General features: G+C 44.2%; 56 protein-coding genes and 2 pseudogenes (1 of these 58 cut by a window edge). 22 read left to right on the top strand and 36 right to left on the bottom strand.

From position 1 onward, the window contains the following. Positions 1-360 precede the first annotated feature (360 nt). Positions 361-635: pseudogene (locus AB6E85_RS08045) on the bottom strand (transposase); the annotation flags it as partial. Then, a pseudogene (locus AB6E85_RS08040) lies at positions 624-776 on the bottom strand (IS110 family transposase); the annotation flags it as partial. The pseudogenes AB6E85_RS08045 and AB6E85_RS08040, both read right to left, overlap by 12 nt. A 106-nt stretch (positions 777-882) precedes the next feature. Here AB6E85_RS08040 and AB6E85_RS08035 point away from each other — a divergent pair. The 11 genes from AB6E85_RS08035 to AB6E85_RS07985 all read left to right on the top strand — a co-directional run bounded on the left by AB6E85_RS08035 (position 883) and on the right by AB6E85_RS07985 (position 6,685). Then, a complete protein-coding gene (locus tag AB6E85_RS08035) occupies positions 883-1,437 on the top strand; it encodes an N-acetyltransferase family protein (RefSeq protein WP_372142157.1) in 555 nt (184 codons plus the stop codon). Positions 1,438-1,570: 133 nt separating this feature from the next. Beyond that, complete coding sequence (locus tag AB6E85_RS08030) at positions 1,571-1,768, top strand: hypothetical protein (protein WP_017077822.1); 198 nt, start codon at positions 1,571-1,573, stop codon at positions 1,766-1,768. After that, positions 1,765-2,310, top strand: coding sequence for a GNAT family N-acetyltransferase (locus tag AB6E85_RS08025; RefSeq protein WP_372142155.1), 546 nt, complete (start codon positions 1,765-1,767; stop codon positions 2,308-2,310). Before AB6E85_RS08030 ends, AB6E85_RS08025 begins: the two co-directional genes overlap by 4 nt. Positions 2,311-2,355: 45 nt before the next feature. Next, positions 2,356-2,838 (top strand): AAA family ATPase, encoded by a 483-nt coding sequence (locus AB6E85_RS08020; protein ID WP_372142154.1) that lies wholly within the window; start codon positions 2,356-2,358, stop codon positions 2,836-2,838. Positions 2,839-3,045: 207 nt separating this feature from the next. Continuing rightward, positions 3,046-3,468, top strand: coding sequence for a hypothetical protein (locus tag AB6E85_RS08015; RefSeq protein ID WP_372142152.1), 423 nt, complete (start codon positions 3,046-3,048; stop codon positions 3,466-3,468). A gap of 14 nt (positions 3,469-3,482) precedes the next feature. Next, entirely contained in the window at positions 3,483-3,947 is a 465-nt protein-coding gene (locus AB6E85_RS08010; RefSeq protein ID WP_372142150.1) for a hypothetical protein, read from the top strand. Positions 3,948-4,051: 104 nt separating this feature from the next. Next, the gene (locus AB6E85_RS08005; protein ID WP_372142148.1) at positions 4,052-4,456 is read left to right on the top strand and encodes a DUF1801 domain-containing protein; all 405 of its coding nucleotides are present in this window, start codon (positions 4,052-4,054) and stop codon (positions 4,454-4,456) included. A gap of 221 nt (positions 4,457-4,677) precedes the next feature. After that, on the top strand, positions 4,678-4,932 hold the full coding sequence (locus AB6E85_RS08000; RefSeq protein WP_372142220.1) for a hypothetical protein: 255 nt from the start codon (positions 4,678-4,680) through the stop codon (positions 4,930-4,932). A gap of 78 nt (positions 4,933-5,010) precedes the next feature. After that, positions 5,011-5,526, top strand: coding sequence for a GNAT family N-acetyltransferase (locus AB6E85_RS07995; protein ID WP_372142146.1), 516 nt, complete (start codon positions 5,011-5,013; stop codon positions 5,524-5,526). A gap of 206 nt (positions 5,527-5,732) precedes the next feature. Then, complete coding sequence (locus tag AB6E85_RS07990; RefSeq protein ID WP_248383461.1) at positions 5,733-6,191, top strand: GNAT family N-acetyltransferase; 459 nt, start codon at positions 5,733-5,735, stop codon at positions 6,189-6,191. Between the two features lie 44 nt (positions 6,192-6,235). After that, complete coding sequence (locus AB6E85_RS07985) at positions 6,236-6,685, top strand: DUF3291 domain-containing protein (protein ID WP_017088441.1); 450 nt, start codon at positions 6,236-6,238, stop codon at positions 6,683-6,685. Positions 6,686-6,718: 33 nt separating this feature from the next. Here AB6E85_RS07985 and AB6E85_RS07980 read toward each other — a convergent pair whose 3' ends face one another. Continuing rightward, positions 6,719-7,042: a hypothetical protein gene (locus AB6E85_RS07980; RefSeq protein WP_372142145.1), complete on the bottom strand. Its 324-nt coding sequence runs from the start codon at positions 7,040-7,042 to the stop codon at positions 6,719-6,721. 211 nt (positions 7,043-7,253) lie between these two features. Here AB6E85_RS07980 and AB6E85_RS07975 point away from each other — a divergent pair, with 211 nt between their 5' ends. Next, on the top strand, positions 7,254-7,586 hold the full coding sequence (locus AB6E85_RS07975; protein WP_004733816.1) for a YnfA family protein: 333 nt from the start codon (positions 7,254-7,256) through the stop codon (positions 7,584-7,586). A 34-nt stretch (positions 7,587-7,620) separates the two neighbouring features. Next, a complete protein-coding gene (locus tag AB6E85_RS07970) occupies positions 7,621-7,836 on the top strand; it encodes a DUF6434 domain-containing protein (protein ID WP_048612037.1) in 216 nt (71 codons plus the stop codon). Between the two features lie 124 nt (positions 7,837-7,960). Here AB6E85_RS07970 and AB6E85_RS07965 read toward each other — a convergent pair whose 3' ends face one another. The 21 genes from AB6E85_RS07965 to AB6E85_RS07865 form a co-directional block, all read right to left on the bottom strand. Further along, positions 7,961-9,469 carry an efflux transporter outer membrane subunit gene (locus AB6E85_RS07965; RefSeq protein ID WP_372142144.1) on the bottom strand — a complete coding sequence of 503 codons (1,509 nt, stop codon included), beginning with the start codon at positions 9,467-9,469 and terminating at the stop codon, positions 7,961-7,963. Positions 9,470-9,471: 2 nt separating this feature from the next. Then, the gene (locus tag AB6E85_RS07960; RefSeq protein WP_372142219.1) at positions 9,472-12,591 is read right to left on the bottom strand and encodes an efflux RND transporter permease subunit; all 3,120 of its coding nucleotides are present in this window, start codon (positions 12,589-12,591) and stop codon (positions 9,472-9,474) included. A 10-nt stretch (positions 12,592-12,601) separates the two neighbouring features. Beyond that, positions 12,602-13,735, bottom strand: a complete 1,134-nt coding sequence (locus AB6E85_RS07955; protein WP_372142143.1) for an efflux RND transporter periplasmic adaptor subunit — start codon at positions 13,733-13,735, stop codon at positions 12,602-12,604. A gap of 99 nt (positions 13,736-13,834) precedes the next feature. Continuing rightward, positions 13,835-14,713 (bottom strand): LysR family transcriptional regulator, encoded by an 879-nt coding sequence (locus tag AB6E85_RS07950; protein ID WP_372142141.1) that lies wholly within the window; start codon positions 14,711-14,713, stop codon positions 13,835-13,837. A 190-nt stretch (positions 14,714-14,903) separates the two neighbouring features. Beyond that, complete coding sequence (locus AB6E85_RS07945; RefSeq protein ID WP_017059580.1) at positions 14,904-15,563, bottom strand: sugar transferase; 660 nt, start codon at positions 15,561-15,563, stop codon at positions 14,904-14,906. Positions 15,564-15,572: 9 nt separating this feature from the next. Then, on the bottom strand, positions 15,573-16,760 hold the full coding sequence (locus tag AB6E85_RS07940) for a glycosyltransferase family 2 protein (RefSeq protein WP_372142140.1): 1,188 nt from the start codon (positions 16,758-16,760) through the stop codon (positions 15,573-15,575). Further along, on the bottom strand, positions 16,757-17,857 hold the full coding sequence (locus tag AB6E85_RS07935) for a glycosyltransferase (RefSeq protein ID WP_372142139.1): 1,101 nt from the start codon (positions 17,855-17,857) through the stop codon (positions 16,757-16,759). Before AB6E85_RS07935 ends, AB6E85_RS07940 begins: the two co-directional genes overlap by 4 nt. Positions 17,858-18,240: 383 nt before the next feature. Next, positions 18,241-19,665: a GumC family protein gene (locus AB6E85_RS07930; RefSeq protein WP_372142138.1), complete on the bottom strand. Its 1,425-nt coding sequence runs from the start codon at positions 19,663-19,665 to the stop codon at positions 18,241-18,243. Further along, on the bottom strand, positions 19,662-20,780 hold the full coding sequence (locus AB6E85_RS07925; protein WP_372142136.1) for a glycosyltransferase: 1,119 nt from the start codon (positions 20,778-20,780) through the stop codon (positions 19,662-19,664). Before AB6E85_RS07925 ends, AB6E85_RS07930 begins: the two co-directional genes overlap by 4 nt. Next, positions 20,773-21,558 carry a DapH/DapD/GlmU-related protein gene (locus AB6E85_RS07920; protein ID WP_372142135.1) on the bottom strand — a complete coding sequence of 262 codons (786 nt, stop codon included), beginning with the start codon at positions 21,556-21,558 and terminating at the stop codon, positions 20,773-20,775. Before AB6E85_RS07920 ends, AB6E85_RS07925 begins: the two co-directional genes overlap by 8 nt. 92 nt (positions 21,559-21,650) lie before the next feature. After that, entirely contained in the window at positions 21,651-23,027 is a 1,377-nt protein-coding gene (locus AB6E85_RS07915; protein ID WP_372142133.1) for an O-antigen ligase family protein, read from the bottom strand. A 251-nt stretch (positions 23,028-23,278) separates the two neighbouring features. Further along, entirely contained in the window at positions 23,279-24,385 is a 1,107-nt protein-coding gene (locus AB6E85_RS07910; protein ID WP_372142132.1) for a glycosyltransferase family 4 protein, read from the bottom strand. Further along, the gene (locus AB6E85_RS07905) at positions 24,366-25,877 is read right to left on the bottom strand and encodes a sigma-54-dependent transcriptional regulator (protein ID WP_372142130.1); all 1,512 of its coding nucleotides are present in this window, start codon (positions 25,875-25,877) and stop codon (positions 24,366-24,368) included. The genes AB6E85_RS07910 and AB6E85_RS07905 overlap by 20 nt, the downstream gene beginning before the upstream one ends. A gap of 223 nt (positions 25,878-26,100) precedes the next feature. Continuing rightward, positions 26,101-26,505, bottom strand: coding sequence for an Hpt domain-containing protein (locus AB6E85_RS07900; RefSeq protein ID WP_050052519.1), 405 nt, complete (start codon positions 26,503-26,505; stop codon positions 26,101-26,103). 410 nt (positions 26,506-26,915) lie between these two features. Next, positions 26,916-28,148 (bottom strand): glycine betaine/L-proline ABC transporter ATP-binding protein, encoded by a 1,233-nt coding sequence (locus AB6E85_RS07895; RefSeq protein WP_050621343.1) that lies wholly within the window; start codon positions 28,146-28,148, stop codon positions 26,916-26,918. Next, on the bottom strand, positions 28,141-29,040 hold the full coding sequence (locus AB6E85_RS07890) for a proline/glycine betaine ABC transporter permease (protein WP_019823103.1): 900 nt from the start codon (positions 29,038-29,040) through the stop codon (positions 28,141-28,143). The genes AB6E85_RS07895 and AB6E85_RS07890 overlap by 8 nt, the downstream gene beginning before the upstream one ends. Before the next feature lie 147 nt (positions 29,041-29,187). Then, complete coding sequence (locus AB6E85_RS07885) at positions 29,188-30,180, bottom strand: ABC transporter substrate-binding protein (RefSeq protein WP_372142129.1); 993 nt, start codon at positions 30,178-30,180, stop codon at positions 29,188-29,190. A gap of 555 nt (positions 30,181-30,735) precedes the next feature. Continuing rightward, complete coding sequence (locus tag AB6E85_RS07880; protein ID WP_372142127.1) at positions 30,736-31,425, bottom strand: chromosome partitioning protein ParA; 690 nt, start codon at positions 31,423-31,425, stop codon at positions 30,736-30,738. Then, positions 31,425-33,524, bottom strand: a complete 2,100-nt coding sequence (locus AB6E85_RS07875; protein ID WP_048611051.1) for an SLBB domain-containing protein — start codon at positions 33,522-33,524, stop codon at positions 31,425-31,427. Before AB6E85_RS07875 ends, AB6E85_RS07880 begins: the two co-directional genes overlap by 1 nt. Beyond that, positions 33,521-34,357 carry an OmpA family protein gene (locus tag AB6E85_RS07870; protein WP_048612055.1) on the bottom strand — a complete coding sequence of 279 codons (837 nt, stop codon included), beginning with the start codon at positions 34,355-34,357 and terminating at the stop codon, positions 33,521-33,523. Before AB6E85_RS07870 ends, AB6E85_RS07875 begins: the two co-directional genes overlap by 4 nt. 62 nt (positions 34,358-34,419) lie before the next feature. After that, positions 34,420-34,749 carry an STAS domain-containing protein gene (locus AB6E85_RS07865; RefSeq protein ID WP_004733793.1) on the bottom strand — a complete coding sequence of 110 codons (330 nt, stop codon included), beginning with the start codon at positions 34,747-34,749 and terminating at the stop codon, positions 34,420-34,422. 310 nt (positions 34,750-35,059) lie between these two features. Here AB6E85_RS07865 and AB6E85_RS07860 point away from each other — a divergent pair, with 310 nt between their 5' ends. Continuing rightward, on the top strand, positions 35,060-35,902 hold the full coding sequence (locus AB6E85_RS07860) for a DNA ligase (RefSeq protein ID WP_372142218.1): 843 nt from the start codon (positions 35,060-35,062) through the stop codon (positions 35,900-35,902). A gap of 101 nt (positions 35,903-36,003) precedes the next feature. Here the strand turns inward: AB6E85_RS07860 and AB6E85_RS07855 are convergent, their stop codons facing one another. Continuing rightward, positions 36,004-37,374, bottom strand: a complete 1,371-nt coding sequence (locus AB6E85_RS07855) for an MATE family efflux transporter (RefSeq protein WP_048611045.1) — start codon at positions 37,372-37,374, stop codon at positions 36,004-36,006. Between the two features lie 161 nt (positions 37,375-37,535). Here AB6E85_RS07855 and AB6E85_RS07850 point away from each other — a divergent pair, with 161 nt between their 5' ends. Continuing rightward, on the top strand, positions 37,536-38,144 hold the full coding sequence (locus tag AB6E85_RS07850) for a riboflavin synthase subunit alpha (RefSeq protein ID WP_372142125.1): 609 nt from the start codon (positions 37,536-37,538) through the stop codon (positions 38,142-38,144). A 185-nt stretch (positions 38,145-38,329) separates the two neighbouring features. Here the strand turns inward: AB6E85_RS07850 and AB6E85_RS07845 are convergent, their stop codons facing one another. Both AB6E85_RS07845 and AB6E85_RS07840 read right to left on the bottom strand, forming a co-directional pair. Continuing rightward, positions 38,330-38,533: a CPXCG motif-containing cysteine-rich protein gene (locus AB6E85_RS07845; protein ID WP_004733789.1), complete on the bottom strand. Its 204-nt coding sequence runs from the start codon at positions 38,531-38,533 to the stop codon at positions 38,330-38,332. Between the two features lie 111 nt (positions 38,534-38,644). Next, a complete protein-coding gene (locus tag AB6E85_RS07840; RefSeq protein WP_372142123.1) occupies positions 38,645-39,511 on the bottom strand; it encodes a fructosamine kinase family protein in 867 nt (288 codons plus the stop codon). A gap of 585 nt (positions 39,512-40,096) precedes the next feature. On the opposite strand from AB6E85_RS07840, the gene AB6E85_RS07835 reads away from it, so the two are divergent. Further along, positions 40,097-40,441: a DUF3802 family protein gene (locus tag AB6E85_RS07835; protein ID WP_010440912.1), complete on the top strand. Its 345-nt coding sequence runs from the start codon at positions 40,097-40,099 to the stop codon at positions 40,439-40,441. An 87-nt stretch (positions 40,442-40,528) separates the two neighbouring features. On the opposite strand, the gene AB6E85_RS07830 is transcribed toward AB6E85_RS07835, so the two are convergent. Beyond that, entirely contained in the window at positions 40,529-41,014 is a 486-nt protein-coding gene (locus AB6E85_RS07830; protein WP_050621338.1) for a C40 family peptidase, read from the bottom strand. A gap of 104 nt (positions 41,015-41,118) precedes the next feature. Here AB6E85_RS07830 and AB6E85_RS07825 point away from each other — a divergent pair, with 104 nt between their 5' ends. After that, positions 41,119-43,164 (top strand): methyl-accepting chemotaxis protein, encoded by a 2,046-nt coding sequence (locus AB6E85_RS07825; RefSeq protein WP_372142121.1) that lies wholly within the window; start codon positions 41,119-41,121, stop codon positions 43,162-43,164. A gap of 188 nt (positions 43,165-43,352) precedes the next feature. Here the strand turns inward: AB6E85_RS07825 and AB6E85_RS07820 are convergent, their stop codons facing one another. Continuing rightward, complete coding sequence (locus tag AB6E85_RS07820; RefSeq protein ID WP_372142119.1) at positions 43,353-44,156, bottom strand: sterol desaturase family protein; 804 nt, start codon at positions 44,154-44,156, stop codon at positions 43,353-43,355. A gap of 68 nt (positions 44,157-44,224) precedes the next feature. Here AB6E85_RS07820 and AB6E85_RS07815 point away from each other — a divergent pair, with 68 nt between their 5' ends. After that, positions 44,225-44,971, top strand: a complete 747-nt coding sequence (locus AB6E85_RS07815; RefSeq protein WP_372142117.1) for a tRNA-uridine aminocarboxypropyltransferase — start codon at positions 44,225-44,227, stop codon at positions 44,969-44,971. Positions 44,972-45,134: 163 nt separating this feature from the next. After that, complete coding sequence (gene nagK / locus AB6E85_RS07810; RefSeq protein ID WP_017068179.1) at positions 45,135-46,043, top strand: N-acetylglucosamine kinase; 909 nt, start codon at positions 45,135-45,137, stop codon at positions 46,041-46,043. Positions 46,044-46,222: 179 nt separating this feature from the next. On the opposite strand, the gene AB6E85_RS07805 is transcribed toward nagK, so the two are convergent. From AB6E85_RS07805 to AB6E85_RS07780, 6 genes are all read right to left on the bottom strand, one after another. Next, positions 46,223-46,489: a DUF2960 family protein gene (locus tag AB6E85_RS07805; RefSeq protein WP_017063882.1), complete on the bottom strand. Its 267-nt coding sequence runs from the start codon at positions 46,487-46,489 to the stop codon at positions 46,223-46,225. Positions 46,490-46,767: 278 nt separating this feature from the next. Continuing rightward, on the bottom strand, positions 46,768-48,585 hold the full coding sequence (locus AB6E85_RS07800; protein ID WP_372142116.1) for a bifunctional molybdopterin-guanine dinucleotide biosynthesis adaptor protein MobB/molybdopterin molybdotransferase MoeA: 1,818 nt from the start codon (positions 48,583-48,585) through the stop codon (positions 46,768-46,770). Next, on the bottom strand, positions 48,585-49,169 hold the full coding sequence (mobA, locus tag AB6E85_RS07795; RefSeq protein WP_017067176.1) for a molybdenum cofactor guanylyltransferase MobA: 585 nt from the start codon (positions 49,167-49,169) through the stop codon (positions 48,585-48,587). Before mobA ends, AB6E85_RS07800 begins: the two co-directional genes overlap by 1 nt. Next, positions 49,147-49,866, bottom strand: coding sequence for an energy-coupling factor ABC transporter ATP-binding protein (locus AB6E85_RS07790; protein WP_050621333.1), 720 nt, complete (start codon positions 49,864-49,866; stop codon positions 49,147-49,149). The genes mobA and AB6E85_RS07790 overlap by 23 nt, the downstream gene beginning before the upstream one ends. Positions 49,867-49,876: 10 nt before the next feature. Continuing rightward, a complete protein-coding gene (locus AB6E85_RS07785; protein WP_017067174.1) occupies positions 49,877-50,575 on the bottom strand; it encodes an ABC transporter permease in 699 nt (232 codons plus the stop codon). A gap of 340 nt (positions 50,576-50,915) precedes the next feature. Beyond that, positions 50,916-51,722, bottom strand: coding sequence for a substrate-binding domain-containing protein (locus AB6E85_RS07780; RefSeq protein ID WP_017059611.1), 807 nt, complete (start codon positions 51,720-51,722; stop codon positions 50,916-50,918). A 303-nt stretch (positions 51,723-52,025) separates the two neighbouring features. On the opposite strand from AB6E85_RS07780, the gene AB6E85_RS07775 reads away from it, so the two are divergent. The 3 genes from AB6E85_RS07775 (at position 52,026) to AB6E85_RS07765 (ending at position 57,399) form a co-directional block, all read left to right on the top strand. After that, complete coding sequence (locus AB6E85_RS07775) at positions 52,026-53,489, top strand: sigma-54 dependent transcriptional regulator (RefSeq protein WP_048612064.1); 1,464 nt, start codon at positions 52,026-52,028, stop codon at positions 53,487-53,489. Continuing rightward, positions 53,479-55,506: a cache domain-containing protein gene (locus tag AB6E85_RS07770; protein ID WP_050621331.1), complete on the top strand. Its 2,028-nt coding sequence runs from the start codon at positions 53,479-53,481 to the stop codon at positions 55,504-55,506. Before AB6E85_RS07775 ends, AB6E85_RS07770 begins: the two co-directional genes overlap by 11 nt. A gap of 273 nt (positions 55,507-55,779) precedes the next feature. Beyond that, complete coding sequence (locus AB6E85_RS07765; protein ID WP_372142114.1) at positions 55,780-57,399, top strand: methyl-accepting chemotaxis protein; 1,620 nt, start codon at positions 55,780-55,782, stop codon at positions 57,397-57,399. Between the two features lie 132 nt (positions 57,400-57,531). Here AB6E85_RS07765 and AB6E85_RS07760 read toward each other — a convergent pair whose 3' ends face one another. After that, positions 57,532-57,671 carry the final stretch of a mechanosensitive ion channel family protein gene (locus AB6E85_RS07760; RefSeq protein WP_048612067.1) on the bottom strand. The gene runs 748 nt beyond the window's last position, so only the last 140 of its 888 coding nucleotides appear in the window; its start codon lies off the right edge, out of view; its stop codon occupies positions 57,532-57,534.

The raw sequence follows: 57,671 nt of genomic DNA, 5'->3' as shown, positions 1-57,671 counted from the left end.
TGCAGCTTACTTGTACCATTATTTGCATTCGCATTTTCTTCATATCGTTATGTTAATGTTAAGCGAAACGAACAAGCTCAACAGCGGTTTGAAAATTACCATGGACTTATTCATAAGTTAGTGAGAGGTAAGACTGACGGCATAGGAATGGACTCTCAAAGAGCGATAATTTATGAGTTAAGAAATTATCGGGAATATAAGTCAGTCACGATAAGAGTATTAGAGGGTTTAAAGGTTTTGTGGGCGTCTCATTCAGAGTTGACAAAGGAAATCGACCTTACATTATTAAGTTTAAAGAGCTTTAAGCTTTTCAACTAAAACTGTAAAAACGCACATAACAAACGACTATGGCGTCAATGATTAATTTTTGGCAGTGTTTTCATCCCACATGGCGCCATCTCTCAGCATAGAGTTAAGAGTCACAACCATCTTTCGAACACACGCGATTATTGCGAATTTCTTAGGCTTTCCGGTAGCTACAAGTCGAGCATAAGTTGCTTTGAATACGGGATTACGTTGCATGGCTGACATCATTGCCATATATAAAACTGTACGTACTTGCGCTCTAACGCCTTGGAGCGTGCGTTTACTTTACAGCGACTACTTTCGCCTGTGATTGGAGCGACACCAATGAGTGGCATATTTGCTATTTTAGTCAGTAATTTAGAGCGAGTTACCGACTTGTGAAGTATTACTTTACCATTTTGGTCTACGGTATGAAGACTGAAGTGGTTTCTAGCTAGGTCGATACCGCAGAAATAAGAATAATCAGACATGGTGCCTCCGATGCATTTAAGTACCACATAAGTGTGGAAGATCCTCGGTAGGAGGAATTCATGTCATTCGTTAGGCAAAAAGAAGAAATATTCAGTAGGGGAAGTCATGGAAATAAGAGCTGCAAAACTAGAGGACATCAGTCAAATCGTAGAACTACAGAAATCTTGTCATGTATCTAACTTGGATGAATCTGATAAATGCGATGGTTTCTTAAATACAGTGATGGACGAAGTGCTTCTAACTCAAGTTATCGAGCAAGAGCAGGCTATATATGTTGCTGAACTTAACAACACGATAGTAGCGATGGCTGCTTGTGCTTCATGGAAGTTCTGGGAATGTTCAGAAGGACTCACTTCTGTGGCGAACAAGCTTGGTTCAGTGGTAGTTGGGAGTACCCAACTAAGCTCTTCTAATTCATACTTTTGGGGACCTGTCTGTGTGGGTAAGGCTTGTCGTGGTCAAGGTGTGTTTGAGAAGTTGTTTCGGTTTAGTTGTGAAGTAAGAAGTTCTAAATTTTCTTACGTTTACACATACGTGCATAAAGACAATGCTCGTTCTTTTGCTGCTCATACCAATAAAGCAGGCTTTAAATATACAAAAGACTTCGTTCTCAATGGGCAAGATTTTCAGGAAATGGCGCGCGAAACGAAATTTGCCTAACAAGCGCTCAAGATGAATTCCCAACGCTTTGCAGTTTCGACTTACTTGGCTTTAAAGCGTTTATATCACAGAGAGTTCGACCATAACGTCACTCACACCTATACATAGTGTTGCTTTCTACGAGGGAATGAACGTGAAACAAGGCATTTTCAAGAATCTGAAGCTGGCATTAGGTGTTGGTTTTGGTGTTTCCATTCATCAGTACTTTTTTATGACGGATGGTGCGTTTGATTTCTATCAGCCACTTGTGGCGTTTGCTTTTACGTTTGTCGTTAGCAGTATTGGTACACTTCTAAAAGAAAGAATCATGCGCAAGAAGGAGATTACATGAGAATATCGGAAGCCGTTCTGTCGGATTTAGAATCCTTTTTCGAATACATAGGAGCACAGCTTCTTGAGAATGCGGATGATAACTCTCCACTTTTCCAACCGATCTCTAAAGAGAATTGTGTAGTTTCAGAACAATTTAAAGACAAGTTTCGAAATGGTTTTGAGGCAAGCCTTGGTGAACATGGCTGGAGAAAGCTCCGGGTAATCAAAGACTCTAAGGAACGAGTGTTTGGTCATATAGACCTACGTCATTACAGTGAAGAGTATAAGTTTCATCGTGTGCTTCTCGGCATGGGTGTTAATTCAAGTCTAAGAAAGCAAGGGTTGGGTGTAGAACTGATTAAGTGCGTGACTGAGTTTTGTAACGAAAGCCCAAGTATCGATTGGTTAGATCTCAATGTTCTCTCGAATAATCTTCCTGCAAAAAATTTGTATTTGAAATGTGGTTTCGAAGTGATTGGAGAAGTTCCAGATTGTTACCTTATAGAAGGACAGTCTGTGTCTGAAACAATGATGACACTATGCACGAGAAGTTCCGAGTAAGACCGCTTTTACACAGTAACTTTACCTATAAGCAAAAGAGGAATCATGACTAAAATCTATTTCGTATGTGGCTTTATTGGTTCGGGTAAGACGACTTACTCTAAAGCGCTTGCAGAAAAGCATGGCGCCTTTCGTTTCTCAATTGATGAGTGGATGATTCCTTTGTATGGCGAGCATATGGAGCGTGAGGTTTTTGATAGCAGGCTGGCTACGCTTCAAGGGTTATTCAAGGACTCTGCAATGCAGCTTTTTTCTTTGGGTGTTCCGGTAATTTTTGACTTCGGTTTTTGGCGTAAGTCCGACCGAGATTCTTTTACAAGCTGGGCATCAAACCTAGGCGTGGACAGCGAAGTTCACTACCTTGATGTTCCGTTTGAGACTTGTAAGGAGAGGGCATTTAGCCGTAACTCTGAACTGGATGGTAAGTCTTATGAAATGACACCTGAAATGTTAGATCTGTTTTGGTCTTGGTTTGAGGTTCCCACTTCAAACGAAAATGTTATTTGGGTTCAACAGGGCGCTCAATAAGGTATGCAGTCAGGCGCGAAGGTGAGTGGCCTTTTTGTTATCTAGCTTGTGTTCTAAGTCTCACGTTACATTGGGTTTATGAAAGTCTGAGTCGTCCATCGAATAGTAGAGTAACAAGGGCATTTCTCATGCCGTATTTTTGGTAATTAGTTCTTCCTGTCGATTATCGAATTTGTCCTAAACCCACTATTAAGGCAGGGAACCCCAATGAATAGAACGCTATGGCTCGCACTCATTTCGCTTTTGTTTTCAATGACAATGGTATTTTGTACATACAGTTATGGCATAGAGAGCCACGTTGAAGTCATCACACTCACTTTGGTACTGTCTGGCCCTCTGATTTTGACCTTTGCGCTTGTTGTCATTTTTTGTGGTGCACCTGTCATTAGCAAGTACAAGTTACTTGGAACCGTCGCAATTTGTGTGCATGGATTTACAGCCTCACTGCATGTGCTGTGGAACGGATTTATGTTTGTCGATGTGATTAATAAACAAGGCTTAGGTCCGGGACAAGGTTATTCTGGTTTGATACTTTGGGTTGGTAGTATCAAAGCGATGCTACTTGGTTTGGTTGTGGGAGTATGCCTGCATTACTTGCTACGATTATTTAGAAAGGCTGCAGTAAGATAACTGTTGGCTAGTTAGTGGGTTGTTCGTTTTCTATAGGAGTTGTCGCTGTGTTTTATAATAAGGAGTTCAACAAGGAATTGCTGCTCATCCTTGTTGCGATAAGTGCTTTCATTGTCGTTACCTCGGATAATAACCCCGGGACATTAATCGCTCACGCCATCAATGCTTTAATTGCTTTGCTCTTTTTCTCTATGACCATTGAGGTCAAAGACAATGTACTAAGCTGGTATTTCGGCTTTGGCTTTTGGCGTAAGAATGTAGAAGTGTCAGACATTGCAGAGGCATCGTTCTATCAAAGTAAATGGTATCAAGGTATTGGTATCCGAATGCTGAGCGATGGCTGGTTGTATAATGCATCGATAGGTTCAGCGCTGAAGTTAAGCTTAAGCGATGGAAAGCATGTTTACATTGGTTGTAAGGATACGGACGGTCTAAAGCTGGCGTTGAAAACCGCTAACGAACAGGTAACTCAAAAGTGATTTACGAGGCTTGGCACTTTTTGTTTTAAGTTGCGCTAATGTTTAAGGTTCTATGCTTTAAGTGAGCTGTACTTTAATAGCACAACAAATGAATCGGAGGTTGAATGGACAGAGCAATCAAAACACATTTCGACGAGTATCCCGATGATGTTCGAAGCCGACTTGAAGAGTTGCGTTCGTTAATATTTGAGCTTTCATATGATTTGGAATTAGGTGAAGTCGAAGAGTCTCTGAAATGGGGCGAGCCGAGTTACAGCGTTAAGACGGGCAGCCCAATTCGAATTGACTGGAAATTGAAATCACCAAACAACTATTACTTGTTCTTTAACTGTCAAACGAAGCTAATCGACACATTCAGAGAATTGCACGATGGCACACTGGCATTTCAAGGTAATCGGGCAATCGTTTTGAACCTAACTGAACCACTTCCCAAGGCACCAATCAAGCAGTGCTTAGAGCTAGCCTTAACTTATCAACAACGAAAACATCTACCGCTTCTTGGCGCGTAGTTCTTACGCGCTGTCATTATATTTCTTAAACAGGTTTTCTGTGTTCTAGCTATCACTCTTTAAAGTGCTAAGACTGTACCATCTTGATTAGTATCAAGAGGCTAGGGAAACTCGATAACCAACGCTGATTGTATTGCTTACCGTTTAAAAAGGTCTTCTAGTCACCTTGTATTTCAGACTTAAAAGGAAGTTGCATGAATTTAGATAAAGCCTAGAAACGTATCGCAAAGCAGGTTAAAAAGGGCGACCACGGATACCCAAAAATCACGTTAGCGTATTACGGGACGACCAAAGATCTCGCAACGGAAGTCGCAGTTCAATTTATGCTGAGTGAGGGCGATGGTGTCCAAGAAGAGCGTTTTTCTTGTGAAACCGAAATCCGAGATAATGAGTTAGTTCAAACGACGTTACTCAAGATAATCGAGCGCGCTAATGTTAACGCAGTAATTGAAGTTGAAGGCGTGGCTGTTCTTTAGTTTGCTTTGGTTTGGAAACGAAGCCAATACGAGAACTCAGGTGTACAATCCACATTTTTATCGAACTAGGCTGGGAACATGGCGATCTCGTTTGAAACTCAAAGACTAAAAATAGAAGAAGTTGCAGGTGAAGTTACTGTTCTTGAACGTTCGGCTCTGCTTGAGCGAGTACCTGGTATTCTAACCCCGTCAGTAGTTGAAAACCTGCCACCATACTTTCACGGTATTGTGTCAGGTGAACTGGCTGAAATTTGGCTCGACCGAATGTTGTCGGAGAGCCGCTTGCTTCAAGTGAAATCCAAAGATAATCAATTGATTGGTTTTCTGTTCGCTTATGTAGAAGACGAAAGTGATGCTCATATTGGCTACTTGCTTGCAGAAGAGTTCTGGGGCAAGGGTTTAGCGAGTGAGTTATTACAGAGTTTCATCACAGAAGTCGCAAAAACGGAGTCATGGTCAACACTGATTGGCGGTGTCGATCGTTCAAACATCGCGTCTGCACACTTACTTAAGAAACTAGGTTTTGTTGAGCAAGCCTCTGATGAAAGTCCCGTGGTTTTCTATGAATATAAGCTTTATCGTCTTAACTCTTAACTCTTAACTCTTAACTCTTAACTCTTAACTCTCAGTGCTTAATTTCTAATCCCTAACTCAAGCCATAACTGCGTTTTACATTCATCCCCAATTCTTAATATCACCAGTTTGATTCAACTTTAGTGTTTACAGCACAAACTTTTGGGTAAAGTAGTCGTACTTCTCACAATTGAGTGAAGCGTTATTCGCGAGAACAAGAAGGTTATATGGAAAATATTAGAAAAGCCCAAGCATCTGATTTAGCGTCAATCCAAGAGCTAGCGAGAGACACAATCAATGCGTGTTACCGTTCGTTTTTGGGCGATGAAGGCGTGGATTGGTTCATCAACAGTGGTGAGTCTGATAAAGAAGTTGAGAAACAACTCTCAAATTGTGTCGTGCTTGAATCAAATAATCAGATTCAAGGTTATTGTGCGTTTGAAAATGACTTCGTACATATCTTAATGGTTTCCCCGAACATTCAACGTTCTGGTTTTGGTGCGACTCTTCTCAAGTATGTTGAGAACGAGATGAGCACATTGGGTCATGAACATTATCGTCTTGAAACATTCAAAGGTAATGATCAAGCGATTCAGTTTTATCTGAAAAATGGTTGGTCGATTGATAGGGAAGAAACCGACGAAGAGTTTGGATTTGTTAGGGTTTACTTGAGTAAGAACGCCTAGAAAAACGTCGCTTATTACTCATAATTTATCAAGGAAGAAACGTTATGAAATTAGCTCAGTTAAATATCGCTCTGGCAAAATACCCGTTAGATGCGCCAGAAATCAAAGAGTTTGTTGATAACTTAGAGTTGGTTAATGGAATCGCAGAAAGCAGTGAAGGGTTTGTTTGGCGTCTGAAAGATGAATCTGGTGACGCCACCAACATCCAAGCTTTCGAGGATCCTAATATGATTGTGAACATGTCGGTGTGGGACTCTGTGGATTCATTAAAGAACTTTATGTTCCGCACACATCACCGTGATTTCATGCGCCGAAAGGGGGATTGGTTTCATCGTTTACCTGAAGATACTTATGTTCTTTGGTGGATCGAAGAAGACCATATTCCCACACTCGAAGAAGCGATAGAGCGACTTGAACACCTCAGAGAAATCGGTGATACGCCGTATGCTTTCACTTTTAAAACCAATTTTACAGAGTCAGAAGCGCCAAAGTAGCGTTCATCCAACCAACGTTATGTTCCACTGAAACTAAAACAGGGGCATCTGTGGTGTGTGGGAGCTGTTGATGTTGGATGGATCATCGACAGCTTGATAGTACTCAACCCAAACCTTATTGCTTCTAGGAAACTCTCGTTTCAAAACTTTCTTAGCGTGTTTCTGAGTGCTTGCTACATCACCTGTATATGCATGGTTGTAGTAACCCGTTTCAATGATCTGAAACTGTGTGTCACCAAGGCAATAAAGCAGAAAACCACGGTCTCTTTTGTACGTTTTAAAGTGCACGGCTTCTTTAGGTTGTAAGCACTTAAGCTGCTTTTCGACTAACGTTAGTACTTGGGATATATGAATCATTTGTTGCTCACTCTTGTAGTGAATGAGGCAAGTTTATCAAACAGATAAGCTCTCGAAATATCAATAAATACTGAACATGCGTTTAGTTAAGGCTCGGTTTTATTGGGCTTAAATGGTGACGGGATTAGGCGCTAACAGAGCTAATGTACTAACAAAGCCAAGGTATTAGCATTAACAGTGTACTCTGCATTTAAACAGATAAAGGTAAGTTGTGATTGAATTTAAAACGGTCGGTCTTTTTGTACTTACGGCGGTCGCCGAGATTGTAGGGTGTTATCTACCTTATCTTTGGTTGAGAGAAGACAAGAGCATTTGGTTGTTGATTCCTGCTGCGATAAGCCTAGCGTTGTTTGCTTGGTTATTGACGCTTCATCCTACCGCGACAGGGCGTGTTTATGCTGCCTATGGCGGTGTGTATATTTCTGTTGCCCTAATATGGTTGTGGCTTGTTGATGGCGAAAAGCCGACAACGTGGGATCTGGTTGGTGGCTCAGTTGCACTACTCGGTATGGCGATTATTATGTTTGGCCCTCGAAACGCGTAGTGCATGCATTGATATGACAGGAAGAGAATAAACCATGGAAAAGGTTGATTGGCACAAGAATCAGATTGATGACAGTACCGTCATAACGGAAAGCTACAAAACGACTCAGAACGTGCGTCGATATTTTAAGTCCAAGCTTGGCGAAGAGTTTAAATTTGACCGTGATTTTATGCAGTGGATGAACAATGCTACAGGATTGACTATGGGTGATGCCTTACAAGAGTGGGCGAAGCGTAACGATATAAAGTAACGGATTATCTCGTTGGTAAACTCATCTACCAGCTAACCAGTTCATAAAAATACCGCCGTAATCAACGGCGGTATTTTTTATTATGCTTATTGCATTATTCAGCTGAGAACATAAAGCAGAGAGCCTAGTTAGCGTGAGCTAATTCAACACTCTGCGTTTCATTCGCGACTTTCCAATCGCCACCTAAGGCTTTATACACGGCAATCGTGGTGTTGGCGGTTTGAAGCTTGGCGGCCACTTGGCGATCTTGCATCGCTTTTTGTTGTCTTTGTGCGTCTAACACCGATAAGTAATCGACTAGGCCCGCTTTATAGAGTGACTTTGCCTTGCTCACTGCGTTATCGACGGCAAGGGTAGCTTCATCGATGCGCTTTTGGTTTTCTTGGCTACGGCCATAGGCAAACAAGCTTGAATCGACTTCTGCAAAGGCGCTGTCTACCGAGTGTTGGTAGTTAAGTGCTGCAGAACGGAACCTTGCTTCGTTCATTTCCACCATGGCTTCGCCTCGGCCACCATCGAATACATTCCAACTGATGCCTGCAGAGGCCGCCCAACCGAATGAGTCGCTACTGAATAGGTCATCAAAACTTCCTGCCGTCACACCTGGCGTGCCTGTTAGGAAGAATTTTGGATAGCGATTGGCAATGCTTGCGCCGAGTTCTTCATTAATGGCTGCCATTTCTCGCTCTGCAATGCGGATGTCTGGGCGTTGTACTAACAAGTCAGAAGGTAAGCCTGTCGGAATAACATCGTTCATTCTCGGCAAGGTAAATTCTCCCGCTAAACGTTGGTTCACGTTCGTAAGCGACTCGCCTAATAAGACTGCCATACGTTGTTTGTGGACTTGCTCTGCTATTTCAAGTTGAGGAACAATGGATTCAGTCGCGGCAAGCATGGCTTTGGCTTGAGCAAGGTCTAACTCAGAGCCGTAGCCGCTGCGAACCACTTTGGTGACCAGTTTTAAAGTCTGCTTTTGGTCGGCAATATTCTCTAGTGCGATCGATTTTCGCTCTTGAGCGCCACGATATTGCAGGTAGTTGTGAATGACATCGGCAGTGATCAAGGTGTTCAAACCCGATTGAAAGATCTCAGCTTGTTCCACTCGAATTGTCGCCGCGTTGGATTGTTTATCGATACGTCCAAACAAGTCCATTTCCCACGCGATGCTCGCACCTAAGAACCCACCATCGTGTTGTGCTTCAAGCAACGACATACCTGTGGCCGATTCAACCGCATCAGAAGCACCAAATACCGGGCCGAGTAGGGAGTCGTTCTCGCTCAATTGGTAGTTGTAATAACCGCCACCGACATTGATTGTCGGAACTTTGAATGACTCCACAACGCTCTTATATGAGTTCGCCATGTTGATTCGCTCGGCGGCCAGTTTAAGTGGGATGTTCTGGTTTTGAACATCGGCCACTAACTGATTGAGCGTCGGGTCATTGAACTGTGTCCACCAATGATTGTGTTTCTCGTTTTGGCTCACGCCGTCTTGGTTCACATCACCTTGGCTATATAAGAAGGTCTCAGCCATGGTGGTTTGAGGTTCTTCGTAATCGGGGCCAACCGCACAACCTGTCAGCAACAAGGCAAGAGCAATAGGAGCCACTTTAAACTTCGTTAATGAATACATGTTTATTGCTCCTTGTTGAATGAAGTTGGATTGCCACTGTTTGTAGACTGAGGTGTTGCATCAAGTACGATCACGGCGTCTTTGATGGCTTCTTCTACCGTTTTCTTTTGTTCGGTTCGATAGAAAAGCTTGTACAGCGCAGGCATTACAAACAGAGACAACACGGTTGCTGCAGCCAAACCACCGATAATGGTTGCTGCCATCTGGTCAAACAGCAGGTCACTAAGCAGCGGGATCATGCCAAGTGCCGTGGTGAGTGCGCCCATTGAGATCGCCATTGTACGGTTCACGGTTGCTTCTTTGATTGCATCAGACAGTGAGCGACCGTTTTTACGTTCAAGCTCGATTTGGTCCATCAATACAATGCCGTTTTTGATGATCATACCGGTCAAGGTTACCGCGCCAATCAATGCCATGAATCCGAATGGTTTATCCAACAGCAATAAGCTGAATGTTGCACCCGTCGCCGCAAGCGGTAGGGTGGTAAAGATGATCACTGGCTGTTTGAAGCCGTTAAACATCGCCACTAAGATAATCACCATCAACAGCATTGCTTTAGGTAGCTGCTTAAGAATATCGCTGACGGCTTTGTGCTCGTCGTAATATTCACCGCCCCATTCCAAGTGGTAACCATGGGGAAGGTGGATGGATTCAATTTGTTCTTTGACCGAGTTTCTTACCGCTGCAGGAGTGGTGTAACGACCAACGCCAGCTTGTGCAGTGATGGTTTTTACACGGTCACGACGCCAAATCATGGTCTCTTCACTGGTCAGCTCAAAGCCATCAATGACTTGCCCCAGTGGAACGCTGTGAATTCCTAACAGAGAGCGAATCGGCAGAGTTTCTAGCGACTGAATTGAGCTTTCTGTGCCACGCAGTTGAATCGTGACCAGTTCATCGTTCAAGTTCATGCGACCCAGTGGCATGCCTTCTGACGCACGTTTCATCGCGAATGCAATGTCGGCACGGTTAATACCCGCAAGGCGCATCTTGTCTTGATTTATGACAGGTTCTAGAACCTTGCTCTTTTGTCGCCAGTCGTCACGCACGTATTTGGTGTCTGGATGACGAGCAAAGATCGCTTTAGCTTGCTCTGATAAGCCGTGCAGTACCTCGACATCTGGGCCGGAGAAGCGCGCTTCAACACTGAATTTATCGGCAGTCGCCAGTTTTAAGCTTCTAAAACGAGGATCGGCGTTTGGAAACTCTTCCATTAACCATTTGTCACCACGCGCAATCAGCGGGCTGAGTGATGGGAAATCGGTAGCGTTAATCAAGATCTGACCGTATGCAGGATCAAACGGTTCTGGTTCAATGGTTACTGAGAAGCGAGGAGCTCCAGCACCAACGTACGTTGAAATACTGTCGACTTCCGGCTGTTCTAACAACCACTGTTCGATGCGCTTCATGTCTTCTGAGGTTTGTTCAACCTTAGCGCCATTTGGTAGCCAGTAATCTAGGAATAGGATGGGCCTGTCAGCTTGTGGAATGAAGTTAACCGCGATGCTCGGCACAGCCAATGCCGTCACTAATATCAACGGAATAAGCCCCGTCAGTGCTTTGAGTGGGTTATCTACCGTCCAGTTTACGCTCTTACGGTATAAGCTCACTTTGGTGTTGTCAGCTTGTTTGCTTGGCTTGATAAAGAACCAACACATCAAGGCCGTGAAGGTCATCGCGACGAGCCAAGACAATAACAGTGAAGAGGCGATGATAAGGAATACCGAGCTTGCGAACTCAGCCGCATCGGTTTTTGAAAAGATAACAGGGCTTGCACCCATGATAGCAATAACTGTCGCGCCAAAGAGTGGTGTTGCTGTCTCTTTAACAGAATCAATTGCGGCTTTGGTACGGTCGACACCTTTGTTGATTTTCACAATCATCATATCGGTGATGACAATGGCGTTATCCACCAACATGCCGAGCGCAAGAATGAACGTACCTAACGAAACTCGGTGTAAGTCAATTGACGCGATGTTCATGTAGATAAGCGTCAGCAAGATAGTCAGCAGTAAGCTTGAGCCAACAATGGTCGCGCTTTTTAGTCCCATGAATATCGATAGGACGATGAACACAATCGCGACACTTTCAAGTAAGTTTTGTACGAAGTTATCGATCGATTTCTGAACTTCATCAGGCTGGTTTGCTACCGTCGAGATATCAACGCCTAACGGCAGAGTTGCTTGGAAATCGCTAACGATTTGATTGATTTCATCGCCAAGCGACACAACGTTAACGCCGGTCACTGGGCTCATTGCTAGTGTGACCGCAGGTACGCCGTTGTAGCGGTTCTCGGTCATCATTGGCTCTTGGTAGCCCATGGTGATGTCTGCGATATCGCCCAAACGGATTAAGCTGGTTCCGAATTCACTTACTCCACCTTTAATCATCAGGTTTTTGATGTCGTCTAATGAACCAAACTCGCTCGACTGTTGAACACGAATACGTTCAGTGCCCGCTGAAAATTTGCCCGCATCAAAGGTCATGTTCTGAGTATTAAGCTGTGACCAAACTTGTGTGATTGATAAACCGTATTGCGCCAATCTTTCATCTGGGATATCGATATGAACAACACGTGGCTGAACACCGTGTAACTCAATCTTCTTAATGCCATCGACGGTTTTAATTCTACGTTGGAGTTCTTCGGCGTAACGTCTTAGCTCAGCAGGTGAAGCATCCTTACTGTGGATAGAGAAAAGCATGCCGTAGACTTCAGAAAACTCATCCTGCACGACACTGATCTGCGCTGTCGAAGGCAGTAACAGCTTCATGTCTGACACTTTACGACGCAGCAAGTCCCACTCTTGTGGTAGTGCTTTTGAATTAAGAGATTCTTTTAGGTCAACAAACACCATCGACATGCCCGGACGAGACAGTGAACGCAGTCGGTTCAATGACCCCATCTCTTGCAGTTTAGTTTCAACGGTATCCGTAACTTGTTGCTCCACTTCTTCTGCAGAAGCACCGGGGTAGAGTGTCACTACAACGGCCGTTTTGATGGTGAAACTTGGATCTTCGAGCTTGCCAAGATCAAAGTAAGAAAACAGGCCCGCGATAACACTCAATGCAGTGAAAAACAGGATGAAGGTGCGTTGTTTGATCGCAAAATCAGCTAGATTCATCATGATTTACCTACAGGCTCTTAACTTGAATATCAGAGAAGTGTTGGCCTTCCATGACGTACTGAGCACCACTTACCACAACGAAGTCGCCATCGCTAAGCGTAGATTCAACACACACGGTATTTTGAGACATCGAAACCACGTCCACAGTCACGCCATGCGCTTGCTCGTTTTGAACGGTGAATACTTGCTCGATACCCGATTGGTTGACGATCGCTGAATACGGTAAGCAGAAATTATCGGTTGGTTCGCCAAGTTGAGTTGTAAGTGTGACGGCTTTACCCGGCAACACAGATTTGTCGGCTGACTCTACATGGTAAGTCACAGCGTAGGTCTGCTTAATAGGGTGGGGAGACGTGGCAATTTCAGTGGCGTGCCCAATCAGTTTTTCCTCTGAGCCATACCAATTGATACCAGCGGTTTGATTCGGTTGGAATTCATGAATCAAGTTTTCTGGGACTTGGATTTTAACTTCAAGCTGATCAGGGTTGTGGATGGTGAAAACTGAAATGCCCGGCAGAACTTGTTCAAATTGATCGAAGTTAGATGCCGCGACCACGCCATCGAATGGCGCAAGCAGTTGGGTATAACGAATCGAATCTTTTGCGCGGCGTATGTTTTGCTCAACCACTTTAACCGCGGCTTCACTTCTTTCACAACCGCTGATTGCGCGGTCCAGATTAACATCAGCAATCGCGTTGTCAGCAATGGCTTGTTTCACTCGAGCAAGTTCAGTTTTAGCTAGCTTGTATGCGGATTTTGCTTCAAGAGAACGGGCTTGTAACTCTTCCAATGCCACTTGGTAATCGTGCGGGTCGAGTTGTGCCAACGGTTGGCCTTTCTTAACTGAATCGCCAACAGAGACCATGATGTTTTGAATGGTGCCAGGCACACGAAACGCGACGCCAGCCGTTTCTGATGACTGTAATTTGCCCGTGAACGATTTTTCAACTTGATGCGAGAAAGGCTCAAGTTGGATAACTTGAATCGGGCGCGTTTGTTTTTGAGCTATCGTTGCCTCAGAGTCATTACAGCCAAACAGCGCAGTTAGGCTTAGCGCAATGACTGTGTATTTGAAGATAGGTGTCTGCTGAAAGATAGACGAACGCTGTAAAACAGATGAATGTTGAGATATAGGCTTCATGGATTACTCCTGTCAATTTATGGAGCAATTCTATCTTTCAGTTTTGTTTAGATAATCTAGTCTATTCGCGAAACACTGTCATGATATTCGTTACAATAACTAAAGATTTGGAAGTTCTTGTAATAGAAAATCAATCAAAAGTTGAGCAGAATGACTCAGCGCTTTGCGTTGCGGGTAGAGTAGCCAAGCTTCTTCTTGTTGAAGGCTCTCATCAGGAAACAGGTTAATCAAGGTTCCGTCTTTGAGTTGTTGTCGTACCAAGATCTCCGGCAGTAATGCGATGCCTCTGTGACGTGTCGCGCCACCGATCACGAAGCCGATACTGTCACTCACCACCGAAGGTTCGACCTTGATGATGTGGTCTTTGATGTCCCATTGCTTGTCGATGTCACCACTTGGCCATCGAAAGCACACAAAGGGGTAGTTGGTGATTTCTCTTAAGCTTGAAGGCGTGCCTTCTTTCTCTAGAAACTCAGGGCTGGCGACAAAAACACGCTGTAAAGTCATAACTTTGCGCGCCACTACATTAGCATCACTCAACGTACCACCGTGCATCGCCAGATCTAACCCTTGTCGGTACATATCGACAAAACCATTACTGACCGTACGAATATCAAGCTCGATCTTTGGGTACATATCTTGGAATTTAAACAGCGTCGATTGCATGATGTCGCTGGTTTCTGGCAGCAGCCCAATCTTAACTTGCCCGTGTGCAACTTCTGATAGGTTGGAGGCGATATGGTTCGCTTTGTCGAGCGCACTTAACGCATTGAGTAGCTCTTTATAATAAAGCTCGCCAGATTTCGTTAAGGAAAGGCTGCGCGTGGTTCTAAAGAACAATTGAATGCCGAGAGACTTCTCAAGGTCGTTAATTCTGCGGCTAACATTAGCGCGGGGAAGGTCAAGTGCATTGGCAGCGGCAGTAAAACTACCCAGTTCGACAACGGTGGTAAACAGCTTTAGATCTTCGATTTTCATAACAACGGCATTTAATCGTTTTTAGAACAGTATGTTGGCATCGTATACCAATTGGATTTTAAAATCGAAGCGTTCTTTAAGTTGGCTTGTTTTGAGGCAGTAAAAAGCCAGCCGATAAATCATTATCAAAGCTGGCTTTGTGTTCACCTTGGACTAAGCAGCTTGTTCTTTCACCTTAGACCATACTGGTTTAGCGACCTCGACCATCTACCATTACGATGATTGTTTTAGAGATGATGCTGAGATCTGCGGCAATCCAAGACTTAACAGAACATAGGCTCAGTGCATAACTGTGGTCAAAACCTACTTTACGACGTACATCATCAATACAGGTGTCGTAACCTTGATTCACTTGTGCAAGCCCTGTAATACCAGGCATCACACCGTATGTGCGGTCGGCAAAGTAAGGGATTTCGTTCTCTAGTTTGGTGTAAAAAGTAGGGCGTTCAGGGCGTGGGCCAATTAGAGACATTTCACCTTTCAATACATTAATCAGTTGTGGCAGTTCATCAAGACGTGTCTTTCTCAAAAAGCGGCCAACAGGCGTGATTCGTGGGTCATTCGCGGTAGCCCAAACGGCACCAGAGCGAGTTTCTGCATCTTCGTACATGCTTCGGAACTTCATGATCTCAAAGATTTCCATTTTCTCCGGTGTCGATTTACCAACACGCAGTTGACGGTAGAAAATAGGGCCACGAGAAGTAAGTGCAATCGCCATCGCAATCAGTGGAAATACGGGCGCTAGCAAAATCAAAGCAATCAGTGAGCTTACAAAATCGAAAGTACGTTTAGCACGTGAGATTTTGTATTGGTATAGGTTTTGGGTAGATAGCTGTTCAATGTTAATCATAATAAGTCCTTAATGATTCGCTCGTGTCCAAGGTGAGTTTTCTAGTCCGATTAGGTAACGAATGCCACCAATGAAGTTGGCATAGTGTCCAACTATCAAATAAGAGATTAATGAAATAGGTTTGTTTACCAGACGCTTTGGCAAGATGCAGCCAAGGACGCCAATGGTATAAACGGCAACTTGAGCCCATAACAGCGCTTCAAATACCAAGTAGTTGCTAAGTAAGATTGAGCACACTAAGCACACAATCATTAAATATGGAGTGAGTAGGCGAAGTCCTTTTCCTGAAAAGAACGCAAACGCGATGCCTTTGAATTTCGGGCTGAACAAACCAAATAATCGAATCGCTTGTTGCATGTTGCCCGCTGAGATACGAAGCCTTCTTTTGAAGTCTGTTTCTAGGTTCGATTCTTCTAGCTCTAATGCCACCATTTGGGTTTCGTATTCTGCGATGTAACCTTGTTTAACGATTTGCATTGGTAAGATGAAATCATCATTAATAGTGTTGTGTGGAAGCAGTTCAAACAGGTGAGTTCTAAACAAGTAGAACGCGCCATGAGAACCCAAGCTAGAACCTAATGAAGCCTCTGACTCTTTAACCGCGGTTTGGTACTGCCAGTAAGTGTTTTCGCCTTCGTTGCCTGTTGGACAAAGTTGATACGTTGCGTTTACCACTCCAACCTTGTCACTTTCAAAATGAGCGGCAGCTATAAGCAACGCATCCAATGAAATAAGAGCAGAAACATCACTCATCGCCGTAATATCACTGGCTATACGTGGCACTTCTTCATTAACAACCGCGACTTTACCTCGGTTTAATTTATGGTCATGTATCTCAAAATAAACATCACTGCACATTGCTTCTTGGATGGTCATTTGTGCAATGGCGACTGTGTTGTCGGTACAACCATCACAAGCAATAATCACTTGTAGCTTCTTTTTTGGGTAATCGAGTGAAGCAAGGTTACGAATCTTGTCTGCGATCCACTGTTCTTCATTAAACGCAGGTACAAGAACGGTGATGGTCGGCAACGTACAATCTTGCTGCTCATCTTTGTAACAACGATGATTTTCTTCAACTTGACGTGCAGGGTGGCTTTTCGCGTACCAGCGCAGTAGCAAAGGGTAGGCTGCGTGATGGTAGACAATCAACGCACCTGAAAACAAACAAAGTCCCGCAAGTAACCAATCGATCATGCGTAAGCTCCTTCCGAGATATCGTTGTAAGACGAAACCATTTTGATGATATCGAAGTTCTCAAGAACGTAACGTCGAGGTGATAAAAAGCGTTCATTTTGAGTCTCTAACAAGGCATTGGCTAACCCCGAGATACTGCCTTTTTTAACGAGTGTTCCGCTTATAGGGCACAAGGTTTCGTCGACGGCACCAACGTCCATTGCGACAGTTGGAATATTGCATGCTTGGGCTTCGAGTGTAGAAAGCGGCAGCCCTTCGTGGCGTGAAGGAAGGCAGAAGATATCCAACGCTCCGTAAAACGTGGTCATGTCTTCAACTAGGCCAAGAAAGATCACTCGGTCACTCAGATTCAACCGGCTAGTCAGTTGCTCTAGTTGATTTCGCTTCGTACCGCCGCCAGCCAATACGACAACCATGTTTTCAGGTAAAAGAGTCAGTGCTTTAATAAGTTGGTCTTGGCCTTTCACATGTTCTAGTCGACCTGCACAACCGATGATGTGTTTGTCCGTCGGCAGGTTTAGGTTTGCTCTCGCTTGGTCTTTCGACATTGGCTTAAACTTCTCACAATCGACGCCATTTTTGATGGTAATGATGTTCTCATAAGAAAAAGCAGTGCGTAGTTGGTTATAAACACGTGTCGCGTCGGCAACTAACGTTGGTTGAGCAGCTTTTAAAGCAAGCGCTTGTAATCGACGACGTTTGTTGTTGTTCAGATGCCAAGCGTCATGTTCGGTATGGATTCGAGTTGGAACCCCTGTTACGCGAGCGGCATAACCAGCGTATAACAGTGGGCCAATATGATGGGTATGAACCACATCAGGGCGAATCGCGTTGAAGGCTTTAATTAGCTTAATAATGATATTGAATTGTACGCCTGGTGCTTTATCCAAAAAGACGATTTGCTCGTTGTATGGCTCTAGCTTCGGCCAGTTGTTTATAGATTCTTGTTTTGTACCTTCTAAACTGACAATCAACACTTGGTCTGTTGGTTTGGCAAGGCGCAGCAAATCCAGAGTTAGGGTTTCTAATCCACCCGGTGTAAGGTGCTGAACAACGTGTATGATCTTTTTGCCATGCTTCGTTAAATGCGTATTCATAGTTTGGACCCTGCCTTTATAATTCTTGTTTCGCCGTTCTGACGTTTCTCTTGAAGTAAATTCTTTAAAACGTTTAACTACACAATGAGATTGCAGGAGTTGTGCCAATTAAATAATCTTTATTTTTCAGTTATTTAGATTGTTCAATTCCAGGGGGATTTTCATTTCTCAAAATGGGAATCAAAACAAAATACGATAGAATCGCAGTTTGAAACATAGGGCTTGGGTAAATCGAAAGTAGCATTAGAACTTGGGGCTTTAAACAAACAAAACGCCAAGCGAGTGTTGGCGTTTTGCTCTAGGAAACTAGAAAGCTAGGAAGCACGAAGCTAAGAATTAGAAAGCTAAGAAGCTAGCAAGTCAAATTATGGCTTTGAGGCTGACTAGCTCATTTTCGGGATCACCGTTATCACAGGGACACCCAAGATATCTTCGATTTCGTCTTTGCGTTTGATTGAAGAATCAAACAGCTCGAACAATACCGCTAAACCAATACCCAATCCGATACCTGCAACAAATCCAGCCAGAATAAAGACAAAAGTCGGCATGTTAGATTTGACACTCGGTGTGAAGGGCAAATCAATAATCTTCACACGTTTGTTTTGCTCGAATACACCAAGCGAACCCGTTAGCTGAGCCATTTCATAACGCTCTGTCAGTTCATCATATAGTTGACGTTTGATTTCAACTTGACGTTTAAGGCGGTACATCTCTTTTGCATTTTCGCCGAAGTTATTGGCCTTGTGTTCTAATTCGAAAATCATAGTACGAAGGCTTTTGGTCTCTTCGGTTAAAGACTCAAAGCGAGCACGAACCAGCTGTAGGCTGTGTAATTGAGTGACCAGAAGAGGTTGGGTATCAGAAAGTTTGTTCAGTGTCGTGCTACTTGCGATGTCCCAAAGCTGGTCGCTGTTCATCGTTGGCTGGGTTACCTCGAGTAAACTCTTACGTTCATTCTCTAGTCTGTCTAGCTCACGCACTTTAGCTTGCACAGCACTGTGTTTATCTGTGTATTTTGCTTGTAACAAGGTTAGATCGCTTCGAATGTCGATGATCTGGTCTTCTAATTTACCTATCACAGGGTTGGTTCGTGAAAGTTGTTGGTCGATTGACCCTAAACTTTTTTCGACACCCGATAACTCAGCCTCTTTTTCTGCCAGTGTTTGTTTGAGTGACGCTAAGCGATTCAAACTTTGACTTTGTACCTCAGGTGTCGACTGGACGTTTTCGTTCATGTACAAGGCTAAAGCTTCTTCCGCTTCTTCAAGTTCCACACTCCGTTTGTCGATATGAACTTTTAAGAAGTTACTTGAGTCTTCAATTGATGAACGTTCCGGCGCGAGCAACTGTTCAATGAAATGTTCACTTACCGAGCGCAGCGTCGCTTCCATTCCATTTGGTGTGTTCGACGTTAGACTTATCTTTAGAAAATCTTTTCCAAGCTGAGTCACCGATAAACGCTGAGACAGGTCTGTAATGATCTCTTGTTTCTTAATTTCAGGCATATCTGGCGTGGTTAGTTGCAGTTCATCAGCGACTGAGTAAAGCACATGTCGACTGTGAAGCAGTGTTCTCAATGCATTAAGTCGGTCTTTGAGCATGGTCGAAACGGCGATGTCTTCCAAGAATGGATTCATCTTGGCCGTTTCTTGAATCAACATACTGGTATGCGCGTCATATTTAGTAGGAGCCAACTTGCTCACACCAAAGCCTACAAAGGGCAAAATAAGCATTGGAAGAACGATAACGTAGCGTTGGCGCCACATCGCATTGATGATAACTAATAACCGCAATTTCAGATTATTCATAATAGCTCCAACATCCAATGTACGAAGTTACCACGGTTTTGCCAGCTGTCTTGTTCGACGACAGAGATAGGTGAATCGTTCAGTTGGCGTGCATGATCAAGCGCCCAAATCATTTGGTTCGCACTACCAACAGTCGTTACGTGCTCTTGATATGGAACTAAAGCAGGGAACGGTGTTGTGATAATGGGTGTGCCAGCCGCAAGGTATTCCATTAGTTTGAGTGGGCTACAAGCTCGGATCTGCTCGTTATCAACAAACGGCAGCAAGCTCACATCCCAGTGTTGAGAATAGCTTGGCAGCGTGTGGTGTGGACGTGGGCCAAGGTAATGTACGTTACTCAACTTAGGCAGCATGAGCGTATCAAGCTCGTTTGGGCCAATGAAAACAAAGTCCCATTCCGGCATCGCATTCGCAACTTGACCAATCATTTCATAATCCAGCCATTTAGAAAGGCTGCCATAAAAACCAGCAATAGGGCGGTGGTCGCTTGGTAAATCTTTTGCTCTTGGTGCGGGTGTTGAAAACAGGTCTACGTCGACACCATGTGGTAGCAAGTGCGCTTTATGCTTTGGAAATTTATCCATCAATTTTTTGCTAGCCGCGAATATAAGCGTCGATTTATCGATTAACTCTGATTCGTGCTGTGCAACGGTGTCATGATCAACACCAGCCAGCGCGCTAAAATCATCGCCGCAGTAATAAACCACAGATGACTCGCCTAAGTGTCCGCACAAATCAACAGCGGTCGGAAGAGAAGTCCATAGGATAGGCGCGTTAAGATTAAGCTCCGCAATAACCGGTTTTAGTTGGTGCAACATCATTTGCTGAGCCAACTTTCTAGAAAATTTAGAAGCAGGCGCAGGGATTGTCTTTAAGTTAACGATAGTAATGTTGTCGTGTCCCTCAGAGTCGAGCATGTTTTGAGTAACGGCCTTGGTTTTTCCAAACAACTTGTTGAACGCTCGGCTTGCATCTTTGGCGGACAGCTTCGGTTGTCTTAAGCCAATTGAGTTGACCCATAAGACTTTGTGCTGCTTAGCCAGGTGACGAACTAAATGTTGAGTCGATGAAGGTAGGCCACCAAAGTCTTCACCAAATACGATTAAATCACGCATGGTCGCCTCCATGAGTCTCTAACGAATCGAACACATCGGATTCTGTCACTTCAACGGATTTAATCTGGCCGACAACTCGAGCTGGGTTACCGCCTGCGATTGCGAAGGCCGGGATGTTCTTTGTTACTACGCTGCCTGCGGCTATTACGGCACCTTCGCCGATGGTTACGCCACCTTTAACCGTCACATTCGTGCCCAGCCATACATCGGGTTCAAGAATGATGTCACCGATTTGCTGAGGGTCATCGCCTTCACCTAGCGCTCGGCGTTTTGCATCAAGCGGGTGCCCGGAGTATCCAAATAGGAAAGCACCGCCTGCGATTCGTACGTTGTCAGAGATAACCACTTTACCGCCAACAGCGATAGTCGACTGCCAACCAATGTCGACATTGTTACCAATCGACAATAGTGGGTGTTCCAAACCTTCAAGTGGTTGAGTACAACCAGAGAATGTCGTGTGGCCAGAGATACGGCAGTTATCGCCAATCGAAATTTGTACCGGACCACTGACGAAAGGTAGACCACCATACAAGTACAGGCGTTTGCCACATTGAGCCACACGACCTTTGAAAGCCGGTGTCCAGTAGAAGAATCGCGTAAAGCCAGAAACCAAATTCACCACTAGCTTGTGCGCTTGATATAGGCAACGATTAAGTATTTGAGGGGTAGGTAGCTCTGCGCTTCTGATGTCTTTCAAAATGAAAAACACATTTCTAATTCGAGAATTAGGATGAAACTTAAGCCAATGTTTGAATTGATGTATAGATACTGACGTCATAATGAAACTCCTCTATCTTGTTATATAGAAGTACTTTCATATACTGTGCCATTTAATAAACTTAATATTTTCAACAGGTTAAAATATAGCTTTTAGGTTTTCTCATTTTGACAGGCAGTTTGAGATACGTTTGAGACGCAAACTGTGAGTGCTGCGAGGATATAAATCGGCCAGTTAAAGCCTTGAGTCAAAAATGTACCCGACACGATTGTTCCAATCAGACCTGCATAGATCGCATAGGCGACCGCGTTAAGTTCAGGTGCGATTTCTGTAGTCGAGTTTTTTAATCTCGCTAGCGTAGAGCGAGAGGTTTTGATCAAAGAAACGATAAGGCAGACAAAAATGATCAGACCAATAAAGCCTGTTTCTGCCAACACACCAAACCAAGTACTGTGAACGGCGTGATTCAGTCCGTCCCAGTGCGAACTATAAAAGAAGTAGTTCGAGAAGAAGTTGTTCAACCCTACGCCAGTCAGAGGATTCTCAACTGCCATTTTTACTGCTGCTTCCCAAGCATAGATTCGCCCCATTGCAGATTCATCGATACCTTGTTCAGCTGCACCACCAGAAGATCTGTCTGAGATCCCAGCAACCAAGTAGAGCACCACGGCCGCGACAGTTCCTACCGAGATTAACAGGACTTTAGAGCGCACTAGCTTCCACGCAAAAATACCAATCACGGCAATACAACCCAGTAATCCGCCACGGCTTTGAGTGGCAATAATGGCGGCGAGCAGTAAAAGACAAACTAAGGCACTGATTAAACGTTTGGACCTTGAGATGCCAGACGTAGTGGCTTGGCTTATCGTAAAGGCCAGTGGGAACATCAGTACCAGTGCTAGGTCGTTCGGGTCGCCTAACATAGAGCCAAAATCGCGGCCAATAGTCACGCGTGAGCCCTCGACAAGCCCAATACCATTTACTGAGTTGTACACGACAATAGAGCTGACTAAAGCGCCAGCGTAGATAATCGTCATCGCGGTTTTTGCGAGATTTTCCGTGGTATTTACTAGCCAAGTAATCGCAAGCGTCATCACGATGATTTTCCAATAAACGCCTTTGAATTCTGCCAGTGCTATGGGCCTGTTGGACGCGAAGATAATACCAATGAAAACCAGCACCCAGAATATGGCGAGCCAGTTTAAACAAGGGTGCCAGAAGATTTTAAGTTCTTTACTGATTAATGCATGCCATAGAAGAGCCGACAGAGCACCTAATGAAAGCATCAACGGTATTTTTAACGAATAGAGCTGAGGTATGGCTTCGTGAATTCGGAAAAATGAAAAGACAACGAACAATAGAACTAACCAGAATGTCTTGTTTAACACGAATAACCCGGCCAATGGCACAAGAGCGAGCGCCACAATGACAGCGGGATGAGGCACAAAGTACCAAACAACACCAAGCCCAACACACAAGGTGCTGATCGTGATGATGACTGGCAATCTATTGGCTTCAGGGTTGACCATTGTGACCTCTATTGGCAAATAAACTCTTCATGACTCGGCTCGTAATCTTTTAAGACGTAGTTACGCCTGATGTTAAAGATTGCAAAGTGAGTGCCAGTTATGCATTTTGTTTAACTAACTGATTTACTGTTGGATTATTAAGTGAGGGCTTAGCCTTGAGGTGAGTTTTGTCATTTTGAGAATCAGTATAAAACTGACTAGAACGGCTAAATTATCAAGCTAAAATAACCAGTTATCGACTAAGGCTAGAATTAACGGTCGAGTTGATAGATTTCCAACAACTGCGGCACAACGGCTTGTGGTGAGTATTGGTTTTTCACGGTTTCTATCGCGTTACTCTTGAGAGAGTCACGTTGCTCGTTCGTCAATGACATCCACAAAGATAAAAACTGTTGTAGCTCGGCCTGTGAATTGGCGAGGTAGCCATTAACTTGATGATCGATGAGTTGAGGCAAGTTACCAACCGAGGTAGCAAGGACGGGAATACCGCGAATCATGGCTTCTAATGCCGCCATAGGTAAGCCTTCAAAGCGAGAAGGGATGATTAACAGATCGATTTGGCTCCAGACGTCATCCATATTGGTCTGATGCCCATGAAAGGTCACATTATCAGGCTGCGATTTAACTAAGACGTCCATTTCTGGTCCGTCACCAAAAAGCTCAAACCGAACATCAGGAAACTGTTTGGCTAATGCAACAAATCGATCAGGCGCTTTCTCATGGCTCAATCGCCCCACAAAACCAACATAGAATGGACTTGATGAACGGGAGTTTGTTAACCCAGTTGGGACTTTAACAAAGTTATTCAATTGATAGGTTTTACTCGGCACTTTCGCTTTAATCTTCTCACTGACCACGAGCGACTGATCAGAAAGAAAACTGCTGTAACGGTCGAGCCAGTCATAAAGCCACACTTTGCCTGTTGGGGTTTCACCAGCGTGATAAGTGGTGATTTGCTTTGTGTTGTTGAAACGAGGTGGGAGCTTGATTAACTTGCTGACCAAACTGGCTTTGTAACCATGAGCATGGATAAGCCTTGGCTGATAATGTTGAACGGCACGTTTAAGCTGTGTCGCGCTATTGCCATTTGAATCTGCAGAACATGAGGCTAAATCGGAGAGGTAACTAAAAGGGATGTTCAGCGCATTCAACTTTTCAACGATGATCGCTTCAGGACTAAACTTAGTTAAAAGAACGATTCGAACAGCCTGTGCATACTGAACGCTTTCAGATATCAGGCCTTGTGCTAATTCTAAAACATGCGTTTCGATACCTCCAAAAGTTTGGCTGTCGATCAACAGCCAAATCTCATGTAGGTTTACGCTGAGTACCCCTTGGCTAGGCTTGATTGTACTCATCTTCCGATTCCCAAGCCTGTTTCTTACGATAAACAGTAGAAGGGCTCAGTTCTAACAGCACAGCAGCGTTTAACACATTCCCATCGCAATGATTGATGGCATGTTGAATGGCTTCACGTTCTATTTGCCACATTGGACGAATAGCACCTTCGCTTGTGGTAAATGCAGGCGTCATCGGCTCGTTGTGAGTTTGAGCAACTGACGATTGCTCCAACTCTTCCGGAGTAATCGGTGGCAACTTAGCTTCTGGTGCTTCAACAACAGCAGGTTGGGGCGCAGTTACTCGAATTGGTGTCACTGATTTAGATGATGGAGCTGCATCTACTTTATTAATCGGAGGCGGTAACATGTCTTTAGTCACGCTCGTTTCATTGTTCAACACCACGATGTTACGGATGATGTTTTGCAACTGACGCACGTTGCCTGGCCAAACGTAACGTTTAAGTAGTTTCTGCGTTTCTTTGTCTATTGATTTAAACTTCTTCTTGTCTTGCTTCGCGTACAGCTTCAAGAAGTGATTAGACAGGGTGACGATGTCACTTCCTCGTTCACGAAGCGGTGGCATTTCGATAGGCACAACGTGAACACGATAGTAAAGGTCTTCTCTGAAGCGTCCTTCTTCTACCTCAACCAGTGGATCGCGGTTGGTTGCACAGATAATTCTGACATCCACTTTAATCTCGCGGTTGCCACCAAGTGGGGTAAATGTACCGGTTTGCAAAAATCGTAGGAGCTTCTTCTGCATCTCCAGTTCCATTTCACAAAGCTCATCGAGAAATAGGGTGCCACCATGCGCTTGCATTGCTGCACCTTTACGGTCGGTTGTTGCGCCAGTAAACGCACCTTTAACGTGACCGAAGATTTCACTCTCCATTAGGTCTCGCGGGATAGCGCCACAGTTAATAGCCACGAAGGGTTTGTCATTACGTTGGCTCTCTTGGTGAATCGCTTCCGCACACACTTCTTTACCCGTACCACTTTCGCCGTTAATAAATACGCTGGCAGTGGTTGGTGCTACCGAATCAATGATCTTGTAAACCGCCTGCATGGGTAGGCAAGAGCCAATGAAATTATGAAAGCGATCACGATCGAACTTGCTTTGCATGTTATCGACAAGGTTTTCGAGTTTCGCTCTTTTTAGATGCAAGCGAACAGAGGTTTTGAGTCGATCGGCTTGAATGGGTTTCTCTAAGAAGTCTTCTGCACCGCGCTGGATAAGGTCTACCGCGATGTTTACTGAGCCATGCGCTGTCGCGATGATGACTGCGGTCGGTATTTCGTTGGCAGTAATCCAATCTAAGACTTCTTCGCCTGGCATGTCAGGCAGCTTAAGGTCGAGAATAACAAGCTGTGGAGAGTGCCTTTCAATGAAGGTCTTAGCTTCCGCGCCGGTTTCGACGTGGAAAATATCATAGGGCTCGTCTTTTACGTACTGCTTGTAGAGTACGGCGAGTGAGGTGGAGTCTTCAACTAACAATACCTTAGGGCGCATTGTGTATTCCTTTTGAAACTTTATCCTAACCAATCAATAACATAGTGATATGCAACCATCAATACGAGTCTTGTGTATTTGTTATCTACCGCATGCAATCTTTTAAGAAGCGGCCTGTATAACTTCTCGCATTGCTGTTCATGATGGAGTGCATCTTATGGCGACTATATTAATAACGACTGTTTTGAGTTTTTAATCTGATACCGATAATGAACATGCAAAGCTAGCTGAAGCCTGCCTCTTTCCTTTCAAGCAAGGCTTTTATTGAACGCTCTGCGAGCTCTAGTAATTCATCAACTTGTCGAAATGCCGCATCATGACTCTGTTCTAAGCATTGCTTTTCTAAAGCGCGAGCTAATTCACCCAAAGGGCGATTACCTAACGAAAGCGCTGTGCTGCCGAGAGTGTGGACCTCGAACTCAAGCATTTGAGCGTCTTTCTGCGTTACAGCCTCTTTTATAGCGACCAAGCGTGTTTGTGATTCTTCGACATAATGGTCGATCAAGATAGGGATAATGTCCGCACTTGTATCGCGAATCATTTGCTCCAGAACGCTTTCATCGACAAGCTCGCTCACTTGTTGTGAGTTTAGATTTGTAGCTGCGTCTGACGCTAAAGTAGAATTCATCAAACTAAGTCCTTTTGTTGAGCTTAATATCTGTTGGTACTATTAAGTTCTAGTCATTTTCTGGAATAATTTCAACTGGTTGCCGTACAAATAGCGCATTGTTTTGCATCTCGTTCATCTTGCTACTGGCTTTGTGACAAACCTAACGGACTGATTTAATTTTGTTTTCTCTTATGAAATATAAACTTAGGTGCCTATCAAGCCTAAGATGCGGGTAGATCTCAGAAGAAAACGAGCCCGATACAAATAAAAAAGACCACTGCAGTGAAATAACAACAGTGGTCTTAGAGCGGGATAAGCAGTTTGGGCTAATCTAAATAGCTATATAACCCAAATAGCGATAACCCAAATACCTATAACGCAAATAGCGATAATTTAAACAGCCGAGCTCTAAATAACGAAAAGTAGAACTACGAAGCTTTAGCAATCTTTGGCTTTGGGTCGGTTTCTACTTCTTCCTCGCTACTTTCTGAGAAGATATCAGCAACAGCGCTTCTCTCTAGTTCACCTTTTAGATTACCGTCTTCATCAACAACCGGAAGAGAGTAGTCACAAGACATTGTGTCGGGTAGCACTTCTTCAATCACCGCATCAGGTAAGATGGCAGGGACTTCTTCGTATATCTCATCACTAAAGTCATGTACCGATGAATCTTCAACGGCGTCTTGTAGGCTCTCTTGTGTGACTAGGCCTTGATAGCCGTCATCCGTTACGTGATAAGCGTAATCGTTTTTAAGCATCTTCATTTGTGCCAGAGCACCTTCAATCGTTTCTGATGTGATTCGATAGAGAGGAGGCTGCATAACGGTTTCAACGGTCAATGCGCGAGCACGGTTTACGTCTTTCACGAACGCTTCCACGTAATCATCGGCTGGATTTAGCAGAATCTCATGTGGTGTGCCTTGTTGCACTAACTCGCCGTCTTTCAAAATTGCGATTCGATCGCCTAGACGGAGTGCTTCGTCCAGATCATGAGTGATGAAAACAATCGTCTTATGAAGCTTCTCTTGAAGTTCGATAAGCTGATCTTGCATTTCACTTCGAATCAAAGGATCGAGTGCCGAAAAGGCTTCATCCATTAACAAGATTTCGGCGTTAGTACATAGAGCGCGAGAAAGGCCAACACGTTGTTGCTGACCACCTGAAAGTTGCGCAGGGTATTGCTTGCCGTAACCTTTCAAGCCCACGGTTTCTAACCATTCGTTGGCTTTCGCTAAACGGTCTTCTTTTTTGATGCCTTGTACTTCCAACCCGTACGCAACGTTTTCAACCACAGTGCGATGAGGCATTAAGCCAAAGCGTTGGAAGACCATCGACATTTTATGACGACGGAACTCTTCTAGCTGTTTAGTGTTGAGGCTCATCACATCAATGCCTTCAACCATGATTTTACCTTGAGTAGGGTCAATCAAACGGTTGAAGTGGCGAATCAGCGTCGATTTACCCGAGCCAGAAAGCCCCATGATTACGAAGATTTCGCCACGGTTAATCTCAAGGTTAATCTCTTTTAAACCAACGGTATGACCCGTATCCGCAAGAATCTGATCTTTGTGTTCGCCGTTTTGAACTCGGTTCATAACAGACATTGGTTTCGGTCCAAACACCTTGTATAGACCACTAATTTCAATCAATGGTTTAGTCATGCTTGAATCCTCCTAAATGCGCATTAGTTCTTCTTGCGTACGCTTGTGAAGCGCGGTCAAAAAGGATTGCGAGGGCAACGATGGCGAAACCATTCATCAAGCCTAATGTGAAGTATTGGTTGGTGATCGATTTAAGAACCGGTTGTCCTAGGCCTTTAACACCAATCATGGATGCGATAACAACCATAGACAGTGCCATCATGATGGTTTGGTTGATACCCGCCATAATGGTTGGCATTGCTAGAGGAAGTTGAACACCCCACAAGCGCTGCTTTTTGCTCGCACCAAAAGCGGTAGCGGCTTCAAGGACTTCTTTATCGACTAGGCGTATGCCTAGATTGGTCAAACGAATCACAGGTGGAATCGCGTAGATAACAACGGCGATTAGCCCTGGAATCTTACCGATACCAAGTAGCATTACCACTGGAATCAAGTAAACGAATGCAGGCATGGTTTGCATGATATCGAGCATCGGCGTAACGATAGATTGCGCTCGATTTGAACGAGCCATCGCAATGCCAATTGGAATGCCTAAGAATATTGAAACCAAGGTACACACAGTAATGATACTGAGCGTTCGCATGGTGTCTTCCCACATTCCAAAGTAACCGATGAGAAGCAGCGAAACAACACAGCCTAAAGCCAGTTTCCAAGAACGGCTTGCTGCGTAGACAAGGCTGGTACACACGGCAAGGACTATAATCCAAGGTGTTGAGATAAGGAGTTTTTCAAACCAAACAAGGAATGAAAGAAGAGGGTCAAAGAGAGATTCAATCATTTCGCCGTATTCACGGGAAAATTCACGGTATGCGCCATCTAGCGTCTTTTTTATGGTTCGTAAATCACCGCGTTCCATCTCTGGAAAGCTTGATAACCAATTGCTGTCAGCCATTTTATATCCTTATAGTTCGGAGCCACTTGTCCATGCGATAAGAAAATCGCTAATGAAAAGGGCTCCGAATCATGAATAACATCAAGTATAGCGACGTTATTTCTGTTTTATTGTTGAAGCGTAATTACTTGTTATTAAATCAAGCTCTTACAGCTCTGCTTCAACTTTCTTAGCCACTTCTTCAGAAACCCATGGGTGCCATACTTCTGGGAATTCACTTAAGAAATGCAGACTCGCTTCTTCGCCATCAGCTTGGTTGTCTTCCATCCAAGCAAGTAGCGAGTTCATTTTGTCGTTTGTGAAACCACGTTTAGTAAAGTAGTCGTATGCTTCAGGAGCACGTGACGCAAAACTTTCAGTGGTAATCGTGTGAACAGGTGAAGGCGGGTACATGGTCGCTTTTGGCGATTCACAATCTTCTTTGGTGGTACAGTTAAGGAACTCTTCCTCATTAACGCCACTGCCAAAGTCGACTTTAACCATGTCGTATTTACCTAGCACAGCGGTCGGTGCCCAGTAGTAACCAAACCAAGCTTCTTCACGTTCATAAGCTTTTGCGATAGAGCCAGATAAGCCGGCACTCGAGCCTGGATCAACAATCGTGAAACCACTGTTTTCTAGCTCAAGAGCATTAAACAAGTTTCCGGCGCTGATCTGACAGTTCCAGCCTGCAGGGCAGCTGTAGAATGCAGATGTATCTGGGTCTTCAGGGTGTTTGAATAAGCTTGCATTTTTGCGTACGCCTTCGATGGTTGCCATTTCAGGGTACTGTTTTACTAGGTAAGCCGGAACCCAAAAGCCTTCTTCACCGCCGTTCACAAGTGCTTTACCTGCGTAGCGAAGACGTTTTTCTTCAACACCTTTATCTAATGCGTCTTTTAAGCTGTTGCTCCAAAGTTCAGGTGCAACATCAGGCTGGCCTTTTTCGACCATAGACGTGCCTGTTGGCATAGTGTCGCCAGGGATAAGTTCAGCATCACACCCATAACCATGTTCAAGGATGAATTGGTCGATATTGGCGATCAGTGTTGCAGAGTTCCAGTTCATATCTGCGATTGTTACGCTGCCACATTCTCCAGCGTTAGCATTACCGCTGGCTGCTGCTACTAACAAAAATACGGAGCTTAACTTGTATTTCATATTGAGTTTCCTTTCTCTTTAATAATACAACTAAGGTAACCAAGGTAAATTGATTATCTAAATTGCTCGATGGTGATCCTTTCCGTGTATTTGAACCATTTGAGCAGAAGGAGGGATGGGTGAAGTTTGAATAGATAAACGTGCAAAGTCAGTGAAGTGTGATTTGCCAATTCATCCACTGTGTTTCAACAGCCATCGGATAACTTTGTCAAACTATTACAAATTCGTCAAAAACCACCTCTATTTATAATCTTAGGGAATAATCGTACGAATTCCATCTTTGATGCGATTTACATGGCACTTTAACCGTCTGTGTCACATTACCGCTAAAGTTAGGCGTGGGGCTGTTGATTTTTGAAGGGATTTAAAGGTGGTAAGACCATGGTTGATGTGTGTGAAATGCGTTGAATGGTTTTTAAAATCTTATTTTTAATAATAATTTCGCCAAAAACACCCAATTTGGTTTTGAGTTATTAAGAATTGTCGGGGCTTGAAGTCTAATAGGATAGGTGGCTGTCATGATTTTAATGACAGCCAGAAAGTAGCAAAAGAAAGTTACATCGGAAGGTTCAAAAATTCATTTTGATACAGCTTGTTTGCCAAGCTATCGCGAAGCTTAACGGGGATGAATTTCATTCGATTGATTTGTCTGACCAACTCTTGTGCAAAGCTGGGTTTTTGTTTCATGTTCATCACGCAGCCCATTAGGTTGATGCTTTGTGCATCAAGCAGCTTTTTCGCTTGTTCTAGGTGGTGAGTCGACGTTTCACCATAGGCGACAACCATAAGTGTACTGTCACAAGCGCTCGCGACAGACTGCGCCGGAATATTGCCTTTGTTTATGTTGAGAAGCGGTGAGGTATCAATGATGACTCTGTCGTATTTCTCTAACCATTTGTTGACTACTTTTTGTAACGTTGTCGGATCTTTATAAGCCAATTGCGTTGAAGCAACTTGTGGAGCAGGGACACCGATAAACGTACGCTGAGATTCAACGTGTTCTATTAATTTGTCTTGCTGATTGTCTTCTAGCATATTCAAATCTTTGAAAGCAGGGTTGAACAAGTTGAGATCAACATAAAGCGTTGAATGGCCGGCGAGAAGAAAACGCTCAGCTAATGCGGTTGCAATAGATGTTACCCCGTCACCTGAATGGCAGGCGGTCACGCATATTGATTTTTGGCCGTTAAGTTCAGAAGCTAAATACAGTTGCTCGACTTCGGCATGGGTCGCTGAGATAGTCATTATAAAGCTCCTATTAATACGATGGTGGTCGTAATACGCAGTATGTCATCAAGTCCGACACGTGCTTTTTCAATAAAGCTTTCGCGACGGTCTGGAATGTAAATCGTGTCACCAGCGCGTAGCACCGGCAGGTTGTAAATGTTCGCCGTTTTACTGAACTCTACAAGGTCAAAAGTACGGGCCTGACCTTGGCAGCAAGACATATTTACGATGGTAATTTTCTCTACGTAAGCATTGTCGGTAGGGCCTGCTGCTTCTGCCAGAATATCTAGAATGGTCATGTTGTCGTTGAACACATAACGGCCTGGGTTGTTAATCGCACCAAGCACACGAACGGTTTCTTCTTTCGGTGTATCTAGCCAGTTTTTGCCTTTCTCTGGGATGTAAATCGTATCGCCAGTGGTTACGTTTGGCAGTAACGATTCGTCACCGGTTTCGAAGTACAGTGATAAGTTAAGTTTGCTTACTTGCGAATAGGTTTTGTCACGATGCGTTACTCGAACGTTGTGGATGTCAGCATCCTTTGTTGGACCGTCAGCCGCAGACAAGATATCAAGGAAGTGCATGTCTTTGGTGAAGCGGTAACGACCGGGCGCATTCACTTGTCCAAAGATGTAGATCGAAGCATCAGAGCTTTGACGAACCCATTGTGATTTATTGTCGGAAGGATCTTGTGGCAAGTCGTGAACACGCACGATAGAACCCGCGCGAATTTGAGGCATTTGGTCACGTGGCGCGCCATTTCGAATGAAATCATCAAGGTTAAATACAACCAACTTTCTACCAGTCACGACTTCAATTTTCGATGTGTCAGCGCGTAGTGTAGGGCCGCCGACGTGTGCCAGTAATCCCATGAAGTTCATTTCGTCTGACCATTCAATACGACCAGGTCGATTTACCTCACCAATCACGTTAACTGCTCGGTCTGGCGTGATTTTCAACCAAGACTTCTCGTTCATGTCGGTTTTCTCAGGAACGAAAATCGCGTCACCAGCTTTGATGCTAGGAGGGTTAGAGTTAGGTAAGCCTTCAGTGTAAGCCGCTAAATCGAATTTAAGCACTCTGCCATCTGCTTTGATGACACGGATTTGTCGCGACTCTGCAAATCGAGTTGGCCCGCCCGCATTAGCTAAGATATCCATAAATGTCGCGTCTCTCTTGCCTTCAAAAGCACCAGGTGCTGCGACTTCGCCCATCACGTAAACCATATTCGCCCCAGATTTGATCTCTTCTTCTTGCTTAGGAACGAAAATGGTCGCGCCCGGACGTAAAATTGGAAGCAGGCTTTCGTCACCAGAATCTAAGTAACGTTTTAGGTTGAATAGCGTTGGGGTATTGTTCGAAATCACTCGGATTTGCTCAACACTGGCATAACGAGTTACGCCACCCGAACGCATAAGTACGTCGACAAGGTCGGTGTTCTCTTTGTAAGTGAACGAACCCGGCGCGTTCACCTCACCAAACACTTTGATGGAGTTACGAGAATCAGCACTGTCACCTGAGTTAGCAAGCTTTGCTGCGTCAAACTCTTGCTCGATGTTACCGACTAATGGAGAAGCTGGAACGAATAGTGAATCCAGTGATTGCAGAGTGGGTAATGTTGACTCGTCTCCTGAATCAAGGAATCGTTTGTAGTTAAACTCTTTCTTATCTGCGCCTCGCTTAAGAATCAGCTTATCCAGTTGCGCGCCCGGGCGTAAACCACCCGCAGCGTAAAGTGCCATTTGGATGCTAGAACCTAATGCGAGCGTGTATTCGCCAGGCTGCTCTACATAGCCTTGCACGTAGATAATGATTTGCTGCTCTTTCACATAAACTGAAGCGTTTGAAAGATCTTTATAAGCGGTTGCCAATGACTCTAGAACGACTTTGTTAAGCTGCTCACTGTCGTAACCGGCAACAAACACAGCGCCTACTTCAGGAAGGGTAATACGGCCACGCTTATCCACCTGGAACCCCGTGTTTAAGGTACTTTCACCGGGTACGTTAACTTGGATAAGGTCACCGACTTGAACCGCGTCTGAAAACTCGTCGTTAGCATTGACGACATTCGCAAAGCATAACGATAGGGTGATGATAAAAGCGATCAAGGATTTCATAGTCCACCTCCCATTTTCTCGGCATTCTTAGGCGAGATAACTTCGATACTTACTCGGCGGTTAGTTAAACGTGTGCCGTCAGATTCACCTTCAAAAAGAGGGACGGTTTCGCCAACAGATACGGCTTTGATTCGTTGAGCGCCTAAGCCAAAAATAGTCAGGTAGCGTTCGACTTGTTTCGCTCGTCCAAGTGCTAACTTATCGTTGTATTCTTCAGTACCTGTCGCATCAGCATGGCCGGTAACAACAAGGTCTAGAGATTTGTGTTCTTTGAGTAGGCTGGTTGCTTCCGCAAGTCTTCCCATGTACTTCGGGTTTACTTCAATCGAATCTTCCGCGAATTGGTTATCAACATTAAGCAGGTCATATAACTGTTCGATAACTGACAGTTGCATTCTAAATTGGGTTTCATTTTTTGGTGGCTCACAGCGGGCTTGAGAGGTTACGTAATCCAGTTGGACTTCAAGTTCATTTAGGCGTTTTCTTTGAATCACTAAGTCGTTGGCTGCATCCAGTAGTAGACCGCCTTGAAGTTCACGAGCAATACGATTTTGTTTTTCGATTGCTTGAACAACAGCAGCGGGGAAGCACCAACGAGCGCCTTCTTGGATCAGGGCATCAAGGTGCAATTTAGCAAGCTGCCAATCAAAGCGTAATCCATGTTCTGGACCAAGTGGCTCGTCTGGCATGACAGGAGAGAAGTCTGAGTTTTGATAGTTGATAGAATCATAACTTTCCGCCAAACCCCCTGTGCCTTGTTCAGGATAGCTAGTACAGCCACCCAGAACGAGAGCATACAGAGAAAGGGCTATGTAGTTTTTCAGTATTTTCATGCCAACGTCCTATGTTTCTAATTTTTATTATTATTTTTTGTTACTTCTAGCTTAGTGGATCTTCATGAATTTGTAGGATTTTTTGAATTTACTGGGATAGCGTGGCCAATACGTAGTAGGTTCATAATTTCAAGAGGCTGACCAGTCACATTTTCAAGTCGCATGTTGCGTTCGCGCTCAGTCAGGCGTTTGAACATATAAACAATCGCGCCAACACCAGATGAATCTAAAAACTCGACCTGGCTAAAATCAACTTCGATTTCAGGGTGGCCATCGTTAGAAATCACATCATCGATGTCTGTTTGTGCATCACGACTGCCTGCTGCATCCAAATCACCGAAGATAGAAAGCGTCAGTGTCGTTGTATTCAAATCAATCTTACGTAGTTCCATAGCGATATCTCCTTTAAGTATGTATTGACAAGTGCACTGAATGTGCCAACTTTTATGTTATTATTTTTCAATGAGTTATATTTAGTGCGAATTCCCATCTCATATTGAGAAAAGGCGTTTCTCAATATGAGAACTAAAAACGGCGGAACATATGAGAGCCATAAATCATTACTCTAGTGAATTAATGCAAGGGTTAGATAAGGTTGGTGAGTGGATCGCATCTTCTGGCAAAGATTGTCTAACTGGGTGTTAGAGCGCTTAGGATTAAAGACATTTGTTGACCACTACAGATATTAATATGGAGCAGATGATGAGATTAACCAAACTGGCTTTAGCCACTCTATGGGCGTGTTCGCTTTCATCTCATTCATCCTATTTGCCTCCTGACCATTTGGTGCTAGCAAACTCCTACCAGCAAGGCATAGATGTTTCTGAATACTGGAAGAGTGAAAAACTTGATGGGATTCGCGCTCTATGGGATGGACAACACCTTTATACACGCAATGGTAATCGCATTTACTCACCCAAGTGGTTTACGGAAAACTTGCCTAAGGTCCATCTCGAAGGGGAGTTGTGGGCAGGAAGGGGCAAGTTCCATCTCGTTCAATCTACCGTTCTCGACCAAACGCCGAGTGACACTGCATGGCGGCAAATCGACTTCATGCTGTTTGATATGCCCGGCGCTGCGGGAGATTATCAAAAGCGCTATTACAACATTTTGCATTGGGTAAGGGTGATTAGAGAATCTCACGTCAGTTACATAGAACATGTACCAATTCACAGTGAAGAGGCTTTGTTTCATCAACTTGATAATGTCGATGAGCGTAATGGCGAAGGTTTGATGCTTAGAAAGATCACCAGTCGTTATCAAGCAGGCCGAAGTAATGATTTGTTAAAGCTTAAAAGGCATCATGATGCCGAAGCCACGGTTATTGGTTACAAGGGTGGTACAGGGAAGTATAAAGGGATGATGGGTTCAATTTTGGTTCACACAGAAGAGGGGGTAGAATTTTATATCGGCAGCGGGTTCAGTGACCAAATGAGACTTGCACCGCCTGAAATCGGAAGCCGTATTACCTTTCGCTACAATGGTTTTACTCAAAACGGAAAACCCAAGTTTGCCCGCTTTGTACGAGAGAAGAGTGAATATTAAGGCAGATACGATCTACCTAACCATTAAACGAAAAAGAGCCCTGAAAATCAGAACTCTTTTTTGTGTTCGAAATCAGATAGACCGACTAAGCGAGTGCGAATCTAACGAGAACTAAATTCTAACTGTACGTCATCATCCTGCTTGTGCATCCAGTGTAAGCGCATTCCTAGCATAATCGCTGCTGACGTTAGACCGACGATGAAACCAATCCAGAAGCCGTGCGCACCCATAGGTTCAACAATCCAATCTTTCATACCCAAGATGTAGCCGATAGGAAGGCCAAGCAACCAGTAAGCAACGAAGGTAATGTTGAAGATTGAACGCATGTCTTTGTAGCCACGTAGAGCACCTGCAGCGATAACTTGGATGGCGTCAGTACATTGATAAACCGCCGCGAACAACAGCAACTGCATTGCAACGGTAATTACCGCAGTGTTCTCTGTGTAAAGTAATGCAACCTGCTCTCTAAACAGAACCGTTAACGCCGCTGTCATTAAGGCTGTCACTAAACCAACAATGATACCCACGTGTGTCGCGATCTTAGCGCCTTCGGTGTTGTTTTCGCCCAACTTATGCCCAACACGAATACTCACGGCTGCACCGATACTCATTGGAATCATGAAGACCAGCGAAGAGAAGTTGATCGCGACTTGGTGCGCCGCAACAATCAATGAACCTAATGGTGCAACCAACAGAGAAACCACCGCAAACAGAGTTACCTCGAAGAAGATAGCGGCCGCGACTGGGAAACCAAGTCTAAACAGACGGATTTGAGCTTTAAGTTGCGGTTTATGGAACGTACCGAAGATGTTGATTTTCGCCAAACGCTTTGATGTTAAAACGTAAGCGAACAGCAGAGCAAACATCACCCAATATACGATAGCCGTTGCAACGCCACAGCCAACACCACCCAGAGCAGGAGCACCAAGTTTTCCGTATACGAACATCCAGTTGAGCGGGATGTTTAATAGCAAACCAATAAAACCAATCACCATCGCAGGCTTAGTTAAAGACATACCATCGGTAAAGCTTCGCAATGTTTGGAACAACAAAAATGCAGGTACAGCAAACATCACCGCATTCATATAGCCGATGGTCTTTTCCGCCATGAGTTGTTCAATGTCCATCCACTCCAATATCAATTGCGTCTGGAACAGGACGCCAATGATTGGAAGGGAAATGACGAGTGCTAAAAAAGCACCTTGTTGAATCTCAAATGGAATTTTGACTTGTCGACCAGAACCATTCAGTTGTGCAACGACAGGAACCAACGCCATCAATAGACCGACACCAAATAAGATTGATGGTAGCCAGATGCTTGCTGCAATCGAAACCGCGGCCATATCGATAGCACTTACGCCACCGGCCATCACGGTATCAACAAAACCCATTCCAGTTTGTGCAACAGATGCGATCAATACTGGGGTCGCAAGTTTGATTAGATTCGAGGATTCTTCTTTGTAACGATGCACAAACAACTCCAAATAAGAGGGAAAATTAGAATAATAGTGTAGGAAAGGACATTCTGAAGGAATCAGAGACAATGATCTTAAGCTTCCACTGGACGAATCATAAAGAAATGTCACAATAACTGCTATGAAAAACTGTTATTAGAATGCTAAATAGGAATCTTATGTTTACAGGTATCGTTCAAGGCATGGCAACACTGGTTGCTATAAACAAAAAAGAGTTGTTTCAAACTCATACCATTGAGTTAAGTGACGAATTGGTTGACGGATTAGCAATTGGTGCTTCAGTAGCTCATAACGGTTGTTGCTTAACGGTAACGGAAATTTCTGGCAACCAGATTGCTTTTGATTTAATGCAAGCGACATTGCGATTGACGAACTTAGGCCAGCTGAATGTTGGTGACAAAGTGAATGTTGAGCGTGCAGCAAAGTTTGGTGACGAAATTGGCGGGCATAGCATGTCTGGCCACATTACTTTGATGGCTAATCTCGTTGATGTGATTAAGACAGAAAACAACCGCACGCTTTGGTTTGAGCTGCCTCAAGAATCAATGAAGTATGTGTTGAGCAAGGGCTACATCGGAGTTGATGGTTGTTCATTAACGATTGGTGAAGTGGAAGAGAACCGTTTCTCCGTTCACCTGATCCCAGAAACACTGAATCGTACTCTGTTTGGCGGCCGTGAAGTAGGCGACCAAGTAAACATTGAGTTTGATCCTCAAACACAAGCGATTGTTGATACTGTTGAACGCGTACTAGCAAACCAAAAATAGTAGTTGCGGTTTATCAACAGCACTTGCTTAAAAAGCGCTGACTAAGTAAACGTCGAAGACATTAAAAAAGAGCACATTGAGTGCTCTTTTTCTATTTGTGTGTATTTGCGTTTTTCTAGGCTAGCCTCAAAATCGAGGGTAGCTTTAAATCGAGGTGTAGAGCCAACTCGACAAGAGAGTAGGTGTTAGAAGACTTGTTCGTCGTCTGCATCAATCGAGAGATTAATCCTGTCTCTTACCTCATCTACCTGCATGTCGAGGTGAATGGCATTGCAACATGCTGGGCAATCGTCATAAAAATCTTGGCTCCCATTAGAAGCATCAAGCGTTATGCTGATGGCATGCCCACAGTGGGGGCAGGAGACATGTTTCTCTGTGTATTTATGCATCGCGAATTCTCCTCACTGTAACTTGTCTCAATCGTAGTCGCTTTATAGATCGCTGCAGCTTGTATAGACCGCAGTAGCTTTATAGATCGACTTAGCTCGCTGTGATTGGTATTAAACGGCCTGTATCTTCTGAATGCATGCTTCAGTTTGTGCTAAATATTCGCCGCCAAATTGATTGCAGTGGTTAAGAAGATGGTACAAGTTGTAAATGTCTTTCCGATCATTATAGCCAACGTCGAGTGGATTGACGCTCTGATAACCTTCATAAAACTCTTTTGGAAACCCTTCAAACAATTCCGTCAATGCCAAATCGCATTCATGATCACCCCAATAACAAGCCGGGTCGTAACAGATTGGCCCAAAGGCTGAATTTGCTACATTGCCATTCCAAAGATCCCCATGAAGCAAAGAAGGGCGAGGGTTATGGCCAGCAAGACGCATATTCACCACATCAACGATGTCATCAATATCACCAAACTCGATGCCTTTCTCTTTGAGCAGTTGCAGTTGGAAACCAATGCGTTGCTCGGAGAAAAAGCGACCCCATTTCTTATGCCAAGGGTTAGGTTGAAGTGTGCTGCCGATATAGTTGTCTTGGTCGCAACCAAACTCTTTTTGCTCGCCCCATTGATGAAGCTGCGCAAGCTGAACGCCGAAATCGAAGCTGTTGTTGCCCGTCTCGAGCGGTTTGGTCGGCAAGTAATTGAGAATAATGAACGAGCACTCTTTGGTTTTGCCAATAAGCACCAACTCAGGAACGTAAACGGTGGAGGTTTCTCTTAACAAGCGTAAGTTCTCAGCTTCAATTTCAAACTTAGGTAAAAATTCTCGCTGATTCACTTTCACAAAGTAACGTTCATTACCATCGCTGATCATATAGCAATCGTTAATGTCGCCACCAGAAACCTTGGTACGTTCAGTAATCTGAAAGTTAAATAGAAGAGTATCTGAAAGTTGTTGAGAAATGGCCTGCCACATAGGAAATCCTCAAAGACTGAAAATTAAAAAGATTGAAGGTTAGAAATACTGTTTGTTTAATAGCAATAGTTTAGGATAAATCTGAACAATTTATAGACGCACTCGTCAATGTTCTTAGCTCTTCTTCATCTTACGCAGAATCAATTGGCCGAATTGTGAACTCGACCTGATTCAAGCTCTTTGAAATACAAACATAAATTGAAAACCTGACGTGATGAAATAGTTTGGAACTGGTCTCACAATCGAAACGGTTTTGAACGCAACAAACTGGAAAAGTGATTTGAGCTTGTTATTGTCTAGCGACTAAATTAAATGAGCTTTTAGAGTTAGTTGAAAGGGCTATTGTTAACTGGCGCAATACTTTGCTTCAAAGTTTGTCTTACACTTTGTTGGCGTGAATTTACTTATGTCGTAAGTAGGCAGGTATACCACATAAAGCTATATCGATTTAATTTTAAGCTGAAATACTAACTAGGATCATTTTAATGCGGTTTTGGGCAATAAAGTGATGACAAATAGCTTCATTTACATAGTATTAGGCAAGTACGTATTAATCTGCTCTAGAGCTTAAAACGGAGAATTATTGTGGTTGTAGAAACCGATGGCTATTTGGCTTTAATCGAGCACCTATCATTCAACCTTGATGTGTTTACCAATAGTAATGGTGATACTGGAAACGAAAGTGTCGAAGATATTGTTACCGACATGATTTCAACGAACATCATGGCTATTTTCGAGCAAAACCCAGAGTTGCATTCGAGCGTTCGTTTTCAACTTTTGAAAGAAGCAGATGCCGTAGTAGCGGATCTTGGTGAAGTATTAGCGGGTGTGTGGGCTAAGAAAGCGACTAACGAACAAATTGTATTTCTTGATGAATATATCGCGTTAGTGAAGAACCTGTTTGATACGGCTGTTGCTAAATACGACTAGCTATTCGCGTATCACTCTAAAATGGTAAAAGGCGTTTAAGCCGTAACGTTTCATGTTATGTCGTTCAGCGGTGAATCTTTTGAATCGCTATAAACGCCTAAAGTGCCAAAACTTGGAAGCCCAATAAGGGTTGTCCAGCCTCGATATAATCACACCTTTCGATGTAGAAGCATGTAGGAATTGATTATTTCCTAAGTAAACGCCTACATGTCGCACCGTCATCGAAGTCTTGAAAAACACCAAGTCACCGCTTGTTGCTTCCCCATACGCAATTTCTTTTCCCTTTTTACTCTGGTCTTTTGTGGTTCTTGGTAGGGCTTGTTGAGTCGCATTTTGCACGGCGATTTGAACAAAAGCAGAGCAATCTATACCTCGAAATGATGTCCCACCGAAATGGTATGGCACACCTTTCCACTGTTCATACACGCTCATATAGGCGTTTGTAGTCGATTGTTCTGATTTTGATAGGGGTCTCTGTGCGGTTTGACTGAGCTGAGAAGGCGATGGTGACGAGCTACAAGCAGCCAATGTTGCTAAAGTTATTGTAACTACAGCCATTTTTCTGATTTTCATATGTAACTCTTCTGACAAAAAACTGAAATAAAAACGTCATCAAGGACTTCTAGTATACGACCTAACTTAAGGATATCTCTTTTCGTAGTCAAACTGGATTTCACATGCCCGACACAAATTTATCAATAAAACCCTCACGTTATACATTCTCGCTCATTCAAACCGTCACTGCTGTATTTATTTCCATTCTTTTACTTGTTAGTTTTTTATCAATGGTTAGCATTCGGGGCGTTGAACGGGTCGGGGGACATTTTGATGCACTCTCGGAACAAGCATTACCCCTTGCTCTAGATAATGCCGAATTAACGCAAAGCGTATTAGAACAAGTAAAACTTCTCACTTACAGCACCCAATCAACCGACTTAGATACACTGAATGCCACAAGGGGCTCAATTGACCAACTCGCGACAGAGAGCAATACCACGCTAGAGGAACTCCTTTTTATCTCCCAATCTTTTCCTGATGCAATCTCTTTAGAGCAACAACAAAACCTTATCGATGACATGGCGCAACTGCAAACCATGACCAACACGGTACTGCTGGCGCAGATCGAAATTCAAAGTAAGCAAAATCTGATCGACAGTAAAATGGGTGAGTTCCGTTATGGCGTTGGGTCTATCGGACCAGAAATGAATAGAATCAGCTCATTCTTGGTTGAAGACAACCCAGAAGCGAGCGATGCCGCGAACCGATTTACATCCAGCGCGTCTGCTATGGCGAACACCTTCTTGATGCTGATGATGCAATCTGACATTGATAAAGCACAAGACGAATACCGTCAATTGAGAAACCGAATCGCAGGCCTTAACTTGGCTTACAGCGATTTTGCCGATTGGCATCCAGACATCGCTGAGTTCGCGAGCTTGACGGCGCCTTATGAGATGGTGAAAGAAGGCTTTACCGAAGAAGGCGTAATCAAACAAATCTTCTTGAAACTCGAACTGGTTCAGCAGCAAGAGCAGAACTTAACGCAAGTCATTAACTTAGCGAACACCGTCATTAGCACATTGAATCAGCTGTCTTCTACCGCTTCCCACCTGATTGATGAAAGTGAACTGATTGTAAATCAAACCATCACCAATATTGATCGTGTGTTGTTTATCAGCGGGCTAGTGATTGCCGTAATCATTGTGATTTCATGGTTCATGTTACGCCGTTGGATGAATAAAGGGCTTAAAAACATTACTCAACAGTTGAGTTCACTGGCAGATCATGACTTCTCTAAACAGAGCGAATTGCTTGGGCCGTTAGAGCTGCAAGTTATTACTTCAAAGCTCAATACGGTCGTTGATTCCACAGCTGATTCGGTTCGTTTGGTCACGCGCAACTGTGAAACGCTTTACCAAACCGCAGAAGTAAGCCACGACGCTGCAGAGCAAACCAATTCGAGCTTGAACGAACAGAACGAATCACTTCAGAATATGATCACCACCATTACTGAACTAGAAGCATCGATTGGTGAGATAGCTCGTATCTCTAACGCATCGAACGACGATGCACAAATAGCAGAAGATGAGTCAGTGAATGGCAGCCAAGTGGTTGGCCTTAACCAACAACGATTACAAGCGCTTGAGCAGTCTCTTAGCATGAGTGAAGAGTCGATGGCTGACTTGGATGGTCGAGTTAAGCAGATTCGTGAAATGGTCGACATGATCAGTGGTATCGCTGAAAATACCAACTTATTGGCACTGAACGCTGCGATAGAAGCGGCGCGAGCAGGTGAACAAGGTCGAGGTTTCGCAGTAGTTGCAGACGAAGTGCGTAAATTGGCGAGCGGCACATCCCAGCAAACCACCAATATTCGTAGCATGATGAACGAACTAGTCGCGGCGGCAGATCGCTCACGTGCTTCTGTAACGGAATCGAGAAGTGAGATGGCCAATGCATTGCAAACCAGTGGCGATGTAAGACAAGCCTTCGAGAAAATCGAATTTGCAGTAAGCCAGATCAAAGGGCGTGTTGAGCAAATCATGGTGGCTACGGAAGAACAAGCTCGTGCAACTGTCGATGTTACCCATTCAATCACTCGAGTATCTGAGCAGGGCGAGAATACTAAGCTGCAACTTGAATCTATGATCGAGAGTTCAGAGCAAGTCGGAGAGATAGCTGGCCACCAACAAGCAATGCTTCATAAGTACGTTTTAAAGTAAACGAGCGTGCTGAGTTAAGCCAAACAGCACAAGATTTGAAGCACTAGCTACGCTTATAATTCTATCGATACAGAAACGCCCTTAAGTTCTCACAAGAATCTAAGGCCGTTTTGTTCTCGGATTAAGATAACTTTGGTATTAAGATAAGTTCATCTCAATACAAGTTTGAGACTCAACTGAATTCGAACCTAGTCTTTCGTTGTCGGGAATCGTACAAATGGTTGACGCAACATTAAATCTAGCCGTTGCTCTTTACCATCTTGAATCTCGGGAACACCAATATGCACCTTATCATGGCCAAGCTTGGGTTGGGCGCGGTAAGTCTTAAACCAGATGTCCCACACAGATAAAAAGAAACCAAAGTTTGAATGGGTTTCTTTCACAATGACCGAGTGATGAACGCGGTGCATGTCGGGTGTCACAATCACTTTTCTTAATCGTTTATCAATCCATAGTGGAAGCCGTGCATTGCTATGGTTAAACATCGCACTCGCATTAAGAACAATTTCAAAGATCACGACAGCAATGACAGGCACACCAAGCGCGATCACCAAGCTCACTTTGATAAGCATTGAAAGAATCATCTCAATAGGGTGAAAGCGCGTTCCGGTTGTGACATCGATATCGAGGTCCGCATGGTGAACTCGATGTAGCTTCCACAGCCAAGGAACTCGGTGAAACACCAAGTGCTGTAGGTAAATGGCACAATCCAAGAGCAATACACAGATCAGAATGGTCAATTCTTTCGGAAGTGACAGGGTATTGAACAAACCCCATTGGTTGTCTTGTGCGATAACCGCCGCTTGGAATGCTGCGATAGGAATTAGAGTGGCTAACAGAAAGCTGTTCAAAGCAACCAGCGCAAAGTTGTTTCCCCAGCGAAACCATTTGCTTTGAGTCAGTGCTTTACGTGGAAAGCGGTATTCCCAAAGCGAACACAATCCAAAAACGACAATAAAACAAACAAGGCGAAGCAGTGATGGGTCTTGCATGGGAATTCCTTCTATCATTCTAGGGACACTGTAAGTACAATCGTGCCACTTTTCTAGATTTATCGTTATTGTCCATGAGAATCCACGCTTTTCACCGTTTATATCAACACCGTTTGTCTCTTTCTACCAAGCCGTTTAACGCGCGCGGGTGTAAAGTGGTTCGATGTGAGTTCTGTAAAATCAAACAAGACAGCTGTATCTGTGAACATCAACCAGACGTAAATACGAACGTCGCGACCATGTTGATCTTATCGGACAACGAAATACTCAAACCAAGTAATACCGGCCGTTTAATCCTTGATACCGTTAAAGACAGCTATGCCTACCTTTGGCACCGCACTGAACCGAATCAAGAGATGCTTGATGTGCTAAAAGACGATAAATATCAGCCAGTCGTGGTCTTTCCTGAAGATTATACCGATGACAAATCGCGCGTGGTTGCAGACCTTGGTGAAATGCGAGATTCGAACAAGACGTTGCTGCTGATCTTTATTGATGGCAGTTGGCGTGAAGCGCGACGTATCTTCCGTCGTTCAGAGTATCTGCAAGACTTACCGGTGTTGTCGATTGAACCAGAATCGGTTTCGCAATATATGATGCGTAAGTCAGACAACGAACAACATCTTTCGACTGCAGAAGTGGCGAGCTTGGTTTTGAAACAGGCTGGTGAAGAGCGGGGCGCAAAAACTTTACAGCTGTGGTTTGAAACATTTCGCGAAAGCTACATGCTAAGCAAGACACGTTATAAGTCCGATCCAACCAAACCAAGCCTGAACGCTTTCATAGAGCACACTAAAAATGAGACGTCACTCTAACCTTTAACCGCTTTGTGCTGACTTGTTGTTCAAACAGATTCGAACACGAGATAAGTTTGTTATCTATCACGGTTTGTAGGGGGAGTGTTATGGATAATGCTTCCTAGATGTTTAATTTGAAAAATTTATTTGCCCGAATTTAGGGAAAAATTGGAGAGATTTCATGTATTACGGCTTCGATGTTGGCGGCACAAAAATTGAATTTGGTGCGTTCAATGAAAAACTTGAGCGAGTAGCAACAGAACGCGTACCAACGCCTACTGAAGATTATCAACTGCTACTTGATACGATTGCCGGTTTGGTGAAGAAGTACGACAGCGAATTTTCTTGCGAAGGTAAAATTGGTCTTGGTCTTCCTGGTATGGAAGATGCTGACGACGGCACAATGCTGGTTGTTAACGTGCCAGCTTCAACGGGGAAACCACTACGTAAAGACCTAGAAGCGCTTATTGGTCGTAGTGTGAAAATTGAAAACGATGCGAACTGTTTTGCGCTTTCAGAAGCGTGGGATGACGAGCTAAAAGACGAACCATCAGTAGCAGGCCTAATTTTAGGTACTGGTTTTGGTGGCGGTTTAGTTTACGAAGGTAAAGTGTTCTCTGGCCGTAACCACGTTGCTGGTGAACTGGGCCATATGCGCCTTCCTATTGATGCTTGGTTCCACCTTGGCGATAACGCACCGCTACTAGGTTGTGGTTGTGGCAAGAAAGGTTGTCTAGACAGCTACCTATCAGGTCGTGGCTTTGAACTGATTTATGAACACTACTTCGGTGAGAAAAAGAAAGCGATTGAGATCATTCAAGCGTACAACGAAGGTGAAGCAAAAGCGGCTGAGCACGTTGATCGTTTCATGGAGCTATTGGCTATCTGTTTCGCGAACCTGTTTACTGGTCTTGATCCACACGTAGTTGCATTGGGTGGCGGGCTTTCAAACTTCGAACTTATCTACGAAGAGATGCCAAAGCGTATCCCTAAATACCTACTGTCTGTAGCGAAATGTCCAAAGATCATCAAAGCGAAGCACGGTGATTCAGGCGGCGTTCGTGGCGCTGCATTCCTTAACATTAAGTAATCGTGACTTAAGTTAAGCTAGCTAAGGTTAGATAGTTAAAAAGCACAAATAAAAATGCCGCAATCTCGAAAGAGGTTGCGGCATTTTTTATTGTTCGGTGTTTTCGTTTCGTTAGCTGTTAGTTGTTAACTACAAACGAAAAGCTAGAAACGGCATATCAAGAAAAGAGCCAAGAGGGCTTACTTCTTCTTTTTACCAACACCAAGATTGTCTTTTTGCTTCAACGTAAGCTTAGTAAAGCCAAGCTTGCGGAAGTAGTTGTCTTGGTAGTTGCGAACCGCTTTAGTATCAGAAATCAACTCAAGCTGTTGCTCAGTTTTTAGATACTCAGAGATGTCGATGCCTTCAGCTGCAGCAACAGCTTCTTGGATCGTGCGGTGTTCTTGTTTTGAAAACAGTAACTCTTTGTCTTCGTCTTTGTAAGTGTACAGAATGGTACGAGCCATGGTGCTCTCCAATAGAATTATTACTTTGCGCGCACTCTACATAAAAACCGTACGTGGCTCAAGGTAATGGTAAGAAATCTTAAGATTATCGTTCTAAACGTTTAGCGTAATTTAAGCTATTTGTCTTTTAGGAAACGAACAGGTTGTTTTTCTCGAAACGAAAAGAACAAAAAGCCCCTAACATCAAAAAATCTATATAGGGGCTTCGTTTGTGTTTTGGCGAAGATCTTCCAAATCAATTAAAAAGCTTCTAAGTCAATTTAGGTGTTTGTTTTGAGTTAAATGCGACCTTGCAGAGGAATGATCGTCACTGTCTCGCCAACTTTCACGGTATCAACCGCAGGTGAGATTTCGATTAAGCAGTTCGCTTCGCTCATTGAACGCAGAATACCTGAACCTTGCTTGCCCGTTGTTTTCACTTCAAGCACGCCAGATTCATTCATCGAGAACACACCACGGCTAAATTCAGTACGGCCTTGGCGTGAGCGCAGTTGTTCAGTTGCTACAGCATTTGCTTTCACTGGCGTCCAGTTCGTTTGACCTTGAAGCTTGCGGATCGCAGGCTCAACAAAGTTAATAAACGACACCATCACAGCAACAGGGTTACCCGGCAAACCAAAGAACGGTTTGTCTTCAATTTTACCGTAAGCCAGTGGGCGACCTGGACGCATGTTGATACGCCAGAAGTTGATTTCACCCAGCTTATCCAACGCAAGCTTGATGTAATCAGCATCACCAACAGACACACCACCAGAAGTCAGCACCATATCGGTTTCAAGCGACGCAGAGTGCAGTACATCCATCATCTTTTGTTCGTCATCTTCGATGATACCGTAATCGACGATGTCACAACCAAGCTTTTGAAGCATGCCGATAATAGTGAAACGGTTTGAATCGTAGATAGAGTTTGGTTTTTGCTCGCTACCCGGCGCTTGAACTTCATCACCCGTAGAGAACACACCCACTTTCACTTTACGCAGAACAGGGCAGGTACCAAAACCTAACGACGCCATCATGCCCATTTCTGGCGCTTCGATGCGTGTGCCACGTGTAAAGACAGGTTGGCCGATTTCTAAATCTTCACCTGCCATACGGACATTTTGTCCAACTGAGATTTTAGCATCAGGAAAGCTAACCTTATCGCCATCTTGAACGGCTTGTTCGCGCATCACGACGACATCAACGCCTTCTGGCATTGGTGCGCCGGTCATGATCTTAACCGCTTCACCTTGTTGAACGATTTGCTCGTAGCTGTGACCCGCCATGACTTCAGCAACGATGTTGTAGCTGTCCAATTCTAGATCTTCACTACGAATCGCATAACCGTCCATTGCAGAGTTGGTATTCTGAGGAACGTTGATTGGTGAAATCACATCTTCAGCCAGCACGCGGCCGTAGCCTTGCAGTAATTCAACACTTTCTGTGAGATCAAGCGCGTCAATGCTATCAACAATCTTTTGCTGACCTTGAGTAACGGTTAAACCTGCAGGAGAGAACGAATCACAACAAACAGCTGGCGCTGCGTCTTTTGAAGATGAGCATGACACGGCTTTGCCTGTTGTAGAGGCAAGGTCAAAGGACTGCGCGTAATCGATGATGAAATCACGAATCGCTTCTAAGTCGCTGATCGCCATTTGTGGCAGCTCTGATTCAACTTGGCTGTCTGCCGCGATAGCAATAATGTTGTTATCGTTCGGGTATAACCAAGGTTTACCCACTTCATCTCTGTGCAATTCAATTTTAGGGAAAGCGATGTTCTTACAGCCTTCAACCAAAATTAGATCAAGCGTTTTGGTATCAAAGCGAGTTAGCAGGTAATCAAAATCTGCTTCGGCTTCTGGTGTTTCTGTCATCATCACGTGACGATTACGAGAAGCAATCAACATTTGGTTCGCGCCCGCTTTACGTAAGCGGTAACTGTCTTTACCCGGCTTATCGACATCAAAATCGTGGTGAGCATGTTTTAACACGCCAACTTTTAAACCCGCATCAGTCAACAGAGGAAGTAGAGCTTCAAGTACGGTTGTTTTGCCTGTACCGCTATAAGCAGCAAAGCCCAATAAAGGAAGGTTAGGGCGTTGTTTAGAATCTTTCATTATTGAAGCGTTCCGAATTGGGTGAGTTCTTCTGGTGTGTTGAGATTAACAAAGCAGTTAGGAGAATCGCTAAAATCAACGTATTCGGTGACACACTCTTTGTATAGCAAGATGATTTTACGATCACCACGTTCCAAAAACGCTTCTAACTTTGGCAGAACACGCTTGTGGAATAGGGTGAATACAGGTTGCTTAAATTCGCCATCATGCGCGACAAGAATGTCGCTGTCTTCTTTAACTGCAGAACAAAAACGCTCAACAAGGTCGTCACTGATTTGCGGGCTGTCGCAAGGGACAAAGCCAACCCAGTCTGTGTTCGCGTTTTTAAGACCAGCATGAATGCCACCCAATGGACCTGGGTAGTCAGGGAAAGAATCGGAAACAACCGGAGCAAATGCTTGGTAACTGTCTAAGTTACGATTGGCATTGATAGTGATGCTGACGTCTTGCTGTGACAGCTTGTTTATAACGTATTGAATAAGCGGAGAACCGTTGAGCTCAACGAGTCCTTTATCTTTTCCGCCCATACGGCTGGCCTGTCCGCCAGCCAAAATAACCCAACTAGTTTGCGTTGGAAGCAGCATAAATATTCTCTTGTGCTTTATCTTTCTTAATAACTTGAAGAAGCGGGGATTCGGTCAAAGTATTGTCTTTGATCCACCACTGCTTCTTACATAAATCGGTTAACGCGTTAGTTTGGTGACTGGTGATGACTAAACTCGCGCCTCTCTGAAGAAGATCTTCGGCCATAATCACCAATCTTTCAATAGATTCTTTGTCTAAAGAAGCACTTGGTTCATCCATAAGCAAGATTGAAGGCTTAAGAATCCAAGCTCGAGCCATTGCTACGCGTTGACGCTCACCGCCAGACAACACAGAAATGTGCTCATCTGCCAGGGTTTCTAAACCTACCATTCTCAATGCATTAATTATTTGAGCTCGCTTATCTTTTTGGCTCTCTTTGTTAAAGCGAATGCCATAAGCGACATTTTGGTACACCGAGCCATCAAAAAGATAGGGGGTTTGATGCAGGTAGATGATGTCTTTGAACTTGAGCCGTGGGAATAACTTCTGCTGCCAGCTCTGTGTTGGAGACTGAATACGGCCTGAGCTCGGCTGAATTAATCCAGACAATATTTTAAGTAGGGTCGTTTTACCAACACCATTGTCTCCTTTGAGATAAATGGCATCGTTGGGGCCGATCGACAATTCGGGAATGTGGAACAAAACACGCTCTTTGTAGCGCATTGAAATTTGCTGCGTTGTTATTTTTATACTCATGACAGCGTTCCTAAGTTCTTAAATAGCCTTTTCCTCTCACACTGGAAAGGAAAAAGTTAAGGGCTAATGCCAATGCTAATAACACCATACCGAGGGCGACACCTTGAGCAAATGCGCCTTTGTGGCTTTCCATGGCAATAGCTGTTGGGATATTTCTTGTCATTCCCATAATGTTGCCACCAACCATCATTGAACAACCTACCTCTGTCACGATACGAGAGAAGGCAGCAATGGTTGCAGCCAACAGAGGAAAACGCGTTTCCCAAATCAAGGTACACGCCACGCGAGTGGTTGATACGCCAAGTGTGCGCGCTGTTTCTACCGCTCGGCGGTCACTGGCCTGCAGAGCACCGTGCATCATCGCAACTAGGATAGGGAAACAGATCACCATCTGACCTAGAATCATCGCCTTTTGGGTGAACAGCAATTGCCAATCACCTAACGGGCCAGAGCGAGAGAGCATCATGTACATCAACAAACCGATAACCACGGTAGGGATCGCTTGCAGGGTGTTGATCACTGAAAGCAGAGCCCATTTCCCGGGGAACTCGGTGTAAGCCAATAAGAAAGCCATAAGGATTGCAGGAACAATCACCAATGAGATGGCGGACAAAGATACGCTGAAGGATACCGCGACGATTTTCCACAATTCGTGGTCAAAACTCACAAGTAGATTCATTGCATCAATCGTTGTTTGCCATAGGGTCATGAAGTATCTCGTGTAAATCGATAATAGGTTTTATCGGTAATGACTGATGTTAATCATAGCTGACCCAAACTATTTGAGTGTGTATTGGTCGGCTATTGCTCTTAAGCATCGTTGTGTTTCTAAGCATGAATGTGTTTCTAAGCATGAATGTGTTGTTAAGCGTGAACGTTATTAAAGTGAGACAGCTTTATAGCGAGTTGCTGTAAAAACAAGATAGTTTTTAAGGCGACATTGCTTAGGTGCTTCCTTAACTGCTTAGTTAAGCGTAGCGCTAATTGATTCGGGTTGAACCCTTAGCGCTACTTTTACTTACAGAAAACGACTATTCACTTACAACAAACTATTCTGCGCTTGCAACAAACAGTTGTTTGCCATGCAGTTTAAAGTCGTTAATCAGTTTCTGACCTTTAGGGTTAACCAACCAATCACTGAATACTTTCGCTGCTTGGTAGTTAATGCTTGGGTAGCGCTCAGGGTTAACGAGAATCACTTGGTAAGGGTTGAATAGATTCTTGTCACCTTGGAAAAGGATTTTTAGATCCAGTTTATTTTGGTAAGCCAACCAAGTACCACGGTCTGTCATGGTGTAACCTTGCATCTCTGACGCCATGTTCAGAGTAGGGCCCATGCCTTGACCAACACTGCGGTAGCCACCAAAGTTTGGTTCGATTTTAGTTTGCGCCCAAATACCCATCTCTTTCTTATGAGTACCAGAGTCGTCACCGCGAGACACAAATGTCACGTTATTAGTCGCGATCGCTTTGAACACATCTGCCACTGCTTTTTGAGATTCAATTTTTGCAGGGTCGCTTTGTGGGCCAACGATGACAAAGTCGTTGTACATCAGCTTGCGAGGTAAAACGCCGTAACCTTTTTCTACGAAATTCGCTTCAGCCTTTGGCGCGTGAGTCATCACCAAATCAACGTCACCATTTTCACCCATGCGAAGTGATTTACCCGTACCAGCGGCAAGAACATCAACCTTGATACCAGAATCTTTTTCGAACTCAGGCAATAAGTAGTCCAGTAGACCAGAGTGATAAGTACTTGTGGTTGTCGCCAACTTAATATGAGTGGTGTCTTCCGCGCTGCTAGCCGTGTAACTGACGATAGATAGAGCTGCAATAGTTAGGGGAATTGCTTTCATTATTATTATGTCCATTCTGTTATAAATGAATGACATGCCTTCAGTTTTAAAGGGCTCAAAGAAGGGCATGTGCATAAGACGCTAATTGTTGTAATTAGAAATCTACACCTTATAAGCAATCTTAATGCCAACAAATCATGCATCAGATTTCATTAAATTGCTGTTATTTCGGACAAAATTGCGTCATTTACCCCGTTAAAATGAATCAAAACATGAGCTAGGACAAAATGTCGCACATTGTCCCTGTTGGACAAAAGGTTAATTGGTACACTCTGTCCCAACTTTTCTCACCGGCTAATCATTATGTCTTTACCTAGTTCATCTGCATCCAATCTCAACCCGAACACATTGACTCAGTATCAGGCGTTTTCCGTTTTGGTGGTCGATGATGAATTGGGTATGCAGGCTATCTTAAAGAAAGCACTGGGTAAGTTCTTTGGCAAGGTGTCGAGCGCAGGGTCGGTTGAAGAGGCAGAAACGCTGCGTTCGAGCGAACATTTTGATCTGATTGTCCTTGATATCAACCTACCAGGCCGTTCTGGTATTGAGTGGGAAGAGGCCTTTAACGACACCGACAAACGCGCCGATGTGATTTTTATGACGGGTTATGCCGATCTAGAGATGACCATATCTGCGCTTAAGCTTGGTGCTTCAGATTTTATTCTTAAGCCGTTCAACCTCGAACAGATGATACAAGCGGTTCTGCGTTGTATGGATAAGCGACTCGACCAAAGAATGCAGTACGCGTTGAAGCGTGATGTTAGTCGTCATATCAAGACCGAATTGATCGGGAATTCAGACAAGACCAAACAGCTTAAATTGCTGATCAGTCAATTTGCACCGTCTCGAGCTTCCGTTCTGATAGAAGGTGAGTCGGGGACAGGTAAAGAGCTGGTTGCTCGTGGTGTACATGAAGCCAGTAAACGCACAGGTCCATTTGTGCCAATCAACTGTGGCGCGATTGCTCCAGAACTTCTAGAAAGTGAACTGTTTGGACATACCTCGGGCGCATTTACTGGTGCGAAGAAAAACCGTGAAGGTCTTTTCCGAGTCGCAAGTGGTGGCACCTTGTTCCTTGATGAGATCGGTGAAATGCCACTGCCAATGCAAGCTGCGTTATTACGCGTGTTAGAGCAAAGAACCATTCGTCCAGTCGGTAGCGAGAAGGAAATTTCCGTTGACGTACGAGTAGTGGCGGCGACCAACCGAAATCTTCAAGAAGAGGTCGATAAAGGGCACTTCCGCCGTGATCTGTTCTACCGACTCAATGTACTTAAGATTGATGTGGTGCCATTGAGAGAGCGCCCGTCAGATCTGATTGAACTTGTTCCATACTTTACTCGTCTTTTATCGAGCGAGCTTGGCATGCCTGTTCCAAATTGGGCACATGAAGATATCTTGGCGATGAACGAATACGAATGGCCGGGAAATATTCGTGAGCTTAAAAACTTAGTCGAACGATGCATTCTTTTAGACAAGCCACCAGCACACTATTGGCGCGAGATTAATGGCGACCCTGTTCCTGCTAGCATTTCAGTGACGGTGTCACATGGTGCAGAAATGCCAAACTTGAATAATGCAGACGCTGCCGAGGGTTATCCAAACACTTGGACACTCAAAGAAGTGGAAAAATCTCACATAGAACAGCTTGTTAGTTTCCATGATGGTAATAAATCGGCAGCTGCGAGAGATCTTGGCGTGGCACGTAAAACGCTAGAGCGTAAGTACAAAGATTGGAACACAGAAGGCTCTGAATATGCCGATTAGACGTCGTTGGTGGTCAAAGTGGGCGTTCCGATTCAAAACCATGGTTCGTTACCGCCTATTATTTCTAACATCTGCACCGATCATTCTTACCTTGTGTGCACTTGTGGCTATCACACTGTATTGGTCAATACATTACACGTGGCAGGGCGCTCTGATTGATGTTGATGAACGCTTGGATGTTGCCGATAACAGTATTCACCTGATCCAAAATCAGCAAGCATACAACGTTCGTGCGTTTGCCGAGTCTTATAACTTTCGAACCAAACTCGCGAGTGATCTTTCACACGAAGAGCTAACTCGCTGGGTGTCTGAGAACAAATCTCGCTATGAGCTCGATTTTCTGCGTTGGCGCAGTGTCGAGAGTATGGAGAAGAAACTCGAGTATCTAAACTTAACTCACAAGTCTTCTTTTTTCAGTGTCTTAAGCCGTAATGAACTCAATTATCTCGATCGTGACCTCGCTAAAAAAGCGGAAGTTCCGATGCTCAATGGGCAAGAAGTTGAGACTCGCGGATTGGTAAGCCGAACCGTTGTATCCATCAAAGATGAACATGATCATGTGATTGGTTTTCTGGATGGTGGGATCTTACTGAATAACAGTACTCAACTTGTTGACCAAATCAGCAACCTTATCTATCCCCAACGAGAAGGGTTTAATCGTCATATAGGGACGGTCACGGTTTTCCTTGATGATCTTCGTGTCAGCACAAACGTGCCTTTGAGCAGTGAAGACAGTGTAGGGCGCGCCATTGGTACGCGTGTTTCTCATGAGGTTCACTCAAAAGTCTTAAATGAAGGTAAAGAGTGGCTAGATCGAGCGTATGTTTACGATGCTTGGTACATCACGGCTTACCAACCAATCCATGACCAGTTCAATAATGTGATTGGCATGCTTTACACCGGTTATTTGATTTGGCCGCTGATAGAAACCTACTTGACCAACCTTGGCGAAATCAGCATTACCATTGTGTTGCTGCTGTTGGCATCCGGTTTGATCGTTCACCGTGGCGCGCGTGATCTTTTCAACCCAATTGAACGCATCCATAAGGTCGTCAAGCTAGTACAGATGGGCCAAGACAAGCGAATTGGTACGTTAGGTTTGGATGATCAACACGAACTAACGTTACTCGCTAAACAGTTCGACAAGATGTTGGATCTACTGCACGAGCGTAATCAAGAGATTCAACAAGCGGCGTCTGAACTTGAGTGCAAAGTGCATTCTCGTACTGCGAGTTTGAAAGAGAAAACCGAAGAGCTCGAACTGCACATCAAACTGCTCAATCAAGCCAGAGACAAGCTGGTGGTCAATGAAAAACTGGCCGCGTTAGGTGAATTAACGGCGGGTATTGCTCATGAGATCAATAACCCAACCGCCGTGATTCTTGGCAACGTTGAATTGATGAAGTTTGAACTGGGCGATGAAGTGAGCCGTGTAGACGAGGAAGTTCACGCGATCATGGAGCAGATTGACCGAATTCGAAATATTACACGAAGCCTGCTTCAATACAGCCGTCACGGTGGCGTACAAGACGAAATTACGTGGCAACATATCAACCCAATAGTGGATGAAAGTATTACGCTCGTAAAAACAGGCGCGAAGAAGAAAGGCATTGTGTACGTATCACAGCTGAACGCTAAAACTTCAGTCGAAGTGAACCGAAACCAATTACTGCAGATTTTGGTTAACCTACAAATGAACGCGATTCATGCAATGGACGGTCAGGGCACGTTAACCATTTCGAGTGAAGACTGGGTTGAAAATGGTGTGTCCCATGGCGCTATCGTTCATGTTCAAGATGAAGGCTGCGGTATTAAGGAAGAACAACTGAAACGCATTTTCTCGCCTTTCTATACCACTAAACGTGATGGTACGGGGTTAGGGTTGTCAGTCTCTCAAAGTATCTTGAGCCAAACTGGCGGCGAGATCCGAGTTGAATCGGAGGTAGGTAAGGGAAGTTGCTTTAGTATCTATCTTCAACAGAAAGCGACACCTCAATTGCTAGTATCAAACCTATAAGTTCTAAGAACTCATTCACTGATATTATCATCTGATAATATTTCTAACGCGCTTGGGCTATTACACGTACGTTTTAGCCCAAGCACGAAAATTCCGCACTACTAATCTATCGCAAACCAAATCTCAACCTCTGCCTGTTTGACGAGCACCTCTTTTTGGTTATGTAACACAGTGTATATCTTTTGATCTTGATGCATATCATCTGAACTGTACGAAATTTTGATACCTTGGCCGAAAATCCATAATCAAAACAAATAATAAAGTCAGTCAGCTATGAAATTAAGCAACTTATCTATCAAATCAAAACTCGTCTCCATCGTCATTTTATCGGTTGTTCTATTGGTAATGGCGTCCACTTTTAATCTAATGCAGCAGCGTGCTAGTTCCATGCAAGAGCGTCAAGATAAGCTCAGTGCTCAAGTCGAAACTGCAGTCAGCTTAGCGAGCTACTATTACAACCAACGTAATGTGCTCGGTGAAGAGGTCGCAAAGAAACAAGCACTTCAAGCGATCGAAACCCTTCGTTATGACACCACCAATTACTTCTGGATCTTAAACCAGCAACTCAACGTTGTTATCCATCCATTAAAGCCTGAACTCAATGGCAAAAACGCGGGTAACTTTAAAGATGGTGCGGGGAAATACCACTGGCGTGAGATGGTCACCATTTCCCGTACTCCAGAAGAGAAAGGCTTTCTTGATTACCAATGGATGAGCCCGCAAGGTGAACTCAAAGACAAGATCTCCTACGTACAGCTGTTCCCTGAGTGGAATTGGATCGTTGGCTCGGGAATCCTAGTTTCGGACATTCAAGACGCGTTCTATGCATTGGCGCTCAAAGAGGGGTTGGTCGCGGTCGTATTGTCAGGCTTATTGTTTGCGATGGGCTACGCGATTTCAAATAACATCCTAGTGCCGCTTAACAAGCTTATCGACAACACTCACAAAATTGCCGATGGCGATCTTCGTGTACGCATGAATATGACACGCAAAGATGAACTGGGCGATATGAGCCAACAAATTGATACCATGCTCGACAAACTGCAAAGTACGCTTCGCACAGCCAATGAATCGGCGGATTTATCCAGCAACATGGCGAGCCACATTGCTCAAGCCAGTGAAGAAGCAGCAACCAGTGTTAACTCACAACATGCACAGCTTGAATTGCTATCGACTGCAATGACAGAGATGAGCGCGACCATTTCTGATGTCGCTGTGAATGCCGAAAATACCGCGGCTAGCACCAATAAGGTTGTCGGCCACGCAAACCAAAACGACCAAAACATGCAGGTAACGTCTGAGACTATATCTCAGGTTTCGGAGAACATTTCGACCGCGAACAACTTAGTCGGAGATCTGCAATCAGGCGTGACTGAAATAAGCCAAGTCGTTGGTGTGATTCGTGATGTATCAGAACAAACGAACTTATTAGCGCTCAACGCAGCAATAGAAGCGGCACGTGCAGGAGAGCAAGGTAGAGGATTCGCAGTTGTTGCTGATGAAGTCCGTAACCTTGCTAGCCGCACTCAGAATTCAACTAACGAAGTGCAATCCACGATTGAGAAGCTGACTCAACAAGCAGAGCGCACCTTCAAGGCAATGCAAAGCAGCAACGAGAAAGTTGATCACAGCGTTATCGCGTCTAACGAAACTCGTCAACAACTCGATGTGATTGTGAATGAACTGCATAACGCTAACGACATGGTCGCGCAGATCGCCGCAGCCTCAGAGCAACAAAGCACGGTAGCCACCGAAATGAGTGAAAGTGTCACTGGGATTCATCTCGCTGCAAATGAAGTACTGCAGGCCTCACAATCGCTCGCAGAAGACAGTCAGAAAATGGCGAACACTACAGAACACCTTACTGAGCAATTGAAATACTTTAAGGTTTAGCCTCAACACGAACTTGGTTGAAGATAAAAAGCTCATAAAAAACACCTCCGCACTTGAGATAAGTTCGGAGGTGTTTTCGTTTGTCGCTGACTAGGAGATTAATTCACTCTCCGAGCTTTAGACCAAATGCGATTAATGCGCTGCCACTGAAATTTTCGGTGGGTTGATGTTGTGCTTCTTAAACTCTTTCATCACACGCAAAGTAATGTCGGTTTCAAACAGCTTCTCATACGCAGTATCCACAACATAAGCCTTACAAGTTAGCTGTATTG

It is taken from the genome of Vibrio sp. 10N.247.311.51 (genome assembly GCF_041467855.1).
Taxonomy (GTDB): domain Bacteria; phylum Pseudomonadota; class Gammaproteobacteria; order Enterobacterales; family Vibrionaceae; genus Vibrio; species Vibrio coralliirubri.
The sequence above is the reverse complement of the archived record's forward strand: the minus strand, read 5'-3'. Positions and strand labels throughout refer to the sequence as shown.

What these genes read in the sequence shown, in the direction of transcription:
- AB6E85_RS07850 (WP_372142125.1), top strand. Translation starts at nt 37,536, where the DNA reads ATGTTTACAGGTATCGTTCAAGGCATGGCAACACTGGTTGCTATAAAC.
- AB6E85_RS07875 (WP_048611051.1), bottom strand. Translation starts at nt 33,524, where the DNA reads ATGAAATCCTTGATCGCTTTTATCATCACCCTATCGTTATGCTTTGCG.
- AB6E85_RS07925 (WP_372142136.1), bottom strand. Translation starts at nt 20,780, where the DNA reads ATGCGTGATTTAATCGTATTTGGTGAAGACTTTGGTGGCCTACCTTCA.
- AB6E85_RS07790 (WP_050621333.1), bottom strand. Translation starts at nt 49,866, where the DNA reads ATGAGTATAAAAATAACAACGCAGCAAATTTCAATGCGCTACAAAGAG.
- AB6E85_RS08025 (WP_372142155.1), top strand. Translation starts at nt 1,765, where the DNA reads ATGAGAATATCGGAAGCCGTTCTGTCGGATTTAGAATCCTTTTTCGAA.
- AB6E85_RS07890 (WP_019823103.1), bottom strand. Translation starts at nt 29,040, where the DNA reads ATGGCTGACAGCAATTGGTTATCAAGCTTTCCAGAGATGGAACGCGGT.
- AB6E85_RS07885 (WP_372142129.1), bottom strand. Translation starts at nt 30,180, where the DNA reads ATGAAATACAAGTTAAGCTCCGTATTTTTGTTAGTAGCAGCAGCCAGC.
- AB6E85_RS07765 (WP_372142114.1), top strand. Translation starts at nt 55,780, where the DNA reads ATGAAATTAAGCAACTTATCTATCAAATCAAAACTCGTCTCCATCGTC.
- AB6E85_RS07930 (WP_372142138.1), bottom strand. Translation starts at nt 19,665, where the DNA reads ATGAATAATCTGAAATTGCGGTTATTAGTTATCATCAATGCGATGTGG.
- AB6E85_RS07910 (WP_372142132.1), bottom strand. Translation starts at nt 24,385, where the DNA reads ATGAGTACAATCAAGCCTAGCCAAGGGGTACTCAGCGTAAACCTACAT.
- AB6E85_RS07905 (WP_372142130.1), bottom strand. Translation starts at nt 25,877, where the DNA reads ATGCGCCCTAAGGTATTGTTAGTTGAAGACTCCACCTCACTCGCCGTA.
- AB6E85_RS07820 (WP_372142119.1), bottom strand. Translation starts at nt 44,156, where the DNA reads ATGCAAGACCCATCACTGCTTCGCCTTGTTTGTTTTATTGTCGTTTTT.
- AB6E85_RS07840 (WP_372142123.1), bottom strand. Translation starts at nt 39,511, where the DNA reads ATGTGGCAGGCCATTTCTCAACAACTTTCAGATACTCTTCTATTTAAC.
- AB6E85_RS07860 (WP_372142218.1), top strand. Translation starts at nt 35,060, where the DNA reads ATGAGATTAACCAAACTGGCTTTAGCCACTCTATGGGCGTGTTCGCTT.
- AB6E85_RS07970 (WP_048612037.1), top strand. Translation starts at nt 7,621, where the DNA reads ATGGAAAAGGTTGATTGGCACAAGAATCAGATTGATGACAGTACCGTC.
- AB6E85_RS07800 (WP_372142116.1), bottom strand. Translation starts at nt 48,585, where the DNA reads ATGAAAGATTCTAAACAACGCCCTAACCTTCCTTTATTGGGCTTTGCT.
- AB6E85_RS08035 (WP_372142157.1), top strand. Translation starts at nt 883, where the DNA reads ATGGAAATAAGAGCTGCAAAACTAGAGGACATCAGTCAAATCGTAGAA.
- AB6E85_RS07945 (WP_017059580.1), bottom strand. Translation starts at nt 15,563, where the DNA reads ATGATTAACATTGAACAGCTATCTACCCAAAACCTATACCAATACAAA.
- AB6E85_RS07785 (WP_017067174.1), bottom strand. Translation starts at nt 50,575, where the DNA reads ATGACCCTATGGCAAACAACGATTGATGCAATGAATCTACTTGTGAGT.
- AB6E85_RS07965 (WP_372142144.1), bottom strand. Translation starts at nt 9,469, where the DNA reads ATGTATTCATTAACGAAGTTTAAAGTGGCTCCTATTGCTCTTGCCTTG.
- AB6E85_RS08005 (WP_372142148.1), top strand. Translation starts at nt 4,052, where the DNA reads ATGGACAGAGCAATCAAAACACATTTCGACGAGTATCCCGATGATGTT.
- AB6E85_RS07990 (WP_248383461.1), top strand. Translation starts at nt 5,733, where the DNA reads ATGGAAAATATTAGAAAAGCCCAAGCATCTGATTTAGCGTCAATCCAA.
- AB6E85_RS07825 (WP_372142121.1), top strand. Translation starts at nt 41,119, where the DNA reads ATGCCCGACACAAATTTATCAATAAAACCCTCACGTTATACATTCTCG.
- AB6E85_RS07900 (WP_050052519.1), bottom strand. Translation starts at nt 26,505, where the DNA reads ATGAATTCTACTTTAGCGTCAGACGCAGCTACAAATCTAAACTCACAA.
- AB6E85_RS07805 (WP_017063882.1), bottom strand. Translation starts at nt 46,489, where the DNA reads ATGGCTCGTACCATTCTGTACACTTACAAAGACGAAGACAAAGAGTTA.
- AB6E85_RS07935 (WP_372142139.1), bottom strand. Translation starts at nt 17,857, where the DNA reads ATGAATACGCATTTAACGAAGCATGGCAAAAAGATCATACACGTTGTT.
- AB6E85_RS07950 (WP_372142141.1), bottom strand. Translation starts at nt 14,713, where the DNA reads ATGAAAATCGAAGATCTAAAGCTGTTTACCACCGTTGTCGAACTGGGT.
- AB6E85_RS07865 (WP_004733793.1), bottom strand. Translation starts at nt 34,749, where the DNA reads ATGGAACTACGTAAGATTGATTTGAATACAACGACACTGACGCTTTCT.
- AB6E85_RS07985 (WP_017088441.1), top strand. Translation starts at nt 6,236, where the DNA reads ATGAAATTAGCTCAGTTAAATATCGCTCTGGCAAAATACCCGTTAGAT.
- AB6E85_RS07940 (WP_372142140.1), bottom strand. Translation starts at nt 16,760, where the DNA reads ATGATCGATTGGTTACTTGCGGGACTTTGTTTGTTTTCAGGTGCGTTG.
- AB6E85_RS07915 (WP_372142133.1), bottom strand. Translation starts at nt 23,027, where the DNA reads ATGGTCAACCCTGAAGCCAATAGATTGCCAGTCATCATCACGATCAGC.
- AB6E85_RS07830 (WP_050621338.1), bottom strand. Translation starts at nt 41,014, where the DNA reads ATGAAAATCAGAAAAATGGCTGTAGTTACAATAACTTTAGCAACATTG.
- mobA (WP_017067176.1), bottom strand. Translation starts at nt 49,169, where the DNA reads ATGCTGCTTCCAACGCAAACTAGTTGGGTTATTTTGGCTGGCGGACAG.
- AB6E85_RS07870 (WP_048612055.1), bottom strand. Translation starts at nt 34,357, where the DNA reads ATGAAAATACTGAAAAACTACATAGCCCTTTCTCTGTATGCTCTCGTT.
- AB6E85_RS08015 (WP_372142152.1), top strand. Translation starts at nt 3,046, where the DNA reads ATGAATAGAACGCTATGGCTCGCACTCATTTCGCTTTTGTTTTCAATG.
- AB6E85_RS07895 (WP_050621343.1), bottom strand. Translation starts at nt 28,148, where the DNA reads ATGACTAAACCATTGATTGAAATTAGTGGTCTATACAAGGTGTTTGGA.
- AB6E85_RS07880 (WP_372142127.1), bottom strand. Translation starts at nt 31,425, where the DNA reads ATGACTATCTCAGCGACCCATGCCGAAGTCGAGCAACTGTATTTAGCT.
- AB6E85_RS07845 (WP_004733789.1), bottom strand. Translation starts at nt 38,533, where the DNA reads ATGCATAAATACACAGAGAAACATGTCTCCTGCCCCCACTGTGGGCAT.
- AB6E85_RS08020 (WP_372142154.1), top strand. Translation starts at nt 2,356, where the DNA reads ATGACTAAAATCTATTTCGTATGTGGCTTTATTGGTTCGGGTAAGACG.
- AB6E85_RS07920 (WP_372142135.1), bottom strand. Translation starts at nt 21,558, where the DNA reads ATGACGTCAGTATCTATACATCAATTCAAACATTGGCTTAAGTTTCAT.
- AB6E85_RS07770 (WP_050621331.1), top strand. Translation starts at nt 53,479, where the DNA reads ATGCCGATTAGACGTCGTTGGTGGTCAAAGTGGGCGTTCCGATTCAAA.
- AB6E85_RS07980 (WP_372142145.1), bottom strand. Translation starts at nt 7,042, where the DNA reads ATGATTCATATATCCCAAGTACTAACGTTAGTCGAAAAGCAGCTTAAG.
- AB6E85_RS07955 (WP_372142143.1), bottom strand. Translation starts at nt 13,735, where the DNA reads ATGAAGCCTATATCTCAACATTCATCTGTTTTACAGCGTTCGTCTATC.
- AB6E85_RS07995 (WP_372142146.1), top strand. Translation starts at nt 5,011, where the DNA reads ATGGCGATCTCGTTTGAAACTCAAAGACTAAAAATAGAAGAAGTTGCA.
- AB6E85_RS07960 (WP_372142219.1), bottom strand. Translation starts at nt 12,591, where the DNA reads ATGAATCTAGCTGATTTTGCGATCAAACAACGCACCTTCATCCTGTTT.
- AB6E85_RS07780 (WP_017059611.1), bottom strand. Translation starts at nt 51,722, where the DNA reads ATGAAAGCAATTCCCCTAACTATTGCAGCTCTATCTATCGTCAGTTAC.
- nagK (WP_017068179.1), top strand. Translation starts at nt 45,135, where the DNA reads ATGTATTACGGCTTCGATGTTGGCGGCACAAAAATTGAATTTGGTGCG.
- AB6E85_RS07775 (WP_048612064.1), top strand. Translation starts at nt 52,026, where the DNA reads ATGTCTTTACCTAGTTCATCTGCATCCAATCTCAACCCGAACACATTG.